Origin of the sequence: Pelagibacterium lentulum (assembly GCF_003992625.1) — a bacterium.
GTDB lineage: Bacteria > Pseudomonadota > Alphaproteobacteria > Rhizobiales > Devosiaceae > Pelagibacterium > Pelagibacterium lentulum.
Map to the genome: position 1 here is coordinate 168,009 of NZ_RZMW01000029.1, position 56,484 is coordinate 224,492.

The following is a 56,484-nucleotide window of genomic DNA, read 5'->3' on the forward strand; positions in this document are numbered from 1 at the left end:
TGGCGGGCGGTTCATCACCCGGCGTGTCCGAACTCGAATATGGCATGATCGTTTCCTTTCATGCTCTTTCGCGCTGGATTGTAAGATGCATGGCGGCGGCCGGGCTTCCAGGGCTTTCGCCAACCGAAGTTCTGATCCTTCATTCGATCCGGCATCGCGGGCGGCGCAAGAAACTCGCCGATATCTGCCTGATGCTGGGGATCGAGGACACGCATGTCGTAAGCTATGCCATCCGCAAGCTCGAGAAAGCCGAACTTGTAGCGACCGGGCGCACGGCCAAGGAAAAGACGGTTGAGATCACCGAAAAGGGTGCGGCGGCCTGTCAACGTTACGCCGAAATCCGCGAAAGCCTGTTGCTCGCCCCAACCAAGCGACAACGCCCTGAGGAAGCCGATCTGTCGGAAATTGCGGCGGCCCTGCGCTTTTTCTCAGGCGCTTACGATCAGGCAGCGCGTTCTGCCGCAACGCTCTAGACTGGAATGCCCATGAACCCTTCCGAATTGCTTTCGGTGCAGTCCTTGAACGTTTCCTTTGGTGCCAGCACGGTTGTCGAAGAACTGTGCTTTTCAGTTGAACAAGGCAAGACACTCGCGATCGTGGGAGAGTCCGGTTCCGGAAAGTCGGTGACGTCTCTGGCTATCATGCGGCTTGTCGAGCACATGAACGGCTCCATAAACAGCGGCAAGATTCTTTACCGGCATGGCGAAAAAGAAATCGATCTGGCAGCGCTCGATGACAAGGCCATGCGCAAGGTTCGCGGCAAGGAGATCGCAATGATCTTCCAGGAGCCCATGACCTCGCTCAATCCCGTCTTCGCCATCGGCGACCAGATCGTTGAAATCCTCACGCTGCATGAGGGCCTGAGCCGTTCGGCCGCGCGAAAAGAAGCCCAAAGGCTTCTGGATCTGGTGCGCCTGCCCGACGCCAAAGAATTGCTGGATCGCTATCCGCATCAGCTTTCCGGCGGCATGCGCCAGCGCGTGATGATCGCCATGGCGCTGGCCTGCCGTCCCAAACTGCTGATCGCCGATGAGCCGACAACGGCGCTCGATGTTACGATCCAAGCGCAAATTCTTTCTATTATTGCAGACCTGCAGCGCGAGCTTGGCATGGCCGTGGTCTTTATCACCCATGATATGGGCGTTGTGGCAGAGGTCGCCGACGATGTCGTGGTCATGAACAAGGGCAAAAAGGTCGAGCAGGCTCCCGTGGCGGACCTGTTTGCCAACCCTCAGAAGGCCTATACGCGGGCTCTGCTCTCGGCCGTGCCTAAACTGGGAAGTATGGCCGGACAGGATTTGCCAAGACGCGAACCGCTGACCGTCATCAAGGACAACCAGCCCCAAGAGGTCGGCGTATCACGGGCTCTCGACACAGCCCGCTACGAAGAAGCCCCTCTCATCTCGATCCGTAACCTTGTCACCCGTTTTGACATCCGCAAAGGGCTGTTCGGTGGCGTAACCCATCGCGTGCATGCGGTTGAACAGGTCACACTCGATATTTTTCCCGGCGAAACGCTGGCGCTTGTGGGTGAGTCAGGATCGGGCAAATCGACCATCGGTCGCACGATCCAGCAGCTTCAGGACCCAACGAGCGGCGAAGTCATATTCAAGGGCAAGCCTCTGGCTGCAATGTCCAAAGCTGAGAAGATGCAACTGCGCCAGAAAGTGCAGTATATTTTCCAGGATCCCTTTGCTTCGCTCGATCCCCGCAAGACGGTCGGCTTTTCGGTTGCCGAGCCGATCACGACGCATGGCTTGCTCGACAATCGGGCCGCAATCGACAGGCGCGTAGCCGAACTGCTGGAGCGAGTCGGTCTTTCCTCTGAACATGCCGAGCGTTATCCGCATGAATTTTCGGGCGGGCAGCGCCAGCGTATCTGCATTGCGCGCGCGCTGGCATCAAACCCCGAACTCATTATAGCCGACGAAGCACTTTCAGCGCTCGATGTTTCCATTCAGGCCCAGATCATCGACCTGTTCATGGAACTGCAGGAAGAGCGCAATCTCGCCTATCTCTTTATCAGTCACGACATGGCGGTTGTGGAGCGGATGAGCCATCGCGTGGCCGTGCTCTATCTCGGCCAGATCGTTGAAAAAGGCTCGCGCCGCGCCGTTTTCGAGACCCCGACACACTCATATACAAAAAGGCTTTTGTCGGCTGTACCGGTAGCGGATCCCGGTGCGCGACGCAAAAGGATCCTGCTTACCGGAGACATCGCCAGCCCCGTTCGGGCTGTCGGCAACGAACCTGCAATTGTTTCGCTGAACGAACATGCACCAGGTCATTTTGTGGCCGAAGAGGCCGCAAAAAGCATAAACCACCAAGGAGAACATCATGCGTAATGTCAAGAAAGCCCTGACAGCCGCCCTTTTGGCGTCCACTGTCATGGTCGCGCCTGTCTTTGCCGCAGGAACGCTTACAATTTCCTCGCCACAGGATCCCGGCAACTGGGATCCGATCGACACGTTCCTGGTCAACTGGGCATCGGTCGCCACCAATATCTTTGATGGCTTGACCTATCGTGGTCCCGATCTCGAACTGGTGCCGGGTCTTGCCACTGGCTGGGACGAACTCGATGATGGCCAGCGCATCCGCTTTACCCTGCGCGAAGATGTTGTCTTCCACAATGGTGAGCCATTCAACGCCGAAGCGGTCCGGTTCACATTCGAGCGCCTTTTGGGCGAACAGGGCGCTGCCGGTCCCCAGCAGTCCAACTATGTCGCCATTTCAGAAGTAGAAGTGATCGACGATTACACCGTCGATTTCCACCTGTCCGAACCGGATCCGGTGCTGCTGACCAAACTTGCTGGCTATGGTGCGATGATCGTACCGCCGCAATATATTGCTGAACATGGCGAAGAGCATTTCGACAACAATCCTGTCGGCACGGGTCCGTTCAGCTTCGTTTCCTATTCTCCGCGCGAAGAAATCAGGCTTGAGGCCTTTGCCGATCACTGGGATGGCGCCCCCGAACTCGACAACGTCGTTTATCGCTTCATTACCGAACCCTCCACGGCGGTGGCCGAATTGCAGGCCGGTCGCGTCGATATCGTCATCCCGCCCACGATTCCCGTCGGCATGATCCCCACGATCGAGGCCCACGAGGGTATCAGCGTAGTTACTGTACCCAGCCCAACGGTTCAGGCCCTGCGGTTCAATACCCAGAGCGGGATTACAGCCGATGAAAATGTCCGCAAGGCGATTATTTATGCGATCGACCGCCAGGCAATAATCGAGTCCATTCTCGGTGGCGAAGCCGAGCCGATCACGAGCTTCCAGAGCCCACTCGCATTCGGCTACGATCCGGATATGGAACTTGTGCCCTACGACCCCGATAAGGCTATGGCGCTTCTGGCCGAAGCCGGGATTGGCGCGGGCGCAACGCTCCAGATCGACGTTCGCGGCAACGATTCTACCTTCAACGAAGTTGCGCAGGCCGTATCGGCCTATCTGTCTGTCGTCGGGATCAACGCCACGATCCAGCCCTATGAAACCAACGTGCTGATCAACGATATCATCCCCGAGGGCCGCACGGGCGAAATGTTCCAGCAGGCCTGGGGTGGCTGGACCTTCGATTACGACAATACAGCCTATTTGATGTACCACACGGGCGAGCGCTGGAACCCCTATGACAGCGATCCTGAGCTCGATGCCCTGCTCAATGGTCAGCGTTCGATCACCGATCGCGCAGAGCGTGAAGCCATGTTGCAGGAAATCGCGCGCTACACCGCAGACCGTGCGCTCGAAGTTCCACTTTATAACGTCAACGCAATCTATGGCGTTTCAGATCGCGTGGAAAATTTCGAGGCAGCACCTGACAGCCGTTTGCGCCTGACTCGCGTAAGCGTGGGCGAATAATCGAACGGCGGGCCGCAGCGCTATCGCGGCCCGTCACCCCTTCCAAACACTGCCGTCGGGGCGAACTCCCCGGCCTTTCTGGAGCGTCGGCCGTGGCCAAGTTCATTTTCTATCGCATATTGCAGGCCATATTCGTGGTTTTTGCCGTTACCCTGACCGTTTCCTTTGCGATCCGGCTGACGGGCGATCCTGCCATCATGCTCTCCCAGGGTGCAGGCAGCATCACCGAGGCGGATCTGGAACGGATCAGGGAAGCACTCGGCCTCAACCGGCCGTTTCTTGTGCAGTATTGGGATTTTGTGAGCGGCGTTTTCGTCGGCGATTTCGGTCGTAGCTTCATGGGTGGAACGTCGGTGGGAGCGCTGATTGCGCGCGCCTTGCCTGCAACATTAATGCTGGCGCTCGTCTCATTGTTTCTTTCCATTGTCATTTCGATACCGCTCGGGATAACCGCCGCGGTCTCACGTGGCAAATGGGCCGATCAGGCCATCCGTATTCTGTCGCTTGTCGGCCTGTCCTTCCCCAATTTCTGGCTCGCAATCATGCTGGTGCTGGTCTTTTCGATCACCTTCCGCCTTTTACCGCCAAGCGGCATGGAAGGGCCAATAAGCTTCATCATGCCTGCGGCCACCATGGCGATCATTCTCACGGCAACCAATGTACGCCTTGTGCGCACCACCATGCTGGAAACGCTGCGCTCGCAATATGTCATGGTTGCTCGCGCCAAGGGATTGAGCGAAACCAAGGTGCTTTACAAGCACGCGCTGCGCAATTGCGCCATTCCGCTCGTGACCTATTTCGGCCTTCAATTTGGCGGGCTTTTGGGCGGCATCGTGGTGATCGAACGGGTTTTCAACTGGCCGGGCTTGGGTACGCTTGCCTTTGAGGCGGTGGCGGCTCGCGATTACCCGGTTTTGCAGGCCGTTATCACGGTCCTTTCGCTGCTCATCGTTTCGATCAACCTTCTGGTCGACATCGCCTACGGGCTGCTCGATCCCCGCATTCGTACGGAGTGAATGAAATGGCCAATTCTTCCGCTTCATCGAACGCTCCGGCGAAAAAACTCAACCTTTCCCGCTTCAAGAATCTTGAATTTGTCCTCGGCATATTGCTGGCTGGCGGCATCGGCCTTGCCGTTGCCCTTTCCTGGCTGCTGTTTCCCGATGGCGGACGTGCGGTCAACCTGATGGCGCGCCTGACCCCGCCCTTTGCCGATCCTGCGCACCTGCTCGGCACCGACCCGCTGGGCCGCGATATTCTCGCCCGTGTCATCATCGGCGGGCGCATTTCACTGACCGTCGGCATCGTTTCAACGGCAGGCGCCGTTATTATCGGCGTGATCATGGGGCTGATTGCCGGCTATTATCGCGGCATCTGGGACATGGTGGTCATGCGGTTTGCCGATATCCAGCTTGCCCTGCCTTTCATTCTGCTGGCCATCACCTTTATCGCCATCATCGGTGGCGGGCTGGTCAACACCATCATCCTGCTTATCGTTTCCCAATGGGTACAATATGCCCGGCTGGTGCGCGGGTCGGTTCTGGCTCTTCGAGAGCGCGAATTCGTGCAATCGGCGCGCGCCATTGGCGTCAAGGACATCAACATCATTCTGCGCCACCTGCTGCCCAATCTTTTGGGGCCGGTGATTGTTTTGATGACCATCAATGTGGCCAACAACATTCTGCTTGAAAGCAGCCTGACGTTCCTTGGCCTTGGCGTCGATCCCACGATCCCGAGCTGGGGCGGCATGCTGGCCGAGGGTCGCACCTATCTGCAAACCGCATGGTGGATCAGCGTCTTTCCCGGCGTTGCCATTTTGCTGACCGTGCTCGGCCTGAACCTTCTGGGCGACTGGCTGCGCGATACACTGGACCCGACCGGACGCACCCGCATATGACCCTTGTTATCGAAAAGATCTTTCCGCGAACGCTCGATGCGCTTGTCAGCCAATTTAGGACCGCATCATTGCAGGGCGGGCGGCTGGAGGCATGGGTCTTTGACGATGCCGCGGATCGAGCAAACGCACAGGCTGCTTTGAAAGCCAATGGTATCGAAGCAATCATCCGCTCGGCCTATAAGCCTCTCGTGCATTTTTTTCTCGAAGAGGTCGAGCGGCCCGGCGATATCGTATCGGTCAGGATCGGCTATCCGGTTATCGAGGGGGTCGAACGCCGATTTCTGCTTGAAAGCTATCCCCTTTCGGCGCTGCTTGATGGGGCCGAGATTACATTCGATGCAGGAACCGCAGTTCCATTCACCTATGATGTCGCCATAGCCTATCGCGATGGTTCAAAAGTTGAAAAGCAGGTCTTTGCGCCCAATCGCTCCCATATCGACCCGGCGGGCGAAGACGCCACTTCGCCAACCGGCTGGCTGCGTGTGACCAAAGGCGCGGAAATCATTACGGACGAAGCGCTTGAGACTGACATCGAAAGCCTTTTCCATACAGCGATCACCGCTATTGAAAACCATGACTGGGGCCAAACCGAACCCTATTTCGAGGAACTCAGCATTCGCGCGGAAATCGCTACACGGGATGTTCCTCTTGCGTGCGGACACGAAACGCTAAGTCTTGCCGAGGCGCTGCACGAGGACCTTTACTTTTCCCTGCTTGAAATCTTTCAGAAGAAGTCCGCGCGCCCGCGTGGAGATCGTGGACTAAAGCCCGGCCAGATCGTTCCTGAGATTCTGCACAATTCAGGCGCGCTTTCCCTGCGCATCGAGACCCGTCCGCTTGATGAGGCAGATCGAGACATGCCGAAAGCCGACATCGATACTGCGCCCCACGCGCTATCCGTTGCCCAGATTCGCGCTGAACTGGACGCCATTGGCGGCCAGGCGTTGTCCGCGCAATCACGGGGGGGCCGCAGGCTCGATGCGCGCTATGTAGCGGGTTCCGATCCGGCTGTGATTATCAGCGGCGGGCAGCACGCCAATGAAACGTCGGGGATTGTTGGTGCCCTGCGCGCGGCGAGGCAGCTTGCCAAACAGCCCGGCGCCCATTTCGTGATTTCCCCGTTGGAAAATCCTGACGGCTACGCGCTTCACGGACGGCTGACCGCTCTTCATAAGAGCCACATGCATCACGCTGCGCGCTACACGGGTTTTGGCAACGATCTCGAATATGAGCCGGATGCTGTTGGTGGAAAGCCAGGCTATGAGAGAGCCATTCGCACCCAGTCTCAAACCGTCAGCGGCGCGCAATTGCACGTCAATCTGCACGGGTACCCTGCCCATGAATGGACACGGCCTTTTTCCGGCTATGTTCCGCGTGGCTTTGAAATGTGGACCATTCCCAAAGGCTTCTTTCTCATCATGCGCCACCATGCCGACTGGCAGCGCCAAGCGGAACTTCTTATTGATCGGGTGACGGCGCATTTGAGCACGAACCGCAAGCTGCTCGACTTCAATGCCGAACAGATCGCGCTCTTTACGCGCCATGCCGGGGAGGCCGGTTTCACGATGGTCAATGGGTTTCCCTGCCTGATCAGTGTGGATGACCGGCACCAGACGCCATTGACGCTCATCACAGAATATCCTGACGAGACAATCGAGGGCGATGCGTTTATCGACGCCCACACGGCACAGATGGAAACGGTACTCGGAGCCTATGCCGCTTGGCAGGAGATCGTCGCGGCGGCGGATTGACAGCGTGCTTTCAGGACAAGTCAAGCCACTTGTTCGATATGAAAGAACGACAAAACAGTGACTTAAAGTTTTCGTTCGGTTCTATAGGAACGAGGAGCGCCCTGGAAGCGCATGGGAACCATTTCTGCTCGTGAAATCGTCAGCTTACAGAAAAGCTGGCTGGGGCGGCAGGATTCGAACAATGCCCCAAACGCCTGAATTTCCGGCCGCTTCTCCTGCCCCATGTTACACAATTTGTTAGCCAGCCCAAGGGTGGCACAAAGGCCTTTCCCCAATCCAAGCGAGTGGGGTACTGATCATGGACGCTCGACAGTTCCGAAACACATTCGCCATTCTCCACAACCTCGACAAGCAGGAGCTGGAAGATGCCAGCGTCCTAATACCGGATGCTAACGGCGGGTCCGACTGGTCGCGGTTCACCAATGGCATTGGGACGTTCGTTCTCAAGCTGCCGACTGACCGGCTGGAAAAGCTCTATGCGCTGATCGACGGCCGGCAGCCCGACAAATACCGGGGTGTGCCACCGCTGACGTTCGGTTACACCAATTGGCGTGGAAAGTTCGAGCAAAGGACCGTTCGGCCCCGCAAGGTCTGGTCTGGCAAGTCGCGGAACGACGTCGCGCATGTCGTGGTCTGCTGCAACGATGAAATCGTCCATGATCCCACGATCGATCAAAGCGGGATCGTCGCGCCGACAGATGACGGCTTTGTGCATGTCGAGTTCCTGATCCCAGCGCAAATACTGAAAGAAGGTGCGTCATGAGCATTAACCTGATTGGTCATGTGCTGCTCGCTATCGGCGTGCTTGGGATGGCTGGGGTGCTTCTCCTAGCATGGCGAAACTTTAGCACCGTCCCGTTCGGCCCCGTCTTAGGAACTTGGTTCTTATTCATCTTTCTTGTGATGAGCATTCTGAACGACATAGGTGTTCTATGACCCCGTGTGACATCATGGTGCTGCTGCACCACTACGCGACTGTTGATGCTGATTGGCCTTTGGGCCAAACGACAGCCTACCGGATAGCTATCCGCCCCCTACGCTGAGCGCCGCATGCCCAGTCCCAGCATTTCATATTCGGGCCGTGGCCTTGCCACGGGTTCGGCGTTCCGGATGCCGGCCGGGCCTATACCCTGAGCCTGGTCCGGCGCTGGTGCCGCCATGGGCGGTTGCTGGGACATGGGCGTGCTCTGGCTGCATCGGCAGGACTTCGCCACCGCCCGGTCCATACGCTTCTTTTTCTTTGTCCGCAGCGACAAGTTCCTTGTTTTTTTTCCATCCACGGCCCAACGTTGGGAGACTCGATCTCCTCTTCCCCCTCGATTCGGAATTTGAGATTGACCGGCACGTCCCAGCGTACGGCAAGGAACGCCTTGGCGGTTTTTTTGAATGCCAAAACGCCCGACTTGTTATCGGTGGCGCCGCGCACGTAGAGCACACCTTCGACAATTTCCGCCGAGATCGAAGGCTGACGCACAAACGCCTGAAGATCGCTTACGAGTCGATCTGGTGGCTCTGGCTTAGTGTCCAGGCGTCGAGACGGGTGCCGGAAAGCTCGGCAGGACGGTTCGCGGCAAGATAGGCAAAGGCGGGTGCCAAACGCTCGGGATCCACCCATTTGGCCTTCAGCTCATCGGGATAATTGCGGTCCGACATGGGGGTTTTCATATACATCCCCGGCGTGACGGTGACCGAGAGGATACCGTGTGGCTCCCCCTCAAGCGCCAGCGATTTGGAAAACCCCTCAAGCCCGTGCTTGGCAGCACAATAGGCAGCTTCCTGGTCGAAACCCTCGATACCCGACCGCGAGGAGACAAAGACAAGCGTGCCACCGCCCGCTTCGAGCATCGGCCTCCAAACAGCGCTGGCTAACTGAAATCCGGCCTGAAGGCCAACATTGAGCGTGCGCGAAAACTCTCCCAGATCAACGGCTTCGAACGGTTTGGGAACCAGAATCGCAGCGTTGTGGATCACGGTGTCAACGCGCGGCGACAGCGCCAACGCTTCGGCTATCGCTGCATCGGTTGCTTCGGCGTCCGAGAGGTCGGCAACGATGGCGCTCGCGTTCGCCCCGCACTGCTCGGCGGTGCGTTTCACCCCTTGGCCATCATAGTCGAACAAAACCAGCAGGGTCCCGCTGGGCGCCATATAGCGGGCGATGCCCGCACCAAGCCCCTGCGCGGCGCCGGTGATCCAGATGGTCTGTTGGGACAGCGGGCGGGGGCTCATTGTCGCGCTCATGGCTGTTCTGGTGCAAGATCGATCCAGCGCCGTTCGGCAGTGGACTGATGGACTGCATCGAGCACTCGCTGGTTGTACAGACCATCAAAAAAGCTCGCACCGCGTTCGAGCTTGCGGCCCTCTGCGACCGCATTGGTGAATTCGCGCAGGACGGCGACCACTGAAACATTCCAGATTCCCTTGTTAAGCCCCTCAAGGCCTGCATTGGGATCATCGACCGTAATGTCCTCGAACCCCTGGCCCGCCTTGGCGAAATAGAGCTTCTCGTCACTATTATCGAGGGTGATGGTGCCTTTGGATCCGAACACCTGGGTTAGATTGCCGATATTGCTGGCCGCAACCCCGGACATGAAAACCTGGGCTCGCGCGCCGCTCACCAACTTCATCATACACCAGGCCAGATCGTCGGCGGTAGCGGTCCAGGGTTGGCCGGTGGTCTTGTCAATCCGGTCAGGAATCATGGTCAGGGCTTCACCAACGACACTTTTGACGGGGCCGAGCCACCAGCGAACCATGTCGGTCTGGTGGCTGCCATTGGCGCCTAGCCGTCCACCGCCATGTTCGGCCAAAGACCACCAATCACCCTTGGGTCGCCCCGCGGGATCTGCCCAGGACGCGCCGATATTGGCGATATTGACGTGGCGAATCTCGCCCAACGAGCCCTCGGCGATCATTTCGGCGATGCGCATGCGGTTGGGATTGAACCGCAACTCGTGGTCGATCATGTGCACACGGCCCAGTGCCTCAGCCTTGTCGAGCATCGCCTTGGCCTCGCTCGCGTTCATGGCAGTCGGCTTTTCGCACAGGACATGCGCACCGGAATCGAGCGCGGCAAGCGTCATTTCGGCATGGGTGTCGGTGGGCGTGGCGATAAGCACCACGTCGGGTGAATGGGTATCCAACATCGCCCGCCAGTCGTCATAGGCATTCTCGATACCAAACGCGTCAGCGGCTGACCGCGCGCTTTCCAGCCGGTTGGATGCTACGGCGACACAGGTAACGCCGGGCACATGACGCAGGGCAGGCAAATAGGCAGCGCGGGCAAAACTGGCCCCGATGATCGCAACTTTCATAGTCGAAGTTTCCTTGTTTTCTGAGGGTCAGCCGATGGTCTTCAAGCGCGGGTCAAGGAAGTCGCGCAGCCAATCCCCAATGATATTGAACGAAAGAACCGTCAAAACGATCGCGATGCCCGGGAAAAAGGCCAGCCACCAGCGATTGGCGATGAGCTGGTCGCGGCTTTCGGCCAGCATCGATCCCCATGTGGGCACCGATGGCGGAACGCCCAACCCCAGAAACGATAATGCAGCTTCCGAGAGAATGACGCTGGCTACGTTGAATGACGCGATGACGGTCAAAGGCGCAACGATGTTGGGTAGGATGGTGCGGAAGATGATCGAGGGCGTGGAATCGCCCAGTGCGCGAGCTGCCTCCACGAACTCCTTCTCTCGCAGCGAAAGCGTCTGGGCACGCACGATCCGGGCATAGGTGACCCATTGACCGATGCCGAGCACCAGGATTATGTTGAGAACTCCCGGGCCGAGAACCACAAGAAACATGATGGCAAGCAAGATAAACGGGAAAGCCAGCTGGATATCGCCCAGCCGCATTATCACATCATCGATCCAGCCCCCGAAATAGCCAGAGACCAAGCCGGCGATAACGCCGATGGTGCCACCGACCGCGATGGCGCACAGCCCCACCAGCAGCGAAATCCGCGCCCCATAGAGCAAGCGGGAAAAGACGTCGCGGCCCAGCGCATCGGTGCCCAACAGGTAAAAGGCATTACCCGATTGCTGCAGCGGATCGAGCAGCCGGATCATGATGTTCTGGCGATTGGGATCGAACGGCGCAAGTAAGGGTCCGAAAACGGCGGCGATCACCACGCACAACAGGATGAACAGGGCGACGACCGGCCATTTCGCGACAACCATTGAGCGCCAGGCGCGCTTGAACTCCTTGCGCAACTCCCTGCCCTTGGGGCTGGCTGGCGGCACGGGGCCAACAGAAGGGACCGCATCGGCATGTTCGGGCTTGAGACCAAGGCTCATTTTCTGCCCCTCCTAATATTTGACGCGTGGGTCGATGCGGGCATAAATCAGATCGACGAGCAGGTTGAGGGTGATGAAAATCAAGGCAAGCACGATCACAGAGGCCTGAACTACGGGAATGTCGCGCTGGCTGATTGCGTTGAATACAAGCCGACCGATGCCGGGCCATGAAAAGACCATTTCAACGACGACGACACCGCCCAAGAGAAACCCAAACTCCAGCCCGATCATGGTCACCACGGGTAACCAAGCATTTCGCAGAGCATGGCGCACAACGACGGCGCGCTCAGAAATGCCTTTCGAGCGGGCCGTGCGCACATAATCCTGGCCCAGAACTTCGAGCATTGAAGAGCGCACCAAGCGGGCATTGCGGGAGAGCGAATAGAACCCGACGGCGACACCGGGCATGATCATGTAGTAGAGCGCCTGAGGCAGCTGGGTAAAGGCGCGGACGATCTCCCCTTGCAGCAGCGGCATGAGGAACGGCACGTGGCCGGAAATGGGAAAAAGGCGCAATTGCAGGCCGAACAGCATGATCATCATGATGCCAAGCCAGAAATTGGGAATGGACTGACCGAGCATCGCGACAGTCATGATCGAGCCATCCACGGGGGTTCCGCGATAGAGTGCCGAGAAAACGCCCAGCGGAATGGCCAGCGAAATTGCAAGTATCAGCGCGAACAACGTCAGTTCGATAGTCGCGGGTAGCGCCTGAAGCACTACGTCAATGGCAGGCCGACGGAACGTCAGAGAATTTCCGAAATCGCCCTGAAGCAAATTGCTGATGTAGGTGACGTATTGAATATGCAGCGGACGATCGAAGCCCAGCGCGCGGCGGGCCGCTTCTATTTCCTCAGTCGATGCGCGTTCCGAAACGTAGAGATAGGTCGGATCACCCCCGATTTGCAGGGCAACGAAACTGATGAAGGTCACGCCGATGATCACGATCACGCTCTGGATCAGGCGGCGTACTATGAAGGTCCACATCGCTTCGGAGCTCCCCGGGATATAAGTGTTGGGTACGGCATGCGGGGATGGCGCCCGCATGCCGGTGGTTTGGGTTAGTTGCCTGCCAGTTTGGTGTCGAACAGGTAGACTTTCTCATCGCGGCGGGGTTCGAAGGCCACGCGGCTCGAAACACCGTAGAAGTCGGGCTGGAAGTAGAGCAGCAGCCAGGGGCTGTCCTCGTAGAACACTTCGAGCATTTCGTTTATCACGACGCGGCGCTCTTCTTCGGTTTCCGCAGCGGCGATATCGGTCCAGCGGTCGAACCAATCGGGATTGTCCCAATGTGTATAGTTGGTGCCCGCGCCAACAACCGAGAGGTCGGTCATGTCATAGAGCGGGCTCCATGTGCCCCCGCCGGAGCCCAGGAAAAACATCGGTCCGGCCTTGCGCTGGCTGATCAGGGGAACATAGGTCGAGGCCCAGTCGAGCAACTCGACATTGGTCTGCACCCCGACGTCAGATAGGAACTGGCCGATGGCCTGGACAACGTTGACGTCGTTGAGGTAACGACCGCGACCTGCCTGCAGGGTGATCTCGAAGCGCACGCCGTTGTCGGCGCGCGGGAAACCGGCTTCATCAAGAAGCTGTTCGGCCATTTCGGGATCGTAAGGGTAAGGTACCAGGTTCGGGTTGCCGTTGGGCGGGTTAACAAGGCCGGTTGCGCGCTCACACTCGAAGTTGAGCAGTTGCGTGCAAATCGAGGGAACGTCGACCGCGTATTGCAGTGCACGACGGACCTCGGCGTTCTGAATGGCGGCGCCACCTTCGGTATCGGCGAAGTCGTCACTCATGTTGAAGCCGACATAAATGCGGCGTGTACCCTGGACCGGGGCGACTTTGGCCGATCCCGAATTGTTGATCGCGTCGATCTGGTCGGGGGAGACGTTGGTGATGATATCCACGTTCTGGGCAATAAGCTCGGCCGTACGGGTCGAGGCTTCGGGAATTACGCGCCAGATAATGTTCTGAAAGTTGCCTTCGTCTTCCTTCCAGCGCTCGAGCACGACTTGCGAGCCGGGCTCCCAGCTGACCAGACGATAGGGTCCGGAGGCAACCGGATTGCGCGCAGCCTCGTCCAGCGTCATGGCTTCGTATGAATCCTTGCAGTGGATGAAGACTTCGGCAATCAGACCGAACGAGACCGGGTTGGGCCGGCCCAGATCGATGCGAACTTCAAGATCGGAAACCGCTTCAGCGCCCTGGAACTGGATCGAGGAGAAGACAAAGCCCGGCGTATTGCCGGTGAAGGCGTTATCCGGGTCCGCAGCGCGGTTGAACGAATAGGCCGCATCCTCTGCGGTCAAAGCTTCCCCGTCTTCGCACGTAAGACCTTCACGCAAGGTGTAGGTATAGGATGTGCCATCTTCGGAGACCACATAGGATTCGGCGAGGTCGGGCACGATATCGCCATCGGGCGTGATTTCGTAAAGCGTACCGAAGATATGCTTGGCGATATTGGAATTGTCCCGGCTGGAAATCGGTGCAGGGTCAAATGTATTTACATCGGCACTGATGCCAACGACGATAGTGTCTTCAGGCGGTACCGCCAGTGCAGTAGCCATCGGCGCAAGAAGCACCGCGGCGCCTGCCAGTAACAGGTGTCGCTTCATTGCCATTTGGACGTCCTTTGAGTTGCTGGAGGGACTAAGACTTCCGGACGGCCCCCCTTCTGTGAGCTGAGCTCAAGGCCGGCCGGATCTATCGCCTCGCCGCGTTGCGACGAGATGATGCTCGCTTGCACCATTTGCAGCGATTTCAGGTGATCGCGCCCCGTACACTCCAGGGCGATCTCACCCTTGAGTGCCAGAACGAACCGACGCAGCAAAAGCGCGGCATCGTCGATCCATTGTCGGTAGTCGGGCAGCGGCACATCGGTGACGCTTTGGTCGTCGCGCAGCGCATAGCCAAGTGCGCCGAACTGGTCGCGCTGAAACGCGATGCCATTGGCGCATTCCGAGCGCCACGTAAATTGAGGCTGGGTCCAGTTGGCGGCCCAGGTCCCCTGATAATTGACGATAACCCCGTTGTCGAAAGTGATCAGCGCCGAGACGTTTGCATCGTCGGCATACATCGACCAGGGCGGATTGAAGGTTTTAGCAAAAATCTCAACGGGTTCGCTGTCATAGACATAGCGCATAAGGTCGAAATGGTGGATCGATTGCTCCCAGAGCATGGGCTGGCCCATGGTGAGGGGATATTTATTGATGTGGGGCAGATGTCCGTCGCGCCAACGCTCATAGCTAAAGCGCGCAAATGATGGGCGACCGAGCGGGCCCGAAAACAATTCACGCAGTGCAATCGTGACCGGGAGATAGCGGAAATTGAGCCCAACCATGAGCGGGGTGTCCGTCGCCTCACAAAGCTCGACAAAGCGGGCAGCCTCGGCAACGCTGTTGGCCAAAGGCTTTTCGGCCAGGATCGCGAGGCCCGCACCGCATGCCGTTTCGATATCGTCATGTCGGCCCGAGGGCGGGGTCGAGAGCAGAACGGCATCGGCATCGACGGACTGAACGGCCTCGGCCAAAGAGCGAAAAACCGGAACGCCGGGCCATTCCGACTGCGCCCTATCGCGCGCAGCCCGGTCGGGATCGGCCATGGCCAGAAGCGTAACGCCGGGTTGATCGGCAATCACGCGCAGCCAGAACTTGGAGCGCGCGCCCAGACCCACGATGATGAGGCGCAATGCGGTCATCGGGCGCCCTCCGCAAATGACTGTGTCCCCAGCGCCGCCAGTCCGGCCTCGAGCGAGGTCCAGGCAAACCCGGCAAGTTCGTGGCGGATCGAGACCATGGGCGCTTTCGTGGGTTCGGGGGTGGTCGGTACGCCGATAGCAGTGGCAGCACCGGGTCCCGCGATCATGTGCGCCAGCTCGAGATCGGACACGATTTGGCCGGACCCGCAATGAAGCACACCGCGCACCGTGTGCGGGGAACAAACCAGCTGGGCCAGGGCCCGCGCCAGATCGGGCGCATAAGTCCAGTCCCTGCGCCTGGCCGGAGTTTCAAGGACTAGCGACTGCCGAGCCTGAGCAGCGGCGATCAAACGGCAGACCAGCGAAAGGCTTGTGCGGCTGCGGCGCACTGTTTCGTTAGGGCCATAAATCGGACCCAGGCGTAAGGACAGGCCATGATGAGCTTGAGTGACTATTTCTCCGATGCGCTTGGCGAGCGCATAGGGTTCGCCGGCGGTGTCTGGTGTGGTTTCGGTGGTGGTCTGGTCGCCATCACCCGGCGCAAAGACCCCCGAAGAGGACAGAAAGACGATCTGACCGACGCTGGCCCGCTCCGCTGCATCGATTGCATCGAGTAGCATATCGAGATTGTGCTTGAGATGAGCAGTGTCACTCAGCCCCAGATCTTGGGGGGCTGTCGTCAACGCCGCGCCATGAACAAGGACATCACACCCCGAGACCACCTCGCGAGCAAGGCTAGTGGTCAGAGGACCCTCCACGATGCGGCAGGTTTGGAGCCGAGCGCGGGTAGCGGTACTGAAATGGCGGTCGGTTGCAACGACACGGTGGCCTAGCCGGGCGAGCCCTTCAGCCAGGTGGCTGCCGACGAACCCGCCAGCGCCCGTGATCGCAATGGACGGCCGCTCACTCATCTTTGGCAAACAACTCCGCGTTGTTCGTGATGTCTGCTGCCGAGCGCGTGTGGTCCGAGATCAGCGAGATGGCGAGAATAATGTCTTTCTTGCGTAGGGCCGCAACGATCGGGAGATGATTCCTCGCGACATCGTTGAGATCCCGATTGGCCTTGTTGCGCAACGCCATGATCTGGTGGATGCGCAAGAACAGGTTGTCCCAGACCGAGAGCAGAATGGCGTGATCGGACAAGCTGATCAGGGTGCGGTGAAAACCCTGATCAGCCACCATCAGCGCTTCGAAATCATCGTGCGCGGCGGCCTCAGTCATGGCCTGGCAGAACGGCTCAAGGGGCGAGACATCCTTGTTGAACTCAATGATGCGACGCACGGCAAAGGCTTCGAACTGTTCACGCAGGCTGTAAAGTTCCTCGACTTCGCGCGGGGTGAGCGGTTTGACCCGTTTGCCCTTGTAGGCGACGGTTTCGATCAGCCCTTCGTTCTCCAGAATCTGGATTGCCTCACGCACGGGGGCACGGCTGATGTTGAGTTGATTGGCCAGGTTCAATTCGACAATGGGCGTGCCCGGCTTCATCTTGCCGTTGATTATGGCGCGGCGCAGCGTATCTGCCACCTGCATGCGCAGGGGGAGGTTTTCGATTCTGGCGATATCGGTCGGCGCGCTGTCAGTCATGGCTTCACACCTGTGTTGGGGCGCACAGACGCGCCACGTCGTTGATTGCGCCGCGCAGGCTATCGGGTACCGGAGCGAAGGGTGGGCGAACGATCTCATAGGCCGGGTCACCGCGCAGAATGGCTGTGACGGCCTTGACCGCAGGGATCAGCGGCAGGCTCTCGAAGCGCTTGCGCACCTCGGCCACCCGCTCGGCGATACCCGCTTCCCGCTCGGTGCCTAATGCCTTGATCAGCGCCGCGATCGCCATGGTGTTGACGTTGGCCGAGGCACTGATGCAACCGGCCCCGCCCGCTGCAACATTTTTGCCGATCAGCGATTCGGAGGCCGAATAAACATCGAGCTCGGGAAACGCCTTGATGATGGCGTGGGTGTTGTCCCAGTCGCCCGACGAATCCTTGAGTCCAACGAACACACCAGGATAGGTCTTGAGCAGGCGCTCGATGAGCGAAAGCGTGATCGCAACGCCGCTCATCTGGGGGATATGGTAGAGATAGATCTTGAGATCTGAGCTTCCGACCGCCTCTACGATCTGGGCGTAATAGGCATAAACCCCATCTTCGGTGACGCCCTTGTAATAGAAGGGCGGTAGGGTGAGCGTGCCCAGACATTTGTTTGCCACGGCATCCCGGGTCAGGGCGATGGCCTCGGGCAAGGCGGCAGCACCGGTGCCGGGCATCAAACGGCTCGGATCGATCCCTCCCTCGATAAGGACGGCGAGCAGCCGCTTGCGCTCATCCAGCCCCAGCGAGGCTGCCTCGCTGGTGGTGCCGAACGGGGCCAGCCCGTCGGCACTCTGATCCAGCAGCGTTCTGGCGTTGGCCAGGAACCGGGCCTCATCGATCGAGAGGTCGGCTGCGAACGGTGTGATGGCAGGGACAAAAAGTTTCGGGTTGCGTTTCATGCGACGTTCCTGCCCTGATTTATCTTGTCGTTGTCCGACGTGATCCGAAGCCCTTCAATTTCGTGGAGCACATCGTCATCGGTACGCCCACGCCACATGAGCACGGCAAAAACTCCGGGGCCATCGAGCACGCTCATGCCCATGTGCCAGGTGCCGGGACGATAAAGGATCCCCCGGTTTCCGCTCAGCATAACGGCGCATGCCCTGCCCAGATCGGGCGCGCCGGCACCTGTATCGGGGGCAACAAGCACCACGTAGCGCGAAACATCGAGCGGCATGAAGGCCTGAGCCGCGTGGGGATGGCGCTCAAGACGGTCGACCACCAGCGGCAGACACGACGGAGCAACACGATTTGTGTGAAACACCGGAGCGAGACCTGACCCCGATGCGATGATGGCATCGGTAAAAAAGCGGCGGTCACCAAACGTCTCGGGCGGGGTGATGATTTCGGCCAATGGGCCCAGCGCGGCGTGCGGATCAGTTTGACAGATAGCGATCTCGATCATCAGGTAAATTCTCCCGCAGTCTCGCGCGAAAAGGGAACGCAGCGCTTGAAGTGCTCGGCAATCGCGAGACGCCCAGCAACCCAGACACCTTGAAGGGCCGCAATGTGGTCGAGAAATGCGACAAGTCCGGCGAGCCGGCCCGGATGCCCGATGATACGCGGATGCAGGCCCACGCTCATCATGCGCGGACCGTCATGTTCCAGTAGTCCCGTCAGGGTTTCGATGAGGAATGTCCCGTATTCAGCCCCAGTGACCCAACCACCTTGCAGGAACTTGGCGTCGTTGGTGACAAGCGAATAGGGAACCACCAAGTGAGGTGCGTCCGACACAAGCGTCCAATAAGGCAGCTCGTCGTTATAAGCATCGCTGTCGAAAGCAAATCCCCCGTGTTCGACAACGAGCCGACGGGTGTTTTCCGAACGTGAATACCGGCAATACCAGCCCGAGGGCGTGCGTCCGAGCAGATCGGTGACAAGGCTGTAAGCTCGCGCGATCTGGTCCCGTTCCTCCGCTTCGTCCAGATGGTAGTGCTCGATCCATCGCAGTCCGTGACACACGATATCCCAGTCGGTGCGAGCGATGGCCCGTGCAGCGCGCGGATTGCGCTCAAGCGCCACTGCCGCAGCAAATATTGTGACCGGCAAGCCCCGGCTCACGAACAGGTCGTGAAGCCGCCAGAAGCCGACGCGGCAGCCATATTCGTACATGGACTGACTGGCCAGATCGCGGGATCCGACCGGGACGCGAGGGGTGCTGACCTCGATCAGCGCGCTTTCCGAACGCCCGTCGCCATCGTCGATGGAATACTCCGAGCCTTCCTCATAATTGACCACGAAGTTCACCGCGACGCGTGCGCCTCCGGGCCAGTCAAATTGCGGTGGTGTGTCGGCATAACCGATATAGTCACGCATGAGGGTTCTCCTCCGCCAGACCTGTGGCCGTCAGCGCCAAGTCCGCGGCCCTTCCACCTTGTTGAAAAAGCAGCACCAATCGCCCGTGTTCACGTTGGGCAGCGCGCGCAGGCCAAAGAACATGCCGTCCGCCGGGGCGGTAAGATGGGCCAATTCGTCGCCAAAAATGTTGACGATCCTTGCGATCGAATCCCCCTTCTTCATGGGAGTGAGGAAATCGACCCCCGGGGTCGGAATGAAGATGCCCGAAGCCGGCGCAAGCAGAGCCTCCTGCTGACCCCTGGTGGGGTTGTCCGGATAGACCGGCGTACCCGGGTACATCTTGTAATGATAAAGAATATTGAGGATCGAATTGGCCAACTCCCGGCCGACCTTGGCAAAGGCTTCCGGCCCGGTGTGCGAGCGCCCGCCAAGCTCTACTGTGATCCCGGTCTTGCCGATTTCCTTCATCTGCGCCATGGGTGAGCCCTTGGGCAGGAAATTGCTCATGATGCAGCCCCAGCCCTCGCCCATCGCCATGGCGAGTTCGACAGATTCAGGTGTCTCGTCGACGAATATCGCCTTGGCCAGAAAGGAATGCGCACCGCCCGAGTGGATGGAGATCTCTATGTCGGCAGATCGGCTCATCCATTCGGAGTGAGCGTGCGCGACGCGCTCGGAAAGATAGCCATTGGCGCGACCTGGATAGATGCGGTTCATATCGAACGAGAACGTGTCGAGAGGATTGCCGCGATTGGCCGCCTCGAACGCCATGACGTTGACGACCGGAACCATCACAACCGTGCCGATGAGCTGTTTGGGGTCGATCTCGCGCATGGCGATCTGGCAAGCGAGCGGGCCCTCGGGCTCATCGCCGTGGATGGCGCCATTGACCCAGAAGGTCTTGCCCGGTTTGGCGCCATTGATCACGACTACTGGAATTTCGACCTTGGTGCCTCCGGCAAGTTCTGTGACGGGAATAACGCCACGGGCAACCTGCCCGGGCTGTGCGGTGGCAGTGCCGATGGTGACGGAGTTGGATTGGGTCATGATCGGTCAAATCCCCTGATAAGCTTCGTACTTCTTGAGTTCTTCAGGGGTGTAGACCTGCATGAACTCAATCTCGATGCCGCCCGCGTCATTGTCCAGAAACGCGACATAACCTTCGGGATGGGGATGCGAACCGTAAACACCGCAGGCCTGGCAGATGCGCAGTTCGGCCCCTTGTGCCTTGGCATGGTCGAGGGCCTTTTCGATGTTATCGACCTCATAGCAAATGTGGTGCAGGCCCTCTGCGCCACGCTCGGAAATCCATGCATCAAAGCGGCCGCCGGCCTCGAGCGACTGGCAGAGCTGGTATTCGATGCCCCCGAGGTAAAAGAGCGCAACGCGGTTCTTGGACTTGGGGAAGTCGGTTATCGTGGTGTCGGCGGGGACATGCAAAAAACGCGCGTAGGCGTCAAGCGTCGCCTTGGCGTCGCGGACAGCAAAGGCCATGTGCTTGATTGCGGTGACGTTGGGATTGTCGGATTTCACCTGGGTGGGTGCGGACATTTTCAATTCTCCTTAGGCGACTGAGCTCGCGCGCTCAGAGCGGATCGTTTCGATGGTCTTTTTCATGCGCACAAGAGCCTCCTTGATGCGCGGCACAGGCTGAGTCAGCGACATGCGGACGAAGTCGTCGGTATGGTCCCCATAGATGCGGCCCGGATAGATCATCACCTGCCCCTCGGCCAAAAGCCGTTCGCAAAATTTGCTGGCTGGCAGGCCGGTGACCGAAACATCGGCGTAGACATAAAAGGCGCCCTGGCATTCGGCGTAAGGGATGGACAGCTCATCGAGTCCTTTGCAAAGGGTGCGTCGCCGCTCGTCATAGATGCGCCGCATATCTTCCACGCATTGCTGATCGCCTTGCATGGCAGCAAGAGCGGCATGCTGACTGACGGCGGCGGTCGAGATTGCGAACGCATGGTTGATTTCGGCCATCGGTACGATCAACTCTTTGGGCCCTGCAAAGTACCCGACACGCCATCCGGTCATGGCATATGCCTTGGAAAACCCCGAAAGCGTGATGGTGCGCTCTTTCATGCCCGGAAGGGCAGCGACGGGCTGCACGGTGCTGTTGCCATAAGTGAGGCGAGCGTAAATCTCGTCTGAAATCACGATCAGATCGTGCTCGATTGCGAGCTGGGCAATCTTTTTGACTTCATCGGGCGGCGTCACCGTGCCAGTGGGGTTGTTGGGGTTGATCAGCACCAGAATTTTCGATTTCGGCGTAATCGCTTCGCGCACCATGTCGGCGGTCAAAGTGAAATTGGTCTCCATGGTCATCTTGACAGGAACCACGGTTGCACCGGCGAGATCGGCTGCCTGGCTGTAAGGCTCATAGCCCGGGCACGGCACTATGATCTCGTCGCCCGGATCGAGCAGGGACAGCCCAATCACAAACATCGCGTGCTGGCCGCCAGGGGTCACGACAATCTCGTCGGACGCATAATCGGTCCCGCCATAAGCGAGGATGTTTTTTGCAATCGCTTCACGTAGAGCGGGGATACCCAGTGGGTGGGTATAATGGGTCGCACCATTGGCAAGCGCGTCCTGGCCGGCCTTGATGATATGGGCCGGGGTATCGAGGTCGGGATCGCCCCGGCCCAGCTTGATCACATCGCCCAGTTTTTCGGCCATGTCCGCCATACGGGTGATGATATGGGCATCCTTGAGCTTGACGCGTTTGGCCAGACGGTCACCCATCCCTTTCGCAGTCATTTCCCCTCCTTTTCGAGCCCGTAGAGCTCGGAATACTTGTCGGTCAGATAAGTGATGTAGGGCTCCGGATCGAGTTTCCGTCCGGTAGCGCGCAAGAGCAGGTCGTCGCGCGAATAGCGGCGACCGTGACGGTGGACATGTTCGACCATAAAGGCGCGCAATGGGTCGTAATCGCCCCGTGCCAACCCCTCAGAAATGGCGCCATCCTCCTTTGCCTTGGCAAAGAGCTGGCTCGCCATGACATTGCCGATCGTATAGTTGCAGAACGTGCCGATCTGGCCCGATGACCAATGCACGTCCTGGAGCACACCGTGGGTATCATCAGGCACAGCAACGCCGAGATACTCGTGCATCTTGGCATTCCAGTATTCAGGCAAGTCGGAGACCTTGAGCGAGCCGTCGATCAGCGCGGCCTCTATTTCCACACGCAGCATGACGTGAAAGTCATAAGTCAACTCATCAGCTTCCACCCGGATCAGGCCCGGACGGCACCGATTGATTGCGCGATGGAACTCCTCGACCGTTACGTCGCCAAGCTGATCGGAATAATGGGCCTGGGCGGCAGGGAAGTGGATGTCCCAGAATTCGCGGGCCCGGCCCACATGGTTTTCAAACAGGCGCGACTGGCTCTCATGTGCGCCAAAGCTGACCCCACCAACGGCATAGAGCCCGATAAGATCGGTCGCCAGCGGCGTGCGGGTATAATCGGGATCAACCCCTTGCTCGTAAAGCGCGTGACCGGCCTCATGCAGAGCGCCGAACAGGCTCATGGGCATGTAGTTGCGCGAGAAGCGCGTGGTAATGCGCACGTCGTTGCGGGTGAAGGAAATCTCGAAGGGGTGGATTGTGGTATCGAGGCGCCCCCGATCAAGGTCATATCCGACAGTCTGGGCCATCTTGAGCGCAAATTCATATTGGCTCTCCGGGGAATAGTCGCGCTCCAGGAAGTCGGCGCGAGGCTGTTCCTTTTCTCCGATCGCCTTGACGAGCGGCAGAAGCCCCTCGCGCAGCCGGGCAAACAAGGGCCTTAGCGTGGCCACGGTTTCACCAGGCTCGAACCGGTACATCAGCGCGTCATAGGGGTGCTCTTCATAGCCGATGACCTCGGCCATCTCCCGGTTTAGCGCGACGGTTTCCTCAAGCAGCGGTGCGAAAAGTGCAAAATTATTAGTGGCGCGGGCCTTGGCCCAGACGTCCTGACCGGTTGAACCCAACTCCGCACGGCGACGGATCAGATCGGATGGGATGCGCGAGTGATATTGGACCGCCTCGCGAACCTGAGCGACGATTGTCCGCTCAACGCTGTCCTTGGGACGAGCGGCAAGTTCTGCCTCAGCGGCATCGAGCTCGCGGCGGGTATCATCGGAAGTCAGCATCTGGAAGGCGATGACCGAAAGGGTCGCTTCTTGCTTGCCGCGCGTAACCGAACCGCCCGGAGGCATCATGGTGCGCGCATCCCAGCTCAGGATTGATTTGGCGTTGAGCACGTCATTTACGCGCCCCATGGTTTCCAGGAGGGCTGCATAGCTCACAGCGCATAGACCCCTTTAGAGGCGTAATCGTTACCCGTGTGCCGCATGACCCTTATCCTTTCCCAATTCTGCCGACCAACCGCTCAATGACGACAAGCTTTGACTTGCTTTTTCAATTGTCGACAATCTACAAGCTAATAGTGGACAGGCTGTCATCGGCTTGTCAAGGATGATTAAAGGCCCTGCGCGAGATCGCGGAAAATCCTTTTCAGACAGGGATTTCGCGACAAACAGACTGGGGATTGTATGGCAAATTACCAAACGGAGGCTGGAATGGGCGCACCGAAAATCGCGTTCGATCGTTACTTTACCTACGAGGAGATGACCGAGCATTTGAGGGCGCTACAGGCGTCATATCCAGACTTGATGACCCTTTCTTCGCTCGCCAAATCCCATCACGGGCGCGATGTGTGGCTTGTCGAGATCAACAACGCCAAGACCGGGCCAGCATTGGAAAAGCCCGGATATTACATCGACGCACAAATTCATGCCGAGGAGCACGCGACCAGCGCCACCGCGCTCTATGCTGTGCACTATCTCCTCAGCCAGTATGGCATCGACCCCGAAGTGACACGGCTGGTCGACAGCCAGGCGATCTACGTTCTGCCGCGCATCAATCCGGATGGTGCGGAACTGGCTCTGGTGCCGCCTTACTACAACTGGTGTGGCAATGGACGGTTCATGCCCGGGGCCGACCGGATCGAGGGGCTGGTCCCAGAGGACATTGACGGTGATGGGTTCATTGTCTGGATGCGTGTTCCCGACCCCAAAGGCGAATGGAAGAAATCGGCCACCAATCCCGACATCATGGTGCAGCGCGCGCCGGGCGAGGAATGCGGCGAATACTTCCGGCTCTACCCCGAGGGGCGAATCCGCAACTATGACGGCGCCAACGTTCCGGTGGAGGCCCCGTTCGACGGCAACATGAACCGCAACTTCCCCACCAACTGGTCGCCCCAGGAGTATGGCGCGGGCGAGCATCCCCTTTCCGAGCCGGAAACCGCGGCCATGGCTCGTTTCATCCTCGACCACCCAAATATCTGTGGCATGTGCGCCTATCACACCCATGGGGGGATCATTTTGCGCCCGTCCATGACGCGCTCGGATGCCGATATGAGCCCGCGCGACATGACGCTCTACAAGGAGATCGGCAAAGTGGGGACCGAGGTGACGGGCTATCCCACCGTCTCGATCTACGAGGAGTTCACGCCGGACAAATCCAAACCCCGGCGCGGCGGGTTGATGGACTGGACCTATGAGGAAATGGGAATCATCAGTTTTGCCACCGAACTGTGGGATCTCGAAAGGGCCGCGGGCGTCGAAAAAGAGGGCTATTACAACCTCTATCCACGCAACGAGGAGGTCCAGCAAAAGGTCTATGATTATGTTACGGCCAACATGGCCGAGAAGGGTTGGCGGCCATGGCGCTCCTTCAATCACCCCCAGCTGGGCGAGATCGAGATCGGTGGCATGGTCAACATCTGGAGCTATCGTAATCCGCCCGGCCGGCTGCTCGAGAAGCTGTGTCACGACAATGTGGTCTTCAACATCCGGCACGCCCTCGCAGCGCCGCGGGTCAAGATCGATTCTGTTGACATAGAGGCTCTGGGTGCAGGGCTTTACAAGGTACGCGCCATCGTCTCCAACCACGGCTATCTGCCGACCAACCTGTCCGATGTCGCAGTCGAGAACAAGGTTGCCAAGCCCGTGCTGGCCGGGATCGCAATCGAGGGCGGTGCACTGGTCATGAACCCGGAGCGGGTACAATTGGGCCATCTGGCCGGGCGCAACGAGCGCCTCTATCCCTATTCTCCATGGGGTCAACAATGGACGGCCAATTCCCGGCCCGTCGAATGGCTGGTCCGCATGGATCAAGCCGGAAGCGTGACCGTGTCGGCGCAGTCGGAAAAGGGTGGCACGGACCGGTTGACGGTCGAACTCGGATAACCTCAGCGCGGGCGGCGTCCATGGCGCCGCCCGTATCCCTGAGATCAGGTAGCGATACGGCCCCCGTCGATCACAAGTCCGATGCCGGTAACGAACGAGGATAGTGGCGTCGCCAGATACAGAACCGCTTCGGCGATTTCATCACCAGTTCCCATTCGGCCCAACGGTGTTATGGCACGCCAGCGGCGCTCGATCTCTTCGGGGTCAGCTGCAAGATCGCGGTTGCGGCGGTTCATCTGCGTGTCGATGACGCCAGGATTGATCGCGTTGCATCGAACGTTGCGGTCAGCGTACTCAATGGCGATGACACGGGTCATCGACATGATGCCGCCCTTGGACGCCGCATAGGAGAGATTTCCACCAACATTGGCAAAGGCGCTCACCGAGGAATTGTTGACGATGGTGCCGCCGCCATTGCGCAACAGGGCCGGCAGCGCGTGTTTGCAGCCAAAGAACGTGCCCTTGAGATTGACCGCGATGACCTTGTCGAACAGATCTTCTGCAATCTCGTCCGAAGCGGTGACGGGCTGTTCGATACCGGCATTGTTGAAAATCGTGTCGAGTTTGCCAAATGTCTTTTCGGCCGTTTCGATCAAGTGCGCCACATCGTCCTCAATCGAGACGTCGCATGGCACATATACAATGCGCCCGGGCAGATCGGTTGCGTTAGCCTCAAGAGATGCCCCGGCCTCGGCGTTGATATCACCCACCACTACATCGGCACCCTCCCGGGCGAATTTGAGCGCTGTAGCCCGGCCCATACCCTCGGCGCCACCGGTGACGATGGCTGTCATGTCTTGCATTCTCAAGTCTGTGTTTCCTTTCGTTATTGAACTGTTTCGGGATCGCCCAGCCAGTTTTCCACCGTGGAGGCGCTGTGCTCTGAGACACTCTTAGACCGCCAAATCCTCTATTTCCTGCCCCTCCCCGGCAGCGCATGTCAGGTGCGCATGCCCACAGCACCCCGTGGCAATTGCGGACACCCCTGCCCTGCTTGACCTCGTCTTCTGCATGTGCATTCTTACACTCTGTTCGATTGTCGACAATCTACAAACTGAACGTTGACACATGTTTGGCCCATCGCGGGCAAAGGAGTAGGGCATGAAAGAGGCGACCGGGCTCACCGACAACGCAGGCGATCTGGTGGCAATGGCCGTGTGCGGCTATGTAAGCCAGCCCTCATTGCGGCCGGGCGGTTATCTGCACTATCCCGACGGAAAAGGCGTGATGCTGCCCGGCATGTTCGGGGTCACTTACAATGCCTCGGTGGGCGATCGCGCCTTTGGTTGGGCAGGCGACCATGTCGAGCCCGGTGTTTCCATAGCCAATCCCAATGAAAGCGCCGACTTCGCCCTGCACTATCTTACCTGCATCGGCAACGAAGCGACGGTGATGAGCGGTCTGACCAAGGGCGCAAAGGGCATCGTAACGGGCGAACATGCGAGGCTGCTGGTCGCGTTTGAGGACGAGGTCAACGAGATGCTCAATATCGGTGACCAGATCCAGATTATGGCGCATGGGCGTGGTATCGCGCTGAGCGAATTCCCCTCGATAGAGTTCAAAAAGACCAGCCCCCGCCTACTCAATGCCATGAGGCTTTCGCGTGCAGGTAACGGCGCGCTTAAGGTGCCCGTCGCCATGGAATTGCCTATCGAGATCATGGGCTCTGGCGCCGAGCTCAATTCCGAATATGTCGATCAGGACCTCATGAGCGGGGACAGGCCACTGATGGCAGATCTCGGGATCGACCAGATGCGATTAGGCGATCTGATTGCCATCCGCCATGCTGACCACCATTTCGGGCGGTCTTACCGTAAGGGCTCGGTGTCGATCGCTTTGTGCATTCATGGGGACTCGGTGATGACCGGACACGGACCGGGCATCCTGACGCTGATGACCTGCACCGATGATTCCATCGATTTCGAGATCGATCGCACCGCCAACATCGCCAACTATTTTTCAATCGGAGTGCGCTCATGACCCTTTCGATCAACACGGACGACCTGATTGCGGTCTCGGTGGGCGGCGCAATTGCGCATCCTGGATTTGCCGGGCTTCCTGCTGAGCCTTACAGGCTGGCCGCGGACGGCACCCCCTTCCTTCTGCCCACCTTTGGGGGCATCGTTTATAACGTGTCCGTCGGAGAGAGGGCCTTTGGCTGGGCCGCCGACTGCATCCATCCAGGTGTCTCGGTCAAGGGGGCCGACGACGTGAAGAACCGCGGGCTCAACGTCTTTGCCTGTGTCGGAAACACGGCCACGGTCATGACCGGCCAGGCGCAGGGCGCCAAGGGCGTTGTAACCGGGAAATCAGGGCGCTTCTCCGAGCAGGTGATCGTTCATTTTCCCAAGGACGTCCGCACAAAGATGGCGGTCGGAGATCAGATCGTCGTCAAGGCCATCGGCACCGGGATAGAAATTTCCGGCCATGAGGCGGTTGCGTGCAAAGGCTTGTCGCCGGACTTGCTTGGAAAACTCTCTACGCGCAGCGAAAACGGCGTGCTCAAGGTCGGCGTGGTCGCAACAATACCGCCCCATTTGGTGGGCGCGGGCGCCGGATTGACCAGCGAAGGCGGCAGCCTGCACATGCAGTCGACCGACCGAGCGCTTCTCGCCGAGTTAGGGCTCGACACCTTGAAACTTGGCGATATCGTCGCTTTTGGCGACACCGATAGCCGGTACAATCACGGCTATCTGCGTGGGGCGACCTCGATTGGTGTCGTGGGCCAGACAGACGGGCCGCGCGCTGGCTATGGCCCTGGGATCACGGTCCTGATGACCGCGCCTGGCGGACAATTGAGCACGTTCGAGGACCGTTCGGCGAATATCGCTACCCTGCTCTCGCTGGAGCCCTAAACGCAGATGACCATCACCCTGACATCGGTCACCCGCGATAGCATCGACGCGTTCATGCGCGAGGGTTTCGAAGCGCTTGGACTCACGCCCGAGGACGCAAAGATATTTGCCGATGCGCTGGTTTTCTCGGAACTCCGCTTTCACCCCGGCCATGGCCAGGGCGTTCGGCGCATCAAGCGATACCGTGAACGGATCGCAGACAAGATGGTCGACCCGCGCGCGCCTTTCGAGATCGTAAAACGTTCGCCTGCCCTGGCGCTTTGCGATGCTCACAATGGAATCGGAACGGTAGCGGGCTCAAAGGCCATGGCAATTGCCATCGAAATGGCGAAAGCCTCGGGCATCGGCACGGTGATCGTGCGCAATTCCACCCATTATGGCTCGTCTGCGGTCCATGCCTGCCAAGCGGTCGAGGCTGGCTGCATAGGCGTTGCTTATACCAATGCAGGTCCCGAAATGGCGCCCTGGGGCGCCCGCGAAGGCGCTGTGGGCACCAATCCCTGGGGCATTGCGGCTCCCACCGGGCTGGGCTTTCCGGTGGTGATGGACTTTGCGCTGACCACCGCTGGCAAAGGCATGATGGACTGGTTGGCGCGCGGGGGCAAACCTATGCCCACGGACTGGGCGCTGACCCCAGAGGGTGAAACCACCGACGATCCTAACGCCGCCATGACCGGGGCGCTACTCGCGATCGGCGGCTACAAGGGTTACGGGCTGGCGTTCATGACCGATGTCCTGACCGGCGTTATCGGTGGGGGCGGGTTCGGGCTCACGCCTTATGCTGACCCTCAAAAGCTCGATGTTTCCCACTCTTTCACCGCTATCGACATTGAATGGTTCATGGCGCACTCCGAGTTCGAGGCACGCATGGACGCATTCGCCAAGATGGTAAAATCGCGCCAGACACGGCCCGGCTTTTCCGAAATTCTGCTGCCTGGCGAACAGGAAGCGCGTCGCGTGGCAGCAAAATCGAGATCCGGTGTTCCGCTTGATGACACGGTGCTAGAAGAACTTGTTGCGCTCGGGGACGATTTGGGGCTGAGAAATCGCCTCAAGATCGTCGGACCTTATATGGAGCCCACGCTGTGACGGCGCTCCTGCCTCTTGGCAATCAGTTCCGGGCCGAGCGCCGCGATGCCCTGCGCGCCAGACTTGCAGCAAGCGGGCTTGATGGCGCGCTTCTGCTTTTGCCCGCCAACGTTCTCTACCTTACAGGCTTTGTATTTTCGGTGAACGAACGGCCTATTGGTTTGTACGTGCCTCTCGAAGGTGAGGCAGTTCTGCATGTGCCTCTCCTTGAGAAAGAAAACGCCGAAGTCATCTCAGGTGTGTCGGTCCAGACCTATTTCGAATATCCCGGCGAGGATCCCGCCGAACTGACGATGATCACGCACTGTGGCGCCAAGCGACTTGCGGTCGACGCGCTAGACGCCCGGTTCCTTGATGCCGCACGCGACAGGGTAGACTCCCTGACGCTTACCGACCCGGTCGCCCCGCTCCGGTTTATCAAGACGCAGGCCGAACTGGCGCTGACCCGCGAGGCAGCCCGGTTCGCCGATCTTTGCCTTGAGCGCCTGTTTGATCACGCTGGCACTTTGATCGCAGACAGGGCTGGCGAAATCGACCTTTTGAACGACTGTGTCGGACACGCGCGCGATGCTCTGTTTGCCACTCATGGCACTGCGTTTTCTGGAACCAAGATGGGGATCACCGCCTCGGTTCATTCAGGCCCTCGAGCTGCACTGCCCCACGGCGCTACAACCGACCGCAAGCCGCAATGGGGCGAGACGCTGATCGCAGGGATCGGCTGCAGCCTCGGTGGCTATCACGCCGAAAGCGGGGTCACGTTGATAGTGGGTGAAATGAGCGCCGAACAACGCGCTGTCATGCAGGCCATGCAAGCGTGCAACGACGCCGCCATCGAGGCACTAAAGCTCGGCGCCGTCTGTGCGCAGATCAATGCTGCAGCGCTGAATGAACTCCAAGCCGCCGGCTTGGGCGAGGCCATCCGGCACCGGATCGGGCACGGCATGGGCGTTGAAGGCCACGAGGCGCCCTGGCTTGCTCCGGGCGACGCGACTGCCGTTGCGCCCAACATGGTCTTTTCCAACGAGCCGGGCGTCTACCGACCCGGACGCGACGGCTACCGCACCATCAATACCATGATCGTCCACGAGAACGGGGTAGAAATTGTCTCGCGCTTTCTGACCGATCACCCCATCGACACGCGCATCGTCGCGATTCCAAGCCTCTGAGGGAGGATCTCATGCCCGAACCCGCCGCCTGGCACTACACCAAGATCATAAAGCCAATGTTTGAGGCCGAGGCCATCGATCAGCGCGTCCTGGGGCGCGTCATCACCGCCAGAGGCGATGAGGTAATCGAGGAGGGCTATATCGAAATCAAGGGCGGCAAGATCGTTGCCGTGGGCGCGGCGGCTGACGCTGTGGCGGACGACAAGATTGCAGTTCTCGACACCGGTGGCAAGACCATCATGCCCGGCATGATGAATTCGCACGCCCATCTGTCCTGGGACGGCATTCATGAGCTTTCGTTCCAATCGATGTATGACAGCCCGGAAATCCGCGCCTACAAAGCGGCGGGCAACATGATGAAATCGCTTCGCGCCGGAATTACGCTGGTGCGCGATCTGGGCGTGCACAACGCAAACCTGTTCACCAAGCAGGCCGTCGCACAAGGTATCCTGCCCGGACCAAGACTGCTGGTTTCGGGCGAAAGCATCATCCAGACTGGCGGTCATACCTATTGGGTATGCCGGGAGGCCTCGGGCGCCGATGAAATGCGGCGGGCGGTGCGCGACCAAGTAAAGGGCGGTGCCGATCTGATCAAGATCATGGCGTGTCACGACACGCTCGAGTTTACCGATGCCGAACTTGAAGCCGTCATCGACGAAGCCCACCGCAACCGCCTGCCGATCACCGCGCACGCGACCTATGATTCTTGCATTCGCCGGGTTGTCGAATTCGGCGTCGATTGCGTCGAACATGGAGGATCGATGAGCGAGGAGACCATCGCACTTCTGCTCGACAAGAAAGTCCCGATCGTGACGACGTTTTCGGCTCTGGTGATGCAGGCCAATGCTGAGATCGCACGGCGCTTTGCGATCCCCGAATGGAAGATCGCCGAACGGCAGAAGGCTGTGGGCGACAAGTCGCGTTTCGATGGGCTGGTGCGCGCTGCAAAGGCCGGGGTGCCCATTGTATTCGGTACCGACGCAGGCAGCCCGGCAGTCGAACATGATTCCATCGCCCCCGAGCTCGACTTCATGGTCGAAGTCGGGGTCTGCCCCGACCGGCTCGACGCCATCCGGGCGATCACCGCACGCGCCGCAAAGCTCAATGGTCTCGAGGACCGGCTCGGCACGCTCGAAGCGGGCAAGGAGGCCGATTTCATCATTGTGGACGGCAAGCCCGATCAGGATCTGTTTGCGCTCGAAAGAGTGGCCATGACGTTCATCGCCGGAAAGCGGATGCATTGAAAATGAGTATCGTTACCCAAAAACTGGCCGCGCGCATCGTCGAGGAAGACGGCGCATTCCGTTCCAAAATGCTCGCCATCGCCGCAAAGCTCGACGACGTCATCGCGCTTGGCCGCGGTGACCCCGATTTTCACACGCCCGCCCATATCGCCCAGGCGGCCAAAAAAGCCATTGACGACAATCAGCATCACTACACCGGACCCACCGGCCTGCCCGTGTTGCGCGAAGCAATCGCAAACGATCTAAGAGCAAACTACGGGCTCGATTATACGGCGGACGAAATCGTTGTTACCGCTGGGGTTCAGGAGTCGATCACGCTGCTGATGTTGGGGCTCATTGAGTCAGGCGATGAAGTGTTGATCACCTCGCCCCGTTTTACCACCTACGACACTGCCGTGCATCTGGCTGGCGGGGCGCCGGTCCCGGTCCCAACCTATGAAAAGGACGATTTCGCGCTCGATGCGGCCGAGATCGAAAAACGGATTACTGGCAAGACAAAGATGTTCGTGCTGGTCTCGCCCAATAACCCCACCGGCGCCGTGACTCCGCCCGAGACAATTGAAAAGATCGCCGATCTGGCGCGCCGGCACGACCTGTTGATCGTCGCCGACGAGATTTACGCCAAGCTCATCTATGAGGGGAACGCGCACCTCTCGATCGCGACGCTGGAGGGGATGAAAGAGCGAACCATTACGCTCAACGGGTTTTCCAAAACCTACGCCATGACCGGCTGGCGGGTGGGCTATCTCGCCGCTCCTGCAGATTTCGTGGAAAAAATGACGGAGCCTCGCCACACGCTCTCGATCAACACCTGCACGATTTCCCAATATGCGGCACTGGCTGCACTCACCGGACCGCAGGACGCCATTGAGGAGATGGCGCGCCAATATGGCGAACGTCGCACCTATCTCATGGGCGCGTTGAGCGAACTTGGCCTGAGTTACGGGCACCCCGGTGGAGCCTTCTACATCTACACCAACATCTCGTCGACCGGGCTCGATGCACCCGCTTTTTGCGAGGAGCTTCTGCGTGAGACGGGTGTGATGGTGTTTCCAGGCACGATGTTCGGCGACGAGAGCACCGACTACATCCGGATTTCCTATCTCCAGCCCCTGCCGGTGATCAAGGACGCGGTCGTGCGGATTGCGCGCTTTGTAGACGCGAAAAGGAATGCGGCATGACCACAGTCCCCAATGCAGACGAAAAATTCGTCGGCATCCAGATTAGCCCGATCAGTTTTCTCGACGAAGGGGTGGATACAGTTCTCGACACGCTGCAGAACCGGGTCGGTGTCAACGTTCTCATGCTCGGCACCGTGTCCTGGCTGGGACTTAAGACCGGGCGCTCAATTTCCCACGCTCTGGACGGATGGCCCGACCATGGGGTTCCCGAGCCGTTCAAGATGAAGGGCGGCGCCTATTTCAATCCAGACCCCGCCTACTACAGCGGCACCTTTATCAAGGACTTCCGCGCCAAGGATCCTGAGTTTGAGGGCAAAGACATCCTCGAAATGGTGATCAAGCCTGCGCACGATCGGGGCATGAAGGTTTTCATCGAGTTGATGGAGCCGTTCTTCAAATACACCGGGCATGGGTCGACCAACACGGTAGAAATTCCCAACCTCGCACAGGCCATGGAGGTCGACATTTTCGGGCGGCTGGGTGGCGATCCTTCCACAAGCCACCCCGATTATCGCAACTGGATTCTCTCGATGATCGAGGATCAGGTGCGCAACTACGATATCGACGGGGTCATGTGGTGTAACGAACGCAATTCCCCGCTCGACACCTTGATCCAGGGCGATGCGCCGGGAGATTTTTCCACCCATGCCCGGCGCGAAGCGCTTGAACGCGGGATCGATGTGGAAGCGTGTCGAAAGGCGCTGCTCAACCTTTACGATTTCATGCAAGAAGCGAAAAGTGGCAAAACCTTTGCGGACGGAGCGTTCATCACCTTTATCCGCGAGCTTCTAGCCAATCCCGAAGCCCTGATTTGGGAGCGCTTCTGGCTCGAACGCAACAAGGATCTGGACCGGGAAATCTATGGGCTGGTTAAATGGTGCAAACCCACGCTTTCCTTTGGCCTCAATGTCTGGAACCGCAACCACTTCAACATATTCCGGCGGGCACAATGGCCTTGGGAGGAACAGACGCTTTACGCGGACTGGGTCAAGCCCATCACCTATCAGCACCAGTCTGGTGAAATCTTTGCCAAAGAGCTGAGCTTTTTCCAAAAGACCATCCTGCGCGACTTCTCACCCGAAGACGTAACCGGGGTACTCTATTCGATCCTGGGATTAAGCGAGGCGCCCTATGGCGAGGTAATACAGAAAGGTATGGACCCCGATACTTACGTCTATGGCCAATGCGCCGATGCCGTTCGCGGTGTCAACGGACGGGCCAAGGTCTACATGGGCCTGGGGATAGACGCGCCGCGCGTACGGGCCGATCAGGCCAAATGCACCCCCGATATCGCCTATCGCTCGGTGATGGCGACCTATCGGGCCAGAGGCCAGGGCGTGGTTCTGGCGCCCAACTATGCCTCAATGCACCTGACCAACCTTGACGGGGTCGCCAAGGCTCTGACCGAACTCGGGCTGAAGTGAGCATGGCATTCGATACCATCATCGCCGGTGGCAGAATGGCTGAGAACAACCAGCCGCTTGATATGGGGATCACTGAGGGGCGTATCGCGGCAATAGCGCCTGCGGGCAGCCTCTCGGAAGCCCGAGATATGATCGATGCGTCCGGCAAGATCGTTTTGCCCGGAGCCATCGACATACACGTGCATATCCGCGCGCCCGGCTTTTCCGAGCGTGGCACGGTGGAAACGGAAACTGCCGCTGCGGCGGCTGGTGGGGTGACAACGCTCTTTGAAATGCCAATCACCGATCCCTGCTGCAACTCGGCCGAGCGCGTCGCCGTGCGTCGGCAGCATTTCGCCACCCGCGCTCTGGTCGATTTTGGCCTGTTCGGCGCACCCGCCGATCTTAGTGAGACGGGAGTCTCGGCGCTTACCAGGGCCGGTGTGATTGCATTCAAGATATTTACGACCGCTGCACCGGAAGGACGCGCAGAGGAGTTCGAGGGTCTCGCTTATCCCGACGAGGGCGACGAACTCAAAGTGCTTGAGGCCGTTGCGAAGACTGGACGGGTTGTCGTTGTCCACGCCGAGAGCGAACAGCTTTTGAACCATTTCGGGACGCTCGGAAGAACGCTCGACCCCTCTCGCGCCGAAACTCACATTTGTATGCGCCCTGCCCTGTGCGAAGCGGTGGCGATAGCGCGGTTGCTTACTCTTAACATCAAGGCCCAGGCAAAACTCCATTTCGCCCATATTTCGAGTGCGCTGAGCGTTGACATTCTGCGCCGATTTTCGGGCACATCCGACTTTAGCGCGGAGACCTGCCCGCACTATTTGTTCCGTACGGTCGAGGATGTGGAGCGCTCAGGGGTGGACGCCAAAATCAACCCACCAGTACGTTATAGGTCCGATCAGGAGGCGCTTTGGTCAGCACTGGATGATGGCACGATTTCCCATGTCGCCACAGACCACGCCGGTTTCTCGCTGGCTGAAAAACAGGCGGCGAAAGACAATTTCCCCGCGGCCCCTCCAGGATCGCCGGGGCTCGAAATGCTTCTCCCTTCAATGCTGGACGCGGCGCTATCAGGCCGGATCGGTCTTGCGCGCGTTACCGAGTTGTTGGCGGCCAACGCCGCAGATCGGTTCGGCCTCAAGCAAAAGGGTCGGATCCGTCCGGGAATGGATGCCGATCTGGTGCTCATCGACCCCAACGGGCAAACCACGATCGACCCGAAAAGACTGTTGACTCAAGCCCGTGCAGTCAGCGGACTTTATCAGGGAATGGTATTCAAAGGCGCAATCACGACAACCCTTGTGAGGGGTACGACGGTTGCGCACAATGGCGAAATCGTTGCGCCGCCGGGCACCGGCCGCTTCGTCTCACCTGACGACATTTTTTGCCCCACACAGTCCGGAGGGAGCCAATGAGCCACATCACAAGTCCAGAGACCCCGCCCGCTGCCCCGCTTGATTGCGCCTCACCGCTGCTCGAAGTACGCGATCTCCAGACGAGTTTCATCGTGGGCGAGGGCGAACAAGTCAGGGCCGTAGATGGGGTGAGTTTTACGGTGTCGAGCGGGGAAACACTGGCCATCGTGGGCGAATCCGGATCGGGAAAATCGGTGACCAGCCTATCGATCATGCGGCTCCTGCCGAAAAAGATCGGCATGATCACCGGCGGGTCGATCTCGGTGCGCGGTCGCAATCTTGCGCAACTTAGCGAGCGCGAAATGCGTCGGGTCCGGGGCAATGAAATCGGCATGATCTTCCAGGAGCCCATGACGAGCCTCAATCCCGTCCACACGATCGGACAGCAGATTTCCGAAGTGGTAATCGAACATCAGAAGCTCTCGAAAAAGGCGGCCTGGGCGCGAGCTATCGAGATGCTGGAAATCGTGGGGATCCCCGAGCCGGTCAAGCGGGCCTCCAATTATCCTCATCAGATGTCGGGTGGCATGCGTCAGCGCGCCATGATCGCAATGGCCTTGGCGTGCGAGCCCACACTGTTGATTGCGGACGAACCGACAACCGCTCTGGACGTCACAATCCAGGCCCAAATCCTCGAACTGATGAAAGACTTGCAGGCCCGATTGGGAATGGCCATCGTCTTTATCACGCATGATCTGGGCGTGGTTGCCGAAATGGCTGACCGGGTCGTGGTCATGTATGCTGGTCAGGTTGTGGAGACCGGTTTGGTCAACGATATCTTCGCAAACCCGCGCATGCCCTATACTGCCGGGCTCATGCAATCGATCCCCCACATCGGGTCATCCGAAAACAAAAAGAAGCTCCAGACCATACCCGGCTACGTGCCGCTCCTGACGCGTTTGCCGAGCGGGTGCCGGTTCCGCACGCGTTGCACATACGCCACCGATCTTTGCGCCGCGGCAGAGCCACCGTTGGAAACCCTCGAAGACGGCCGCTCGGTGCGTTGCGTGCGCTGGCGTGACCTTGACTTAACGCCTCGGAGAGCGACATGAACGCGACCATGACAATCGAAAAGACCGGACCCGAAAGCCGGGCGACGTTGCTTGGCGTCAAGAACCTTGTCAAACACTTCCCAATACGTGGCGGGGTGCTCAACCGCGTCGTCAATGCCGTGCAGGCAGTAAACGATGTGAGCTTTTCAATAAAGCGCGGCGAGGTCGTCGGGCTGGTGGGTGAGTCAGGATCGGGCAAGACCACCGTGGGACGGACAATCCTGCGCCTCGAGGAGCCGACATCTGGCAGCGTGGAGTTTGATGGCACCGACATCACCACGCTCAACCGCCGCCATATGCGACGCTTTCGCAAGCGCATGCAGATCGTCTTCCAGGACCCCTATGCCAGCCTCAATCCGCGCGAGAAGATCAGCACTATTCTCGGGCATGCGCTAGCGTTGCACAATATCGGCAAGCCGGGCGAACTAGAAGATCGGATCGTAAGGCTGCTTGAACAGGTGGGCCTGACCGGCGACTACATGCATCGGTTTCCACACGAATTTTCTGGCGGGCAGCGCCAACGGATCGGCATTGCGCGCGCCTTGGCGGTCGAGCCCGACTTCATCGTTGCCGACGAGCCGGTTTCAGCGTTGGACGTTTCGATCCAGGCGCAGGTAGTCAACCTGCTTGATGACCTCAAGGATGCGTTCAACCTAACCATGCTCTTTATCGCCCACGATTTGGCGGTGGTTGAGCATATCTCGGATCGGGTGATCGTGATGTATCTGGGACGGATCATGGAGATTGCGCCCACACGCACGCTCTACACCGTGCCCAATCACCCCTACACCAAAGCACTGCTTTCGGCGGTGCCAGTGCCGGACCCAACCGACCGCAAAAAACGAATTATCCTCAAAGGTGACATCCCGAGCCCGATCAACCCGCCCTCGGGGTGCGTGTTCAGGACGCGGTGCCCAATGGTGATCCCGGAATGTTCGAAAGTCGTGCCTCAACTCACTGAAGTCGGGGCGGGTCATTTAAGCGCCTGCATTCGGACCGCGGGTGCAAGCTAGGAACCCTTGGGCTAGCTCGCGTCAGCGCTTCATGAATCGCTGGCACGACCTAACCTTTTGTTATGTCTCAAGTCTTTTCGGAAAACCGGTTCCCACTTTTCCGGACTTGCTCTAGGCGCGCGCTTCGCGCATCCGCTTGACTTGCAGCAGATGGGTTTCGAGCTCGGCTTTTTGAGCCTCCTCGTCGAGTTCGCTTTTGACGAGCCGCACGACAGCATCACAGAACTGCTCGTGTTGGGTGACGACCGCATCAAGGTCGTCGTCGCGGTATTCGCTGCGTGAGAAAATGATCAGGACGTGGCGGGCCAGTGCCTCCCAAAGAACGCGCGAAATTTCGTTGCCTGAGGCCTCGGCGATGGCACGGTGGAAATCCAGATCGGCGGCGAGGCTTTCGGCCCGGTTGCCGGCGCGCGCAGCCTCGCGCATACGCTGTAGCGGGGGATTGAGGTCGGCGCGTGGGTCACCCGACTGTCGCCACGCTGCCACCGCATCACGCAGCAAGACTCCCTCGAGGAACATGCGGACCTCCAGCACTTGGCGCACTGTGGATTCAGAAAAAGAAACGACGCGATAACCGCGGTTCTGCTCGCCGGAAACGATGCCCTGTGCATGCAAAATCTTGAGCGCTTCGCGTACCGGTGCACGGCTCACGCCGGTTTGGAGCGCCAAAGCGCTTTCGGAAATGCGCTGTCCAGGTTCAAGTGCGTTTACTGAAATCGCCTGCGCGATTGCATCCGCAACAGTTTCGGCCAAGGCAACCCGCTTTGGTAACTTCAAAGCCGATCCGGCAGCATCTTCAATGGCCATATTGCCTCACGTTTTACCAGCATTTTTAAAGTATGCTTTCGTAGTGACGTACCACTCCGCTCTTATAGGGTCGAAGCGAACTTGATAAGCTATTAAGCGTCAGGATTCGCAATCGGTCACATCATATCATGCACAATCTAGGTATTGAACAGTTTGCGCATCCTCGCCTATATCGTTGTGCGACATGGCGACGTCTATGGGCCGTTGCTCGATGCCATCGAACGGGAGCTTGCCGAGGCGCGGCAGCGCGTGTCGCACCGCGACCGGGCGAAACAGATTCTCGCAGCCATGACGCGGGAGGCTAACCTTGCTTAGGCTCCTTGAACGCGATGCGCTTCATCCACCGCGCCTTTTGTTTCAGCGACGGCCCCGCGCCGTATTTCGGGCGAGTCCACTTGTGCCCCATCAGCGTGGCAACGACTTTTTCCGGCGCCTCAAGATCGGTCAGCTGGTCCTCAAAGGTATGCCGCAGGCTGTAAACCGAATGATCGTCCGTCGGACGCATACCGTACTCGCCCATATACTTGTTGGCCGTCGCAGAGAACGAGGCATTTTTGTCCCAGTACCGGGGAAAGCCGTCGGGAAACTGCTTGAAGGCAGCATGCGCCGTTCCCAGCAACGGAATATCGCGGGCCGAGTGATCGGTTTTGAGCACGCGATCCACCGCCTTGATGGACACATAGGGGATTGGGGCGTCCAGATGGATATGTTCAGCGCGAGCGTGGCAAACTTCCACCGGTCGCATGCCGGTCGAGGCCACTACCCATATGATGGCGCGTGCTTCGGGATTAAGGCCATCCAGTGCGCCTGGCGCAAGAATGACGTCTCGCACGAAAGCGGGATCGTAAGGCGCACGTTCTTCGTATCCACCGCCTTCGAGCAACAGTCCAGTGAACTTGGAGCGAACGTCCGTGAGGCTCAGGCGATCGACGTTGCCAAACATCTGTGTCAGGTGCCCGATATCCTTGTTGGCCGTGTCGACCTGCACGCCTTCGACCGCTACGCGTTCCTGCCAGTATTGGCGGTATCGCAACGCGTCCTCGCGGCTAATCTCAGAGAGCAGCTTATCTCCGATAACCGACGTCAGATTCTTGATGGCGAGCTTTTTGGCGTTGCGCCATCGCCGCATTTGATTGGGCGAGTATTTGGCCAGCGCTGTCGACTGGTTTTCCTCTACGGCCTCGAGAAGGCCAGACAGGCGCAAGGAAGGCTTGCTTTCACCGCCGAGAATGGCCGTGACGTCCTGTTCATTGTCCAGCGCCTTTCGTTGCTCAAGCAACTCAACGCGTCTGATAATTTAATTGGGATCGTCAGTGAGATCGAACACGGTCTTATAGGTAAGCCCTACCTGTCTGGCACGCTTCTGGGCCGCTTCATATCGCAGCCGCGCCTCAGCGGCCTGTCCGTCGCGCATGCCGCGCCAATAGATTTCGAGTTCGGTGCTCAACCGCTGCATGACGGTCTTTGCCCTGACGCCGCAGGGATCGTCGGCCACCGCGATTTCGGTGCTCAGGCGAACGATGGTGCGCTTGTCCAGATGCGCAAATTACTTGGGCACACGACGGATCATGTACCAGATACCGTCCCGCTTGTGCGGTCTGACGTCGCCCGATTTTCGCATGCGCTGACCCCATTTGTTACGCAATATATACGCACCTGCGAACATCTGAGGTCAAGTATTATAAGAAAAGGACTGGAAATGCTGGATATTTTTAAATGTGTGCTGGCTGGGGCGGCAGGATTCGAACCTGCGAATGCCGATACCAAAAACCGGTGCCTTACCACTTGGCGACGCCCCAAAGCGCGTTGGTTCCTACACTGTTTAATTGCGCCGCGCAACCGCATCGAACAGGCTTGAACAGTAGATTTTCACACTATATATAAGCGCCCAGATCGGCGTAAGATGCCGTTCGATGACGGAGTATAGCGCAGCCTGGTAGCGCACCTCGTTCGGGACGAGGGGGTCGGGTGTTCGAATCACCCTACTCCGACCATATTGAAAGCCCCGGTTCGAGCGACCGGGGCTTTTCTTATCGCGCGACGCTCTCTTCGAGATTGGTCACGGTCTTGTCGAGCTCTTTTTCTACAGCCGTGGTGCTATCGAGCGACTGCACATCGGCTTCGTCCGGCCCCGTAATCAGCCGCGCGCCCTTGTGATAGGTTAACCAGGACCACAGCCAGTTAATCATGACGCTGAGCCTGTTCCTGAAGCCTACGAGATAGGCGACATGCACTGCTCCCCACAACAACCACGCAAAAAAGCCGCGAACTTCCAGCCTGCCGAATTTACCGACCGCCGCCGAGCGCCCAATGGTCGCCATAGTCCCCCAATCGCGATAACGGAACGGGGTGGGCTCTGGAAGAGAGTGGTGTTTTGCAATGATCATGCGAGCCGCAAAATCGCCCTGCTGTTTGGCTACAGGAGCCAGGGCCGCCAACGGGTTTCCGTCCTTATCCTTGGCTGAACTTACGTCGCCAATGACATAGACATCGTCAAACCCTTTCGGGCGTAGAAAAGCATCGACTTCCACCGCGCCATTTTTCGCCATATCCGCCCCAAGCCATTCCCCAGCGGGGGTGGCTATGACCCCGGCACACCAGAAGACGTTCGGTGTTTCAATTGCCTGATCGTCCAGCGTCACGCCATGCCCATCAATCGCCTTCACCGGAGCGCCGGTCATGACCTCTACGCCAAGTCGTTCGAGTTTATCGATGGCATAGCGGCCCAGATGCTCAGGATAAGCGGTCAGCACGTTGTCCATAGCTTCGATTAGAACGACGCGTGCAGAGCGCGGATCGATATTCTTGAACTCTCTGGCCAATGTCGCCTTTGCAAGTTCTGCCAGGGCACCCGCTGTCTCTACGCCTGTCGGGCCGCCACCGATGACCACGAAGGTCATGAGGCGTTTACGCAATTGCGGATCTTCGGTGGTCTCGGCACGCTCGAAGGCCAGCAATACACGACGACGGATATTGAGCGCATCATCGAGCGATTTCAGCGATGGAGCATGTGGAGCCCATGCGTCATCGTTGCCGAAGTAGGTATATTGGGCTCCAGTCGCAACAATCAGATTGCTGTAGCGCAAGCGCGCGCCGCCGACGGTATGAACCAGCTTCTTTTCCGTGTTGATGCCATCCACCCGATCCATCAGAATTTGAGCATCGGTCTTGCCGGGCGGCAAAACGGCCCGAATTGGCACGGCAATATCGGAAGGTGCCAAAGCGGCGGTGGCAACCTGATAAAGCAATGGCTGGAAGAGGTGATGATTGCGCTTGTCGATCAGGGTGAACGGAATGCCAGAGCGCGCGAGGCGCTTTGCAGCGCTCAGCCCTCCAAATCCCGCGCCAATTATGATGACCTGTTCGGTCGCATCATCCATACCAGTCAGCTCTTGCTTTCGTCCTTGTGATAAAGCTCGCGCGCACCTTCCTCGGCGCTTTTACGCTGAAGGCGCGTCGCCCTTTTCGATTTGACCATGCCATAAACGAGCACCAGTCCCAAAAGGACCGCGCCGCCGAGCACGGCAAATAGCCACGGCATTGCAGATAATTCCATTGAACATCCCCTTTTCCAGTTGCGTCTGTGAAAGGAAACGGCTGCCGGGAACGAAAGTTGCATAAAACAAGGGCCGATCGATGCTGACCGGCCCCTGGCAAAACTCAACGATGCGCAAATGCGATCAGGCGCGGAGACGCTTGACCAGCGCCCAGCCGCCAACGACCGTAAGCGTTGCAAAGGCCATCTTGGCGATGTCCCAGACGATGAAGGGCTTGACCGCGCCTTCAAAGGCCGAAACCAGCACGTTGGACTGATCGATCCAGCCCGCCTGCCCGGCCATGGCCAGAAGCCATGCAAATCCGAAGGCGAACATCACCATGTTGCCCGCCATCAAGGCGCCGAAACCTGTCCAGAAATTGCGCATGGCGCCCCGGTCAGCCAGCCAGCCGATGATTGCCGCCATCACGATGAAGCCGACGAGGAAACCGCCAGTGGGACCAAGCACGTAGGGAACACCAGCGAAGGCGCCGGCAAAGACCGGCAGTCCGGCGAGACCCTGTGCAAGATAAAGCGACACGGTCGCGACACCGAGGCGGAAACCAAACGCACCGGCGATTGCCGCAATCGCAAGGGACTGAAGCGTTACGGGAACCGGCCATGTCGGCACATTGACCTTTGCCGCGATGGTGAGCACCATCGAGCCCAGAAAGGCGATGGCAATCGCGCTAACGATTTGCGCCGTGCGTGTCTTTGGCTGATACAGCCCCAAAAGTGTGTTGGAAGAGGCAATAGTCATGGCCGTTACAAGTCCCTTTGCGTTAAAGCCCATTCATTAGTTAAGACTTCTAGCCATACAATCGGTTCGGTGCAATCCTCACTATGACTGACGCCCCCAGCTATCAGACGGAATTTGACGCACTGCCCGGCATGGCCGTGACTATTGCGCCTGCGATAACCAGGGTCACGGCTCCTAATGCCAGCGCCTATACATTTACCGGCACCAACAGCTTCATCCTTGGGGAAAACAGCGTTTTCATTCTCGATCCGGGGCCGGACGATCCAGCCCATTTTGCTGCGCTGGAGGCCGCGATTGCAGGGCGCAAGGTCAAAGCGATCATTCTCACCCATACCCACCGGGATCATAGCGCACTGGCGCCGCGATTGAGCCAGGCCATGCAGGCTCCGCTCTGGTTCGGTGGCGAACACCGGCTTTCGCGTCCCTTGCGGCTATTCGAGGTCAATCCCTTTGCGCGCTCGGGTCATTATGGCTTGATGCCGGATCGCAAACTCGATGATGGCGAGATATTGGAGGCCGACGGCATCGTGCTCGAGGCCATTGCGACGCCGGGACATTGCGCCAATCATTTTGCTTTCAGCGTACGCGGCACGCCCTATCTTTTTTCCGGCGATCACGTCATGGGCTGGAATTCAACACTTGTTGCCGCTCCAGACGGTGCGCTGGCGCCCTATCTCGAGTCACTCGACAGGCTGATTGCACGCAGTGAGCGCCTTTATCTGCCGGGCCATGGCGGGCCGATTGAAAACGGTCCGGCACAGGCCAAAGCGCTCAAAGCGCATCGGCTCATGCGCAATGGCCAGATTCTCGAAGCAATTGCAGACGGTTCAAAAACCCTCGCCGCAATTTCTACCCGCATGTATCCCCATCTCAAGGGACGCATCGGTATTGCTGCGCGTTACACGGTGGCCGCCCATCTCGACTACCTCAAGGCGCTGGGCAAACTCGACTTTCTGCGGACGCCCTTCGGCACGCGGGTCTGGCTGTCATAGCGCTTCGTGATCTTCAGGCAGTGCTTCGGGCAATTCCTCCTCATCATCGTCATCTAAGATGGCAAGCCCATCACGCACGTAAAGCGTTACCGCGTCATCAAGGGCCAGCAAGGCATTTTCCAGGCTGCGCCCGTTGTCTCCAAGGTCATGCCACATGTCGCGCAGAGATGCGGCTCGGATGGAAACGTTTGCTCCCATCGGATTTGCGGCCACGCGAATGGCAATCTCGCTCGACCAGCCCCAAAGCGTTTCCCGCCGTGCATTGAGCGTGCCGATCATACCGGTTTCGGTCGGCGCACGGTTTCTGAGCACCGTCCAGCCATTGTTTCGCGCCAGCGCCTCCACAAGATTGTGCATGACTTCAACCGGCAGTTGATAGGAGCGGGAAACGAGGTTGGGAAACCGGTTGGCCAGCGCTTCCGGGTCGACGGCATGTTCCGGGCGATCGGGATGCGCAAGGGCAAGCGCAGGCGGATTGCCTATATCGGTCGAAACATCGAGGGTCGATGGATAGGAGAGATAGAGTGCAAACGCCGTCCCCGCAGGTATCAGTGCAAAACTGCTCGCAATGAACCCCGAAAGCGCCAGCCCCCACCCCTTGTCACCGGTTTGCCAGAGCACGGTAAAGGCCAGAACCGCCAGTAAAAGGGCAAGCGCTGCAAACACTGATGCCAGTCCTATCGAAATCTCGAAAACGTCTGGCGCGATCTGTCCGGAAAAATGCAGGATGATCGACAAAAGAAGCAACACGACCGAGAAACTTCCCAGTCGCCGCGACCATATGGCCAGTCTTGAGGTGCGAACGACAATACGCATCAGGTTCCGCTACGGATAAAGACGGGTGTTTGTCCAGCCCTCGCTCTTGCTTGCCCGGTTGAAGACAACCCGGTCATGCAAACGAAACTCGCCGTCTTTCCAGAACTCGATCTGTTCTGGCCAGACCCGGAAGCCCGACCAGTGGTTTGGCCGTGGTACTTCCTCGCCCTCAAATCGTTCCCGTAGCGCCTCGACGCGTGCCAGAAGCGTTTCGCGCGTGTCCAACGGACGCGACTGATCCGAAGCATGAGCCCCGAGTCGGGAAACAACAGGCCGCGTTGCGAAATAGGCGTCTGCCTCGGCTCCGCTCACGATCTCGACGGCCCCACGAACGCGCACTTGCCGCCGTATAGACTTCCAGTGAAACAAGAGCGCAGCTTTCGGACGCGCCTGCAATTGCTTGCCCTTCGCGCTCTCGAAATTTGTGAAAAATACAAAGCCGCGCGAATCAAGGCCGTTAAGCAAAACCATGCGGATGTCTGGCATGCCGCTCTGGTCCACGCTCGCCAATGCCATGGCGTTTGGATCGTTGATCTCGCTTTGCCGGGCGGTTTCCAGCCATTCCTGGAAAATTGCGAACGGGTCCAATGTGCTGGCATGAGTGTCATCGAAAAGCTGAGCGGTTAAAGGCTCTTGACGTTCACTCATATTCAAACCCGCTTCTGGACAATGTCTGGTGCGCTCGCCATATAGGACGCGAATGCGCGGCGTTGCAACTGCCGCAGTGAATACCATTTTTTAAGATGCAGTCGGCTTTTTCGGACGACGGCAACCGTTCTGGGGACTATAAAGAGACGATGCGTGACCCTTACACAATACTTGGGGTGCCGCGGACCGCGAGCGAAAAGGATATAAAGTCCGCCTATCGCAAGCTGGCCAAGGCTCTTCACCCCGATCAGAACCCGAATGACAAGACTGCCCATGCCAAATTTGCCGAGGCAACGGCGGCCTATGATCTGTTGTCCGACAAGGCGAAGCGCGGCCAATATGATCGCGGCGAGATCGATGCTGAAGGCAATCCGAAATTTGCAGGCTTTGGTGGCTTTGACGGCGCGGGCATGCGCGGCGGGCGAACGGCTGGCGCAGGCGGCTTCAATGCCGAAGATATTTTGAAAGAATTCATGAGCGGCTTTGCCGCCGGTGGCGGACGCCGGGCTTCGGGCAACCCGTTTGAAGGCACAAGTGCCGGCGGTGGCGCAGGCTGGGACCCATTCAGTGCCTCTGGCGCAGGCGCGCAAGGCAGCCGTACGCCGAGGGGCAAGGGTGCTGACATCAACATCAATCTCACCGTCACGCTCGAAGACGCAAATGCTGGCAAATCGATCCCGGTTGCCTTGCCGACGGGCAAGACGGTTTCGGTGAAACTGCCCATCCCTCTGGAAGAAGGCCAGCAGATCCGTTTGCGCGGTCAGGGTCAGCCGTCACCGATCGGCGGACCGGCTGGCGATGCGCTTGTCACGGTCAAGTTCGCCCGCCACAAGCATTTCCGCCGGGATGGAAACGATTTGCGTGTCGACGTGCCGATTACACTCTATGAGGCCGTGTTGGGCGCCAAAGTCCGCGTGCCGACGCTGACCGGGAATGTGGAACTCAACCTGCCCGCCGGTCCCGACACCAGCAAGGCCCTCCGGCTCAAAGGCAAGGGCCTCTTTGGCAAAGGCGATCTTTACGTCAATCTGCGCGTTGTGCTGCCGGATGGCGGCGATCCGGATCTTGAAAGCCTGATGCGGTTCTGGCGGGACCAAAAACCCTACAAGGTTCGGGACTGAGCGGCGGTCTGGTATCGGCTCTGGTGCGCCAATGGCGGGGATAAGCCCGCTTGCCAGAATCGAGTTTTGACGCCGTTGGCACCGATGGCAGGTTTCGACCTTATTGTGGTCGCCAATTCCGGCATGAAGTCGCTCTAAAGGCGGAACTCCCGATAGACTGGATGCAGAGAGCTATCGGCTTAGGTGTTTGTCCCACTCTCGTCGCCAAAATAAACCACCATCCACAGGTGCCGATGTTCGTCGACCGTCAGGACTTCGTGATGGAAACGAAACTGGTCCCCCCTCTGGTCGATAATCGTGCCGATTCCCCGGCTGTAACCGGCCATGTCCGGGTGCTCGATCCAGCGGCGAAAGTCAGGCGATAGCTTCTTAAGGTCATCAATCAGCGCGCCCATCGCCGGATCCTCGGGCGTACCAGCGAGGTCGCAGCGGAACTGAGCAACGAGCCTTCGGGCATCTTTTTGCCAGTCCGGAAGTCGGCGGCGCATGTCGGGATCGGCGAACATCATCCACATGAGGTTTCGATAGGCGTGCTCCCGCCCCATGAGATCGAACAGTCCATCGGCGGTCGCGTTCCACGCGATGACATCCCATCGCAGATTGAGCACATAGGCTGGGCGTGTGAGATCGTTGAGCAATTGCTGGATGTGAGCGCTAACGGACGCAGACTGATAGGCTTCGGGAGGTGGCGGTCGCCTATGCGCCAGGAGGAACAGGTGGCAACACTCGGCATCATCCAGCCGGAGAGCCTTGGAAACGTTGATCAAGAAGGCTTCGGAAACCTGAATGTCGCGCCCTTGTTCGAACCAGGTGTACCAGGTGAGACCGACGCCCGCGAGCAAGGCCACTTCCTCACGTCGCAAACCGGGCGTGCGTCGGCCACGCGTTGTCGGGAGACCGACGTCGGCGGGCGTGAGCTTTGCCCTATGGTGAAGCAGAAAATCTGACAGATCGCTTCGTGTGCGGGCAAGAGTTCGTTCGGGCAAGTCTATTGCTCCTAGTAACAGGATAATTTCTAACATTGTAATAGTTTTATTCTGCCTGGAAAGTCATCCCTTCGCAAGGAGGTACAATGACCGCTCATCACGACACCGTCCGTCCATCAAAGCAGCTCGGCTCAGCACCGGCACGCATCATTCGTTCACGCGCGGGAGCACGTGAATGGCTGGGGCTTGCCCTGCTCGCCCTGCCGACGGTCCTGCTTGGTCTCGACTTGACCTTGCTGCATCTTGCCCTGCCGGCGCTGGCGACCGATTTGAGGCCAACAAGTACGGAGGCCCTGTGGATCATGGATGCCTATGGCTTCATGATCGCAGGCTTTCTGATCACAATGGGCACGCTGGGCGACCGCATCGGTCGACGCAGGCTGCTGATGATCGGCGCGGCCGCATTCGGCATCACTTCGGTCATTGCAGCTTTCTCCACCAGTGCCATGATGCTGATCATCGCACGCGCGGCACTAGGCGTGGCTGGTGCAACGCTGATGCCTTCTACTCTGGCACTCATCAGCAATCTGTTTGCCGATCCTCGCCAGCGTGCATTGGCGATCGGTGTGTGGGCGACGATGTTCGCGCTCGGCATGGCCATGGGGCCGGTCGTGGGCGGTGTGTTGCTGGAGCATTTCTGGTGGGGTGCGGCCTTTCTTGTCGCGGTGCCGGTCGTTGTTCTGCTGCTTTTGCTTGCACCGGTCCTGCTGCCTGAATACCAAGCCCGGCGCAGTGGCCGGATCGATCTCACTAGCGTGATGCTTTCCCTCGCGGCCATGTTGCCGGTGATCTACGGCATCAAGGAAATCGCCAAGGATGGGTTCACCGTCGCCACCATCATCCCGCTGGGGACCGGCATTGTCTTCGGCCTACTTTTCGTGCGTCGGCAGCGGCAACTTGCTGACCCGCTCCTCGATCTTGGCCTCTTCGCCAAAAGGGCCTTTTCGGTGGCTCTGATCGTACTTCTTTTCGGACTGATCGCCGTCGGCGGCACGATGCTCTTGGTCACGCAGTATCTGCAACTGGTGGCCGGCTTCTCGCCGCTGGTCGCTGGTCTCTGGATGGGGCCACCCGCACTGGCGATGGTGGCCGCTGGCATCGGCGCGCCGCTGTTAGCACGCAATATCAGGCCAGGTCTGGTTGTGGCGGGTGCCCTTGCCTTGTCGGTCATCGGCTATCTCATGCTAATGCGGGTGGGGAACGATGTGACCGGTCTTATCATGGTCGTAGTCGGCTTCTCTCTGGCCTATCTTGGGCTCGGCACGATCGCAGCCCTCGGAACGGACCTCGTGGTTGGGTCGGCCCCTGCGGAAAAGGCAGGTTCGGCTTCGGCATTGTCCGAGACCGTGCAGGATCTAGGCGTCTCGCTGGGCATCGCCTTGCTTGGTAGCTTTGCAACTGCGGTCTATCGCCAAACGGTACAGGCACGAATACCGGAGGATTTATCCCGTGAAGCGCGCGAGTCTGTCGGTGACAGCCTATGGGCAGCAGCCGCGATGGCGGAGGAATTACCAGACAACCTGCTGGAAGACGCCCAATCTGCGTTCATCGCAGGTTTCAATGGCGCAGCCGCATTCAGCGCCATCGTTGTCGCAATTCTTGCTTTGCTCGCGGCCATGGCGCTGCGGAAAATTCCGCCGCTTCGCGCTCCATCCCACGGGCCGTAACGGGACGATTTAGAGCGGTGCCAGTTGAATGTGGTTTTCACGGGTTAGGGTCCAAAAGCCGCCAGTTCGTATCCCACCCCATCGCGGGCTACCCAACGCGATACCGCGCGCCGGGTCGCAACCACTATACCCTGAACAATCGCACCGGGCTGCCCTTCGCGCGCTTGATGATGCCTTTGGCTTCAAGGTCGAGTTGGGCGCATTTGAGCCACCATCCTGCCTTTTCCCCGCCGGGAAAAAGGTCTTGCGGCAAATGCGGCAGCAGCGCTTCCTTGGCTTGGGCCACGGTCAGCCCCGGCTCCTCCTGCGGCAAAACGGCGAGCAGGCAATCGCGCATGGCTTCGTATTTCGGACGGTTGACGCGATAGACCCGGCCCGGCGATGTAAAATTTTCGACCTCTATCTTGTCATCGGTCTTGTTATCAAACTTGGCCATTGAGCGTGCCCTTCACATAGTTGATCTTCGGCGTCCTGAACCCCATCGCAAGCCATGCTCCCAAAAGGCGAAACATGAACTTTCCTGTATGCGTTTTAGGGCTTGGAATATCATCGTCAAAATCCGCGCCGCCGGGGCGATCGCGCGTCATTGTTCGTATTTCGAGCGGCGGACGTTCGGCTTCCGGCAGCCGTCCGGCATAGATCGATAGCCAGTGTCCATTGGTGAATTCGAGAAACATCGGGCTGTTGCAGCAGGTCGCAACGACGCGTCGTGTCTTGCTGTCCGGCTTGAGCCGCACCTCCCCCATAAGATCGGCACCCTTGGCGCACGTTACTCTGTCTTTGCGGTAAAGCACGAGCGGCGTGCCCCCATCGCTGTGCACGATCTCGGGCGCTCCCGGCAGGGTATGCAATTTCGCGCCAGCCGTCTGGCAGCTTGAGCAATAACATGCTGCGCTCATAATCGGCTGGCCGGTCAGCTCCAGACTCACTTGACCGCATTCACACGACGCTCGAACCACATCGATCTTCCTTCCAGGTACAAAACTAGACTGAACGGTCCAGTTCTATATGTCAAGTCGCGACAGGGGCCGACAATTGCGTCGCAAACGCATTATTGCCGCGGCGCCGCGGCGCGCTCCAGACGATCGTTTATTGCCTCCCCCAGCCCCCGCGCCGGAATAGGCGCAACAGCGATGATTTTGGCGCCGAACGCATCCAGTCTGCTTAGATAGGCGAAAAGATTGCGAGCCGCTTCGCGCAGATCGCCATCGGGCGAGAGGTTGAGCATGAGGCCGGAAACATCTTCGGGCACGGCGCCAAACGCAAGATAGGCTTCGCCAGCTTCAGGAGCATCGGCATTAAGCCGTAGGGCTGCATCTGGAGCGTAATGGCTCTTGAGCATTCCGGGTGCGGTTATGGCTGCATTGGGCTCGGCTATCGCGACAGGCGTGCCGAGAAAAGCCTCGACTTCCTCGCGTGCCAGGGCCCCTGCCCGCAATTGAACGACCCTATCGTCATCGACGGCAAGGATCGTCGATTCCAGCCCCGCTTCGCATGGACCGCCATCGAGCACCGGGACTGTCCCGCCAAACCCCTCGCGTACCTGTTCGGCGCTTGTGGGCGAAAGCCTGCCGGACGGATTGGCAGACGGCGCAGCAACAGGCCTTCCAACCGCTGCAATCAGCGCCCGCGCGCCCGCGTGCCCGGGGATGCGCAGTGCAACTGTGTCTAACCCGGCAGTGACAAGATCGGACAGACCCGCTCCCTCGATTGCAGGCAGGACCAGCGTTACCGGCCCTGGCCAGAATCGTTCCGCCAGCCTTTGGGCCAGGGGCGAAAATCTTGCAAATCGCAGAGCCATCGCCATATCGGCACAATGAGAGATTAAAGGATTGAAGCGAGGGCGGCCTTTTGTCTCATAAATGGCCAGCACGGCGTTTGAATTGGTCGCATCCGCCCCAAGGCCATAGACGGTTTCCGTCGCAAAAGCGCAGAGATTCCCGGCCCGCAGGAGGGCTGCGGCATCCTGTATGCTCAAAGGATCGGAAACAATCGCTTTCATCGACGCTGTTTGACAAGCACCAAAGCCCGCGTCAAGAAGATGATCGAATTTCGGAGCCAATATGACAACCCTTCTTGTAAGCCAGACCAACGGCGACAAGCACCAGACCCCGCAAGGACACGCCGAGCGCCCCCAACGACTTGAGGCAATCGCTAATGCCTTAGCCCAGCCGCGTTTCAGCGCCCTAAGTCGGGAAGCTGCGCCCTCGGGCGATCTCGCGCTGGCCGAACTCGTTCACTCTGCCGCCGTGCTCAACGCGATCCGCGAAACCCGCCCCGCCGAGGGGATCGGGCAGATCGATGCGGATACTTTCGTTTCCTCCAAGAGCCTTGATGCTTCTGCTACCGCGCTTGGTGGTGGCTTGCGGGCGCTTGAGGCCGTTATCATGGGCGAAGTTCACAACGCCTTCGTTGCTGCCCGACCGCCCGGCCATCATGCGGAGAAGAACCGTTCGATGGGCTTTTGCCTCGTTAACACCATCGCAATCGTCGCTCGGCAGGCGCAGCGCCTTTATGGCGCCGAACGCGTCGCCATCATCGATTTCGACGTGCATCATGGCAATGGCACGCAGGATATTTTCGAGGCGGACCCAAGCGTCTTTTACGCTTCATCTCACCAGATGCCGCTTTATCCCCATACCGGCTCACCGGACGAGACCGGCGTTGGCAATATCGTCAACGCCGCACTCAAGCCCGGCACCGGCGGCGACGAAATGCGCGAAGCTTATCGCCAACTCATCTTGCCGGCACTCGACAATTTCGCGCCCGATCTCATCCTGATTTCCGCCGGGTTCGACGCGGAAAAGCGCGACCCGTTGGCGCAGTTGGAATGGACGGGCAACGATTTCGCCTGGCTCACGGGAAAGTTGATGGACATTGCGGACAAGCGCTGCTCAAACCGTATCGTTTCCATGCTGGAAGGCGGTTACGACCTTGGCGGACTTGCCTCGGGTGTTGGAGCGCATATAGGCATGCTTATGAATGGGCAGGCCGATTCCGCGCCGGAGGAAACATAAGGACGAATAGTGATGACCGAGATTGCCGATCTGAGCTTTGAAGCTGCGCTCGATGAACTTGAGAAAATTGTCCAGCAGCTTGAAAGCGGCAAGGCGCCATTGCAGGAGTCGATCGCGATCTATGAGCGCGGCGAGGCTCTCAAGCGCCACTGCGAAACCCTGCTTAAGCAGGCCGAGGCCCGGATCGAAAAGATCACGCTCGCCAAGGACGGCACTGCGTCTGGAACGGAACCACTGGACCCGTAATCAATTTTCATCCCGTTTTCGGACCACAGGATCGGTGTCCTTCCTGCTCTGAAAACGCCTATTTTCAAGGAGCCACTTAAGTGTTGGCCAAAGTTCGTATAGCTTTATGGGGCCTTGTAGCCCTCGCCGCAATTTCCGCGACGGTTATCTATTTCACGCGTCCTTTTTCGCCCAGCGGTACCATGTTCGGCGGCCCTTTCGAGATGACCGCGACGACCACGGGTGAACCCTTTACCCAGGACGATCTCGTGGGCACGCCAAGCCTGATGTTCTTTGGCTTTACCTATTGCCCGGACGTATGCCCCATGACCCTTGCCGAAGCCACTGCATGGAAGCAGGAACTTGGCCTTGGTGCAGATGATCTCAACATCATTTTCGTGACTGTCGATCCAGAGCGCGACACTATCGAGCACCTTGCAACCTATCTCTCCAACTTCGATGAGGACGTGTTCGGCCTTGTGGGCAATCAGGCCCAGACCGATCAGATCAAGCGATCCTACGGGGTGTTTTCGGAAGTTGTTGAGCCCGAAGGCTCTACCGATTATCTGGTGAACCACACCTCGTCGCTCTACATGATCGACGCTCAGGGTGAATTTTTCGGCACAATTGCCTTTGGGGAGAGTTCCGATACCGCCAAAGACAAGATCCGCCGCCTCACCAGCATCTGATGGGCGAGAAAGTCCGGCTCGACATAGCGCTTGAGCGGGCCGGGCTTGTTCCTTCGCGGGCTCGGGCGCGCGATGCCATCCTGCGCGGCACAGTGCTGGTCAACAACGCACCTGCCGCAAAGCCGGGCCAACTTGTCGGCTCCGACGATACCCTTGCCCTCAATGACCCGGCGTCCGGTTACGTTTCCCGCGCTGCACTCAAGCTGATTGCCGGTCTGGAAGCCGCGGGCATCGATCCGTCCGGCAAGACATGTCTCGATCTCGGCGCCTCAACGGGCGGTTTCACGCAGGTTCTCGCCAAACGCGGTGCCGCCAAAATCTACGCGATCGATGTCGGACACGGACAGCTTCATCCAAATATTGCCGCCCTGCCTGCCGTCATTTCGCTCGAAGGCACCAATGCCCGCGATCTCGACCGGTCGCTGATCCCCGATCCCATCGATTTGCTGGTCAGCGATGTGAGCTTTGTCTCGCTCACCAAAATTCTTCAGGCGCCGCTCTCGCTTTGCGCGCCCGATGCCCATGCCGTGTTGCTGATAAAGCCGCAGTTTGAAGTCGGGCGCGATCATATCGGCAAGGGCGGCATCGTCATCGATGGCCCGCATGTCGATGCATCTGTCGCGTCCGTTATCGACATGCTCGGCGAGCGCGGCTGGCGGCTGATCGCCAAAATCGCCTCGCCACTCAAGGGCGGCGATGGCAATGCGGAATACATTGCTGCATTCGCGCGCTAATCGGCGATGGTGATTCCAAACGCCTCAAGACCCACATAGCGCCGCTCGCGCGATACCATCGGCTTGATCGACGTTACCCCGAGGTCGCGCAATATCTGTGCGCCCAGCCCGACTTCGCGCCATTCGGCCTCGCGTTGGCGCGCCGATTGATGATCTTCCGGCGCCTCGGCCGCGGCGCCCGCGGCATCATGGGCCACCCCGGCAGTGCCTTCCCGCAAATAGACCAGAACGCCGCCGGTGCTGGCCAGCGCTTCAATGGCTTTATTGAGTGTGGCCGCGCCGCCAAAGACATCTGCAACAATATCCTCGCGCTGCAAGCGGACCGGTATGCCGTCGCCTTTGAGGTCGCCAAACACGACCGCAAGGTGCTGCACCCGATCAAACGGGGTGGCATAGGCGTATGCAATAGCTTTGCCGGCACTGGTTTCAATATCGAAGGTGCCCACGCGCTCAACCAGTTTTTCCCGGCGCTGGCGATAGGCAATAAGGTCGGCAACCGATACCAGTGGCAAATTATGCGTTTGCGCGAAATCGGCCACCTGCTGCCCGCGCGTCACCGTGCCGTCATCGTTGACCAATTCGCAGATCACGCCGACGTCGGGCAAATCGGCAAGTTTGCAAAGGTCCACCGCAGCCTCGGTATGGCCCGAACGCATCAGCACGCCACCGCGCCGCGCGATCAGCGGAAAGATATGGCCGGGCCGGGAAAAGTCGTCCGCTCCCACATTGCCATTGGTCAACGCCCGAACGGTTGCGGTGCGGTCGTCGGCTGAAATGCCGGTTGTTGTTCCGTGCTTGAAGTCGATCGAAACCGTAAAGGCCGTGGTATGGGCGGAGTCATTTACGGCAACCATGGGATCGAGCCGCAGTTTCTGGGCGCGTTCGCTGGAAATCGGCGTACAGACGATCCCCGAGGTATGGCGCACGATAAAGGCCATCTGTTCAGGCGTAATAGTCGAGGCGGCCGCGATAATATCGCCCTCGCCTTCCCGGTCATGGTCATCGATCACGACGACCATTTCACCCTTTTTCATCGCCTCAAGCGCAACTTCAACGCGGCGGTCAGATTCACTGAGCATTCGTCATTCTCCAAACCCGATACCGCCATCCCGTCCAGTCTGGCCGCGATGAAGGAGGAAATGATCGGCCAGGACGCAGGCCATCATGGCTTCGCCAATGGGTACTGCACGGATGCCAACGCAAGGATCGTGACGGCCTTTTGTGATGATGTCGGTATCCTCGTTCTGCGTCGTAACCGTCTGGCGCGGCGTCAGGATCGAGCTTGTCGGCTTGACCGCGAAGCGCGCTACAACCGGATCGCCATTGGAAATTCCACCCAGAATACCGCCGGCCTTGTTGGACAGAAACTTCGGCAGCGGTTTTTCCGAACGCATCTCGTCGGCATTGGCTTCCCCGGTCAGTTCCGCGCTTTCAAATCCGGCACCGATTTCCACGGCCTTTACCGCGTTGATCGACATGAATGCTGAAGCGATATCCTGATCGAGCTTGCCATAGAGCGGAGCACCCCAGCCAGCAGGCACACCTTCAGCAACCACCTCGATCACCGCGCCAACGGACGAACCTGCCTTGCGGATGGCGTCGAGATAGTCCGCCCAGTGTTCAGCAGCCACCGGATCGGCGCAAAAGAACGGATTCTGATCGACCTGATCCCAGTCGAAATTCTCGTAATTGATCTTGTGCGGGCCGATCTGGACCAGCGAGGCCCGGATCGTAACCTGCGGGATGACCAGCTTGGCAATTGCGCCAGCCGCCACCCGCGCGGCCGTTTCACGCGCCGAGGACCGGCCACCGCCGCGATAGTCGCGGATGCCGTATTTCTGGAAATAGGTGTAATCGGCGTGGCCGGGCCGGAACTTGTCCCGGATTTCCGAATAGTCCTTGGAGCGCTGATCGGTATTTTCGATCATCAGCGAAATAGAAGTGCCGGTCGTGCGCAGCCCGTCGCTGCGCTCATCCTCAAACACACCCGAAAGGATTTTCACCTCATCGGCCTCGCGGCGCTGGGTGGTATAGCGAGACTGACCGGGCTTGCGACGGTCGAGATCGCGCTGGATCACGTCGGCGCTGATCGGCAGGTCGGGCGGGCAACCGTCGACAACCACGCCTAATGCGGGACCGTGGCTTTCGCCCCAGGTGGTGAAACGGAACAGATGCCCGAACGTATTAAAACTCATGACCTGCCTCTCAATCGGTGACGCTGTTCTAGGCAGAGCCTGCCAGCCGGTCAATCATTCCTTGGATGAACAGATTGTTCTCCCGGCACAGGTGGTTTTTCAAACGTGCAAAACCCATTGCACTCTTGAGTGTATCTCCCGACCTTTGGCCCGCGATAGCCTTCTCTCTTGCATTGTTTCATAGCGTTTTGCGGGAGGTATCGCATGCAATACAGGCAAATGGGTTCGATCGGGC

At 58.9% G+C, this 56,484-nt stretch carries 59 protein-coding genes and 2 tRNA genes (2 of these 61 running past the window's edge); 28 read left to right on the forward strand and 33 right to left on the reverse strand.

What is annotated here, in order from left to right; all coding sequences use genetic code 11:
- The 7 genes from EO133_RS08030 to EO133_RS08060 all read left to right on the forward strand — a co-directional run.
- A protein-coding gene (locus EO133_RS08030) for a winged helix DNA-binding protein (RefSeq protein ID WP_127072126.1) crosses the window boundary here: on the forward strand, positions 1-473 show its 3' portion. 79 nt of this gene lie to the left of the window's left edge; only the last 473 of its 552 coding nucleotides appear in the window; its start codon lies beyond the left edge, outside the window; its stop codon occupies positions 471-473.
- A gap of 6 nt (positions 474-479) precedes the next feature.
- Complete coding sequence (locus tag EO133_RS08035; RefSeq protein WP_127072127.1) at positions 480-2,345, forward strand: ABC transporter ATP-binding protein; 1,866 nt, start codon at positions 480-482, stop codon at positions 2,343-2,345.
- Complete coding sequence (locus tag EO133_RS08040; protein WP_127072128.1) at positions 2,338-3,861, forward strand: ABC transporter substrate-binding protein; 1,524 nt, start codon at positions 2,338-2,340, stop codon at positions 3,859-3,861. Before EO133_RS08035 ends, EO133_RS08040 begins: the two co-directional genes overlap by 8 nt.
- Before the next feature lie 92 nt (positions 3,862-3,953).
- Complete coding sequence (locus tag EO133_RS08045; protein WP_127072129.1) at positions 3,954-4,877, forward strand: ABC transporter permease; 924 nt, start codon at positions 3,954-3,956, stop codon at positions 4,875-4,877.
- A gap of 5 nt (positions 4,878-4,882) precedes the next feature.
- Entirely contained in the window at positions 4,883-5,758 is an 876-nt protein-coding gene (locus EO133_RS08050) for an ABC transporter permease (protein WP_127072130.1), read from the forward strand.
- A complete protein-coding gene (locus tag EO133_RS08055) occupies positions 5,755-7,509 on the forward strand; it encodes a M14 family metallopeptidase (protein WP_127072131.1) in 1,755 nt (584 codons plus the stop codon). The genes EO133_RS08050 and EO133_RS08055 overlap by 4 nt, the downstream gene beginning before the upstream one ends.
- Positions 7,510-7,807: 298 nt before the next feature.
- On the forward strand, positions 7,808-8,272 hold the full coding sequence (locus EO133_RS08060; RefSeq protein ID WP_127072132.1) for a hypothetical protein: 465 nt from the start codon (positions 7,808-7,810) through the stop codon (positions 8,270-8,272).
- Positions 8,273-8,543: 271 nt separating this feature from the next.
- On the opposite strand, the gene EO133_RS20210 is transcribed toward EO133_RS08060, so the two are convergent.
- The 17 genes from EO133_RS20210 to EO133_RS08140 all read right to left on the reverse strand — a co-directional run bounded on the left by EO133_RS20210 (position 8,544) and on the right by EO133_RS08140 (position 23,680).
- Complete coding sequence (locus EO133_RS20210) at positions 8,544-8,687, reverse strand: hypothetical protein (RefSeq protein WP_164734919.1); 144 nt, start codon at positions 8,685-8,687, stop codon at positions 8,544-8,546.
- Positions 8,633-8,983: a M20/M25/M40 family metallo-hydrolase gene (locus tag EO133_RS20820; protein ID WP_164734930.1), complete on the reverse strand. Its 351-nt coding sequence runs from the start codon at positions 8,981-8,983 to the stop codon at positions 8,633-8,635. Before EO133_RS20820 ends, EO133_RS20210 begins: the two co-directional genes overlap by 55 nt.
- A 17-nt stretch (positions 8,984-9,000) precedes the next feature.
- Positions 9,001-9,735, reverse strand: coding sequence for an SDR family NAD(P)-dependent oxidoreductase (locus EO133_RS08070; RefSeq protein ID WP_127072134.1), 735 nt, complete (start codon positions 9,733-9,735; stop codon positions 9,001-9,003).
- Positions 9,736-9,743: 8 nt separating this feature from the next.
- Positions 9,744-10,820 carry a Gfo/Idh/MocA family protein gene (locus EO133_RS08075; protein ID WP_127072135.1) on the reverse strand — a complete coding sequence of 359 codons (1,077 nt, stop codon included), beginning with the start codon at positions 10,818-10,820 and terminating at the stop codon, positions 9,744-9,746.
- 27 nt (positions 10,821-10,847) lie between these two features.
- Positions 10,848-11,798 carry an ABC transporter permease gene (locus EO133_RS08080; RefSeq protein ID WP_127072136.1) on the reverse strand — a complete coding sequence of 317 codons (951 nt, stop codon included), beginning with the start codon at positions 11,796-11,798 and terminating at the stop codon, positions 10,848-10,850.
- A 12-nt stretch (positions 11,799-11,810) separates the two neighbouring features.
- Positions 11,811-12,785 (reverse strand): ABC transporter permease, encoded by a 975-nt coding sequence (locus tag EO133_RS08085; protein WP_127072137.1) that lies wholly within the window; start codon positions 12,783-12,785, stop codon positions 11,811-11,813.
- 74 nt (positions 12,786-12,859) lie between these two features.
- On the reverse strand, positions 12,860-14,422 hold the full coding sequence (locus EO133_RS08090) for an ABC transporter substrate-binding protein (RefSeq protein ID WP_244640822.1): 1,563 nt from the start codon (positions 14,420-14,422) through the stop codon (positions 12,860-12,862).
- Positions 14,413-15,498 (reverse strand): Gfo/Idh/MocA family protein, encoded by a 1,086-nt coding sequence (locus EO133_RS08095; protein WP_127072138.1) that lies wholly within the window; start codon positions 15,496-15,498, stop codon positions 14,413-14,415. Before EO133_RS08095 ends, EO133_RS08090 begins: the two co-directional genes overlap by 10 nt.
- On the reverse strand, positions 15,495-16,409 hold the full coding sequence (locus tag EO133_RS08100) for an NAD-dependent epimerase/dehydratase family protein (protein ID WP_127072139.1): 915 nt from the start codon (positions 16,407-16,409) through the stop codon (positions 15,495-15,497). The genes EO133_RS08095 and EO133_RS08100 overlap by 4 nt, the downstream gene beginning before the upstream one ends.
- The gene (locus tag EO133_RS08105) at positions 16,402-17,082 is read right to left on the reverse strand and encodes a GntR family transcriptional regulator (RefSeq protein WP_127072140.1); all 681 of its coding nucleotides are present in this window, start codon (positions 17,080-17,082) and stop codon (positions 16,402-16,404) included. Before EO133_RS08105 ends, EO133_RS08100 begins: the two co-directional genes overlap by 8 nt.
- A gap of 4 nt (positions 17,083-17,086) precedes the next feature.
- The gene (locus EO133_RS08110) at positions 17,087-17,986 is read right to left on the reverse strand and encodes a dihydrodipicolinate synthase family protein (protein WP_127072141.1); all 900 of its coding nucleotides are present in this window, start codon (positions 17,984-17,986) and stop codon (positions 17,087-17,089) included.
- Complete coding sequence (locus EO133_RS08115; protein ID WP_127072142.1) at positions 17,983-18,492, reverse strand: ureidoglycolate lyase; 510 nt, start codon at positions 18,490-18,492, stop codon at positions 17,983-17,985. The genes EO133_RS08110 and EO133_RS08115 overlap by 4 nt, the downstream gene beginning before the upstream one ends.
- On the reverse strand, positions 18,492-19,403 hold the full coding sequence (locus tag EO133_RS08120; protein ID WP_127072143.1) for a polysaccharide deacetylase family protein: 912 nt from the start codon (positions 19,401-19,403) through the stop codon (positions 18,492-18,494). The genes EO133_RS08115 and EO133_RS08120 overlap by 1 nt, the downstream gene beginning before the upstream one ends.
- A 30-nt stretch (positions 19,404-19,433) precedes the next feature.
- Positions 19,434-20,432, reverse strand: coding sequence for a succinylglutamate desuccinylase/aspartoacylase family protein (locus tag EO133_RS08125; RefSeq protein ID WP_127072144.1), 999 nt, complete (start codon positions 20,430-20,432; stop codon positions 19,434-19,436).
- A gap of 6 nt (positions 20,433-20,438) precedes the next feature.
- On the reverse strand, positions 20,439-20,936 hold the full coding sequence (locus EO133_RS08130; protein WP_127072145.1) for a VOC family protein: 498 nt from the start codon (positions 20,934-20,936) through the stop codon (positions 20,439-20,441).
- 12 nt (positions 20,937-20,948) lie between these two features.
- Positions 20,949-22,148: a pyridoxal phosphate-dependent aminotransferase gene (locus EO133_RS08135; RefSeq protein WP_127072146.1), complete on the reverse strand. Its 1,200-nt coding sequence runs from the start codon at positions 22,146-22,148 to the stop codon at positions 20,949-20,951.
- Positions 22,145-23,680 carry a carboxypeptidase M32 gene (locus EO133_RS08140; protein ID WP_244640823.1) on the reverse strand — a complete coding sequence of 512 codons (1,536 nt, stop codon included), beginning with the start codon at positions 23,678-23,680 and terminating at the stop codon, positions 22,145-22,147. The genes EO133_RS08135 and EO133_RS08140 overlap by 4 nt, the downstream gene beginning before the upstream one ends.
- Before the next feature lie 273 nt (positions 23,681-23,953).
- Between EO133_RS08140 and EO133_RS08145 the strand changes: the two genes are divergently transcribed.
- On the forward strand, positions 23,954-25,627 hold the full coding sequence (locus EO133_RS08145) for a M14 family metallopeptidase (protein WP_127072147.1): 1,674 nt from the start codon (positions 23,954-23,956) through the stop codon (positions 25,625-25,627).
- A gap of 44 nt (positions 25,628-25,671) precedes the next feature.
- Here the strand turns inward: EO133_RS08145 and EO133_RS08150 are convergent, their stop codons facing one another.
- Positions 25,672-26,430 carry an SDR family NAD(P)-dependent oxidoreductase gene (locus EO133_RS08150; protein WP_127072148.1) on the reverse strand — a complete coding sequence of 253 codons (759 nt, stop codon included), beginning with the start codon at positions 26,428-26,430 and terminating at the stop codon, positions 25,672-25,674.
- A gap of 298 nt (positions 26,431-26,728) precedes the next feature.
- Here EO133_RS08150 and EO133_RS08155 point away from each other — a divergent pair, with 298 nt between their 5' ends.
- The 10 genes from EO133_RS08155 to EO133_RS08200 are packed head-to-tail and all read left to right on the forward strand — an operon-like array spanning position 26,729 to position 38,057.
- Entirely contained in the window at positions 26,729-27,607 is an 879-nt protein-coding gene (locus EO133_RS08155; protein WP_127072149.1) for a DUF4438 domain-containing protein, read from the forward strand.
- Positions 27,604-28,482 (forward strand): DUF4438 family protein, encoded by an 879-nt coding sequence (locus EO133_RS08160; RefSeq protein ID WP_127072150.1) that lies wholly within the window; start codon positions 27,604-27,606, stop codon positions 28,480-28,482. Before EO133_RS08155 ends, EO133_RS08160 begins: the two co-directional genes overlap by 4 nt.
- 6 nt (positions 28,483-28,488) lie before the next feature.
- Positions 28,489-29,571: an Ldh family oxidoreductase gene (locus EO133_RS08165; protein WP_127072151.1), complete on the forward strand. Its 1,083-nt coding sequence runs from the start codon at positions 28,489-28,491 to the stop codon at positions 29,569-29,571.
- Entirely contained in the window at positions 29,568-30,737 is a 1,170-nt protein-coding gene (locus EO133_RS08170) for a M24 family metallopeptidase (protein WP_127072152.1), read from the forward strand. The genes EO133_RS08165 and EO133_RS08170 overlap by 4 nt, the downstream gene beginning before the upstream one ends.
- A gap of 11 nt (positions 30,738-30,748) precedes the next feature.
- Positions 30,749-31,981 carry a metal-dependent hydrolase family protein gene (locus EO133_RS08175; protein ID WP_127072153.1) on the forward strand — a complete coding sequence of 411 codons (1,233 nt, stop codon included), beginning with the start codon at positions 30,749-30,751 and terminating at the stop codon, positions 31,979-31,981.
- A gap of 2 nt (positions 31,982-31,983) precedes the next feature.
- Positions 31,984-33,162, forward strand: coding sequence for a pyridoxal phosphate-dependent aminotransferase (locus EO133_RS08180; RefSeq protein ID WP_127072154.1), 1,179 nt, complete (start codon positions 31,984-31,986; stop codon positions 33,160-33,162).
- The gene (locus tag EO133_RS08185; protein ID WP_127072155.1) at positions 33,159-34,586 is read left to right on the forward strand and encodes a hypothetical protein; all 1,428 of its coding nucleotides are present in this window, start codon (positions 33,159-33,161) and stop codon (positions 34,584-34,586) included. The genes EO133_RS08180 and EO133_RS08185 overlap by 4 nt, the downstream gene beginning before the upstream one ends.
- A 2-nt stretch (positions 34,587-34,588) precedes the next feature.
- Entirely contained in the window at positions 34,589-35,992 is a 1,404-nt protein-coding gene (locus tag EO133_RS08190; RefSeq protein WP_127072156.1) for a dihydroorotase, read from the forward strand.
- Complete coding sequence (locus tag EO133_RS08195; RefSeq protein ID WP_127072157.1) at positions 35,989-37,044, forward strand: ABC transporter ATP-binding protein; 1,056 nt, start codon at positions 35,989-35,991, stop codon at positions 37,042-37,044. Before EO133_RS08190 ends, EO133_RS08195 begins: the two co-directional genes overlap by 4 nt.
- Entirely contained in the window at positions 37,041-38,057 is a 1,017-nt protein-coding gene (locus EO133_RS08200) for an ABC transporter ATP-binding protein (protein WP_244640824.1), read from the forward strand. Before EO133_RS08195 ends, EO133_RS08200 begins: the two co-directional genes overlap by 4 nt.
- Positions 38,058-38,168: 111 nt before the next feature.
- Here the strand turns inward: EO133_RS08200 and EO133_RS08205 are convergent, their stop codons facing one another.
- Positions 38,169-38,864 carry a GntR family transcriptional regulator gene (locus tag EO133_RS08205; protein ID WP_127072158.1) on the reverse strand — a complete coding sequence of 232 codons (696 nt, stop codon included), beginning with the start codon at positions 38,862-38,864 and terminating at the stop codon, positions 38,169-38,171.
- Between the two features lie 144 nt (positions 38,865-39,008).
- On the opposite strand from EO133_RS08205, the gene EO133_RS20215 reads away from it, so the two are divergent.
- Positions 39,009-39,179 carry a hypothetical protein gene (locus EO133_RS20215; protein ID WP_164734931.1) on the forward strand — a complete coding sequence of 57 codons (171 nt, stop codon included), beginning with the start codon at positions 39,009-39,011 and terminating at the stop codon, positions 39,177-39,179.
- Here EO133_RS20215 and EO133_RS08210 read toward each other — a convergent pair.
- From EO133_RS08210 to EO133_RS08215, 3 genes are all read right to left on the reverse strand, one after another.
- Entirely contained in the window at positions 39,166-40,143 is a 978-nt protein-coding gene (locus EO133_RS08210) for a site-specific integrase (protein ID WP_127072159.1), read from the reverse strand. The genes EO133_RS20215 and EO133_RS08210 overlap by 14 nt on opposite strands.
- An 18-nt stretch (positions 40,144-40,161) precedes the next feature.
- Positions 40,162-40,359 carry a hypothetical protein gene (locus EO133_RS20220; RefSeq protein WP_206513479.1) on the reverse strand — a complete coding sequence of 66 codons (198 nt, stop codon included), beginning with the start codon at positions 40,357-40,359 and terminating at the stop codon, positions 40,162-40,164.
- A gap of 229 nt (positions 40,360-40,588) precedes the next feature.
- A tRNA-Gln gene (locus EO133_RS08215) sits at positions 40,589-40,663 on the reverse strand.
- 118 nt (positions 40,664-40,781) lie between these two features.
- Between EO133_RS08215 and EO133_RS08220 the strand changes: the two genes are divergently transcribed.
- A tRNA-Pro gene (locus EO133_RS08220) sits at positions 40,782-40,858 on the forward strand.
- Between the two features lie 36 nt (positions 40,859-40,894).
- Here the strand turns inward: EO133_RS08220 and EO133_RS08225 are convergent.
- The 3 genes from EO133_RS08225 to EO133_RS08230 all read right to left on the reverse strand — a co-directional run bounded on the left by EO133_RS08225 (position 40,895) and on the right by EO133_RS08230 (position 43,159).
- Positions 40,895-42,244, reverse strand: a complete 1,350-nt coding sequence (locus EO133_RS08225) for an NAD(P)/FAD-dependent oxidoreductase (RefSeq protein ID WP_127072160.1) — start codon at positions 42,242-42,244, stop codon at positions 40,895-40,897.
- A gap of 5 nt (positions 42,245-42,249) precedes the next feature.
- Positions 42,250-42,420, reverse strand: coding sequence for a hypothetical protein (locus EO133_RS20225; protein ID WP_164734933.1), 171 nt, complete (start codon positions 42,418-42,420; stop codon positions 42,250-42,252).
- Between the two features lie 124 nt (positions 42,421-42,544).
- Complete coding sequence (locus tag EO133_RS08230) at positions 42,545-43,159, reverse strand: biotin transporter BioY (protein WP_164734934.1); 615 nt, start codon at positions 43,157-43,159, stop codon at positions 42,545-42,547.
- 83 nt (positions 43,160-43,242) lie between these two features.
- Between EO133_RS08230 and EO133_RS08235 the strand changes: the two genes are divergently transcribed.
- Positions 43,243-44,151 (forward strand): MBL fold metallo-hydrolase, encoded by a 909-nt coding sequence (locus tag EO133_RS08235; RefSeq protein WP_127072162.1) that lies wholly within the window; start codon positions 43,243-43,245, stop codon positions 44,149-44,151.
- On the opposite strand, the gene EO133_RS08240 is transcribed toward EO133_RS08235, so the two are convergent.
- Together EO133_RS08240 and pdxH are read right to left on the reverse strand one after the other, a co-directional pair.
- Positions 44,146-44,967 carry a DUF1499 domain-containing protein gene (locus EO133_RS08240; RefSeq protein ID WP_127072163.1) on the reverse strand — a complete coding sequence of 274 codons (822 nt, stop codon included), beginning with the start codon at positions 44,965-44,967 and terminating at the stop codon, positions 44,146-44,148. The two genes, EO133_RS08235 and EO133_RS08240, sit on opposite strands and share 6 nt — an antisense overlap.
- Positions 44,968-44,976: 9 nt before the next feature.
- Complete coding sequence (gene pdxH, locus EO133_RS08245) at positions 44,977-45,615, reverse strand: pyridoxamine 5'-phosphate oxidase (protein ID WP_127072164.1); 639 nt, start codon at positions 45,613-45,615, stop codon at positions 44,977-44,979.
- A gap of 149 nt (positions 45,616-45,764) precedes the next feature.
- Here pdxH and EO133_RS08250 point away from each other — a divergent pair, with 149 nt between their 5' ends.
- The gene (locus EO133_RS08250; RefSeq protein WP_127072165.1) at positions 45,765-46,736 is read left to right on the forward strand and encodes a DnaJ C-terminal domain-containing protein; all 972 of its coding nucleotides are present in this window, start codon (positions 45,765-45,767) and stop codon (positions 46,734-46,736) included.
- A gap of 179 nt (positions 46,737-46,915) precedes the next feature.
- On the opposite strand, the gene EO133_RS08255 is transcribed toward EO133_RS08250, so the two are convergent.
- Positions 46,916-47,722, reverse strand: coding sequence for a helix-turn-helix transcriptional regulator (locus tag EO133_RS08255; RefSeq protein ID WP_127072166.1), 807 nt, complete (start codon positions 47,720-47,722; stop codon positions 46,916-46,918).
- Positions 47,723-47,808: 86 nt separating this feature from the next.
- Between EO133_RS08255 and EO133_RS08260 the strand changes: the two genes are divergently transcribed.
- Positions 47,809-49,389: an MFS transporter gene (locus tag EO133_RS08260; RefSeq protein ID WP_127072167.1), complete on the forward strand. Its 1,581-nt coding sequence runs from the start codon at positions 47,809-47,811 to the stop codon at positions 49,387-49,389.
- Positions 49,390-49,513: 124 nt separating this feature from the next.
- Here the strand turns inward: EO133_RS08260 and EO133_RS08265 are convergent, their stop codons facing one another.
- The 3 genes from EO133_RS08265 to EO133_RS08275 form a co-directional block, all read right to left on the reverse strand.
- On the reverse strand, positions 49,514-49,825 hold the full coding sequence (locus EO133_RS08265) for a DUF6958 family protein (protein WP_127072168.1): 312 nt from the start codon (positions 49,823-49,825) through the stop codon (positions 49,514-49,516).
- Entirely contained in the window at positions 49,812-50,348 is a 537-nt protein-coding gene (locus EO133_RS08270; RefSeq protein ID WP_127072169.1) for a GFA family protein, read from the reverse strand. The genes EO133_RS08265 and EO133_RS08270 overlap by 14 nt, the downstream gene beginning before the upstream one ends.
- A 92-nt stretch (positions 50,349-50,440) precedes the next feature.
- Complete coding sequence (locus tag EO133_RS08275; RefSeq protein ID WP_127072170.1) at positions 50,441-51,391, reverse strand: L-threonylcarbamoyladenylate synthase; 951 nt, start codon at positions 51,389-51,391, stop codon at positions 50,441-50,443.
- A 61-nt stretch (positions 51,392-51,452) separates the two neighbouring features.
- Here EO133_RS08275 and EO133_RS08280 point away from each other — a divergent pair, with 61 nt between their 5' ends.
- The 4 genes from EO133_RS08280 to EO133_RS08295 all read left to right on the forward strand — a co-directional run bounded on the left by EO133_RS08280 (position 51,453) and on the right by EO133_RS08295 (position 54,054).
- Positions 51,453-52,406, forward strand: coding sequence for a histone deacetylase family protein (locus EO133_RS08280; protein ID WP_127072171.1), 954 nt, complete (start codon positions 51,453-51,455; stop codon positions 52,404-52,406).
- A gap of 12 nt (positions 52,407-52,418) precedes the next feature.
- A complete protein-coding gene (locus EO133_RS08285) occupies positions 52,419-52,652 on the forward strand; it encodes an exodeoxyribonuclease VII small subunit (RefSeq protein WP_127072172.1) in 234 nt (77 codons plus the stop codon).
- 182 nt (positions 52,653-52,834) lie between these two features.
- Positions 52,835-53,320, forward strand: a complete 486-nt coding sequence (locus EO133_RS08290) for an SCO family protein (RefSeq protein ID WP_282569563.1) — start codon at positions 52,835-52,837, stop codon at positions 53,318-53,320.
- On the forward strand, positions 53,320-54,054 hold the full coding sequence (locus EO133_RS08295) for a TlyA family RNA methyltransferase (protein WP_127072174.1): 735 nt from the start codon (positions 53,320-53,322) through the stop codon (positions 54,052-54,054). Before EO133_RS08290 ends, EO133_RS08295 begins: the two co-directional genes overlap by 1 nt.
- Here EO133_RS08295 and ribB read toward each other — a convergent pair.
- Positions 54,051-55,133 (reverse strand): 3,4-dihydroxy-2-butanone-4-phosphate synthase, encoded by a 1,083-nt coding sequence (gene ribB, locus EO133_RS08300; protein WP_127072175.1) that lies wholly within the window; start codon positions 55,131-55,133, stop codon positions 54,051-54,053. The two genes, EO133_RS08295 and ribB, sit on opposite strands and share 4 nt — an antisense overlap.
- Positions 55,134-55,136: 3 nt before the next feature.
- A complete protein-coding gene (aroC, locus tag EO133_RS08305) occupies positions 55,137-56,249 on the reverse strand; it encodes a chorismate synthase (RefSeq protein ID WP_127072176.1) in 1,113 nt (370 codons plus the stop codon).
- Positions 56,250-56,453: 204 nt separating this feature from the next.
- On the opposite strand from aroC, the gene EO133_RS08310 reads away from it, so the two are divergent.
- Positions 56,454-56,484 carry the beginning of an aldo/keto reductase gene (locus tag EO133_RS08310; protein ID WP_127072177.1) on the forward strand. 953 nt of this gene lie beyond the right edge of the window, so 31 of the gene's 984 nt are visible here — the first part of the coding sequence; it begins with the start codon at positions 56,454-56,456; its stop codon lies off the right edge, out of view.

Coding starts and splice junctions, on each gene's coding strand:
- EO133_RS08035 (WP_127072127.1), top strand. CDS start 480: ATGCCCATGAACCCTTCCGAATTGCTTTCGGTGCAGTCCTTGAACGTT.
- EO133_RS08040 (WP_127072128.1), top strand. CDS start 2,338: ATGCGTAATGTCAAGAAAGCCCTGACAGCCGCCCTTTTGGCGTCCACT.
- EO133_RS08050 (WP_127072130.1), top strand. CDS start 4,883: ATGGCCAATTCTTCCGCTTCATCGAACGCTCCGGCGAAAAAACTCAAC.
- EO133_RS08055 (WP_127072131.1), top strand. CDS start 5,755: ATGACCCTTGTTATCGAAAAGATCTTTCCGCGAACGCTCGATGCGCTT.
- EO133_RS08060 (WP_127072132.1), top strand. CDS start 7,808: ATGGACGCTCGACAGTTCCGAAACACATTCGCCATTCTCCACAACCTC.
- EO133_RS20210 (WP_164734919.1), bottom strand. CDS start 8,687: ATGTCCCAGCAACCGCCCATGGCGGCACCAGCGCCGGACCAGGCTCAG.
- EO133_RS08070 (WP_127072134.1), bottom strand. CDS start 9,735: ATGAGCCCCCGCCCGCTGTCCCAACAGACCATCTGGATCACCGGCGCC.
- EO133_RS08075 (WP_127072135.1), bottom strand. CDS start 10,820: ATGAAAGTTGCGATCATCGGGGCCAGTTTTGCCCGCGCTGCCTATTTG.
- EO133_RS08080 (WP_127072136.1), bottom strand. CDS start 11,798: ATGAGCCTTGGTCTCAAGCCCGAACATGCCGATGCGGTCCCTTCTGTT.
- EO133_RS08085 (WP_127072137.1), bottom strand. CDS start 12,785: ATGTGGACCTTCATAGTACGCCGCCTGATCCAGAGCGTGATCGTGATC.
- EO133_RS08090 (WP_244640822.1), bottom strand. CDS start 14,422: ATGGCAATGAAGCGACACCTGTTACTGGCAGGCGCCGCGGTGCTTCTT.
- EO133_RS08095 (WP_127072138.1), bottom strand. CDS start 15,498: ATGACCGCATTGCGCCTCATCATCGTGGGTCTGGGCGCGCGCTCCAAG.
- EO133_RS08100 (WP_127072139.1), bottom strand. CDS start 16,409: ATGAGTGAGCGGCCGTCCATTGCGATCACGGGCGCTGGCGGGTTCGTC.
- EO133_RS08105 (WP_127072140.1), bottom strand. CDS start 17,082: ATGACTGACAGCGCGCCGACCGATATCGCCAGAATCGAAAACCTCCCC.
- EO133_RS08110 (WP_127072141.1), bottom strand. CDS start 17,986: ATGAAACGCAACCCGAAACTTTTTGTCCCTGCCATCACACCGTTCGCA.
- EO133_RS08115 (WP_127072142.1), bottom strand. CDS start 18,492: ATGATCGAGATCGCTATCTGTCAAACTGATCCGCACGCCGCGCTGGGC.
- EO133_RS08120 (WP_127072143.1), bottom strand. CDS start 19,403: ATGCGTGACTATATCGGTTATGCCGACACACCACCGCAATTTGACTGG.
- EO133_RS08125 (WP_127072144.1), bottom strand. CDS start 20,432: ATGACCCAATCCAACTCCGTCACCATCGGCACTGCCACCGCACAGCCC.
- EO133_RS08130 (WP_127072145.1), bottom strand. CDS start 20,936: ATGTCCGCACCCACCCAGGTGAAATCCGACAATCCCAACGTCACCGCA.
- EO133_RS08135 (WP_127072146.1), bottom strand. CDS start 22,148: ATGACTGCGAAAGGGATGGGTGACCGTCTGGCCAAACGCGTCAAGCTC.
- EO133_RS08145 (WP_127072147.1), top strand. CDS start 23,954: ATGGGCGCACCGAAAATCGCGTTCGATCGTTACTTTACCTACGAGGAG.
- EO133_RS08150 (WP_127072148.1), bottom strand. CDS start 26,430: ATGCAAGACATGACAGCCATCGTCACCGGTGGCGCCGAGGGTATGGGC.
- EO133_RS08155 (WP_127072149.1), top strand. CDS start 26,729: ATGAAAGAGGCGACCGGGCTCACCGACAACGCAGGCGATCTGGTGGCA.
- EO133_RS08160 (WP_127072150.1), top strand. CDS start 27,604: ATGACCCTTTCGATCAACACGGACGACCTGATTGCGGTCTCGGTGGGC.
- EO133_RS08165 (WP_127072151.1), top strand. CDS start 28,489: ATGACCATCACCCTGACATCGGTCACCCGCGATAGCATCGACGCGTTC.
- EO133_RS08175 (WP_127072153.1), top strand. CDS start 30,749: ATGCCCGAACCCGCCGCCTGGCACTACACCAAGATCATAAAGCCAATG.
- EO133_RS08180 (WP_127072154.1), top strand. CDS start 31,984: ATGAGTATCGTTACCCAAAAACTGGCCGCGCGCATCGTCGAGGAAGAC.
- EO133_RS08185 (WP_127072155.1), top strand. CDS start 33,159: ATGACCACAGTCCCCAATGCAGACGAAAAATTCGTCGGCATCCAGATT.
- EO133_RS08190 (WP_127072156.1), top strand. CDS start 34,589: ATGGCATTCGATACCATCATCGCCGGTGGCAGAATGGCTGAGAACAAC.
- EO133_RS08195 (WP_127072157.1), top strand. CDS start 35,989: ATGAGCCACATCACAAGTCCAGAGACCCCGCCCGCTGCCCCGCTTGAT.
- EO133_RS08200 (WP_244640824.1), top strand. CDS start 37,041: ATGAACGCGACCATGACAATCGAAAAGACCGGACCCGAAAGCCGGGCG.
- EO133_RS08205 (WP_127072158.1), bottom strand. CDS start 38,864: ATGGCCATTGAAGATGCTGCCGGATCGGCTTTGAAGTTACCAAAGCGG.
- EO133_RS08225 (WP_127072160.1), bottom strand. CDS start 42,244: ATGGATGATGCGACCGAACAGGTCATCATAATTGGCGCGGGATTTGGA.
- EO133_RS20225 (WP_164734933.1), bottom strand. CDS start 42,420: ATGGAATTATCTGCAATGCCGTGGCTATTTGCCGTGCTCGGCGGCGCG.
- EO133_RS08230 (WP_164734934.1), bottom strand. CDS start 43,159: ATGACTATTGCCTCTTCCAACACACTTTTGGGGCTGTATCAGCCAAAG.
- EO133_RS08235 (WP_127072162.1), top strand. CDS start 43,243: ATGACTGACGCCCCCAGCTATCAGACGGAATTTGACGCACTGCCCGGC.
- EO133_RS08240 (WP_127072163.1), bottom strand. CDS start 44,967: ATGCGTATTGTCGTTCGCACCTCAAGACTGGCCATATGGTCGCGGCGA.
- pdxH (WP_127072164.1), bottom strand. CDS start 45,615: ATGAGTGAACGTCAAGAGCCTTTAACCGCTCAGCTTTTCGATGACACT.
- EO133_RS08250 (WP_127072165.1), top strand. CDS start 45,765: ATGCGTGACCCTTACACAATACTTGGGGTGCCGCGGACCGCGAGCGAA.
- EO133_RS08260 (WP_127072167.1), top strand. CDS start 47,809: ATGACCGCTCATCACGACACCGTCCGTCCATCAAAGCAGCTCGGCTCA.
- EO133_RS08265 (WP_127072168.1), bottom strand. CDS start 49,825: ATGGCCAAGTTTGATAACAAGACCGATGACAAGATAGAGGTCGAAAAT.
- EO133_RS08275 (WP_127072170.1), bottom strand. CDS start 51,391: ATGAAAGCGATTGTTTCCGATCCTTTGAGCATACAGGATGCCGCAGCC.
- EO133_RS08280 (WP_127072171.1), top strand. CDS start 51,453: ATGACAACCCTTCTTGTAAGCCAGACCAACGGCGACAAGCACCAGACC.
- EO133_RS08285 (WP_127072172.1), top strand. CDS start 52,419: ATGACCGAGATTGCCGATCTGAGCTTTGAAGCTGCGCTCGATGAACTT.
- EO133_RS08290 (WP_282569563.1), top strand. CDS start 52,835: ATGTTCGGCGGCCCTTTCGAGATGACCGCGACGACCACGGGTGAACCC.
- EO133_RS08295 (WP_127072174.1), top strand. CDS start 53,320: ATGGGCGAGAAAGTCCGGCTCGACATAGCGCTTGAGCGGGCCGGGCTT.
- ribB (WP_127072175.1), bottom strand. CDS start 55,133: ATGCTCAGTGAATCTGACCGCCGCGTTGAAGTTGCGCTTGAGGCGATG.
- aroC (WP_127072176.1), bottom strand. CDS start 56,249: ATGAGTTTTAATACGTTCGGGCATCTGTTCCGTTTCACCACCTGGGGC.